This window comes from Rahnella variigena, from assembly GCF_003610915.1.
Taxonomy (GTDB): Bacteria; Pseudomonadota; Gammaproteobacteria; order Enterobacterales; family Enterobacteriaceae; genus Rahnella; species Rahnella variigena.
This window is the reverse complement of sequence record NZ_NSDJ01000001.1, coordinates 3111655-3169325: the sequence shown is the minus strand read 5'-3', so window position 1 is coordinate 3169325 and position 57671 is coordinate 3111655. Positions and strand designations below refer to the sequence as shown.

Sequence of the window (57671 nt, the reverse complement as noted above, 5' to 3'; positions counted from 1 at the left end):
CAGATAGTTAGTGAATGCGCGTTTTTTGGCAATATTGTCGAGATCGCTGCCTTCACTGACGTAAGCCGTCGGGTCAGCAATCGCGATAGTCATTTGCAGGGTGCCGTCGCCGTTGTCTTTCACATACAGCGCGTCATCCATGTCCTGCGTGCTGCCGCTGTCGATGGTGACGAATGGCAGGGCAGTCAGATCTTCGCGGGTCAGGCCTTCATCGCGCAGTTCAGCGATGTCAGATTTTGGCGCTTCACGTTCGAGATTATGACGTGCCAGCGTTACCCACCACGGGGCGAGATCGTCGGTGCCGGTGGTGATCCATTCGGTGATTTCAGCCTGGAAGCTGTGATCGCCTTCTTTCAGCGGATGGCGGCGCATTTCAGCCACACACCAGTCGCCGTCGCTCACTTCATGATTGATATTGCGGGCAACACGACACTGAATGGAATCACGTAATAAAGGATGGTCCGGGATAATGGAAAGACGGTCGTCTTTCTTGGTCACGCGGCCTACAAAGCGGCTGAGGAACGGCTCAACCAGCGTTTCGGGCTGGACGATTTCACGCTCTTTCTCAGTTTGCAGGGAGGCAATGACGCGATCCCCGTGCATGACTTTTTTCATGTACGGAGGCGGAATGAAATAGCTTTTTTGACCGTCTACTTCAAGAAAGCCAAAGCCTTTCTCAGTGCCTTTCACAATGCCTTCGACACGTGGAGTCTGAGAGTGAAGTTGCTGTTTTAGCTGCGCGAGCAGCGGGTTATCTTGAAACATATCGTCCAGAGAATTGGGGGTTAATGTGGCTCGATTAGCGGCAGACAGTTTTACGCGATCTGGCCCCTTCGGGCAAGCGGCATCTACCCCTTTCGCCTCATAACCCTGAAGCGAAAGGGGAGATTTGCGCGATGGTGCGCAAGTCTGACTTAAGCGATACGTTGCAGGTCGACTTTTTGCTCGCAGCGACGGATAGTCACCGGAACAGCTTTGGAGGTCGGGGTGTGGGTCTGGTCGCCAAAACTGGAGATCGGCACCAGCGGATTGGTTTCCGGATAATAAGCCGCCAGATTACCGCGCGGAATGTCGTAACTGACCAGTTTGAAGCCGGTAACTTTACGCTCGATACCGTCGTTCCACAGCGTTTCTATTTCCACCAGTTCGCCGTCTTTCAGGCCTAAATCAGCCAGATCCTGCGGATGGATGAACAGCACTTCGCGCTGGCCGTAAACGCCACGGTAACGGTCATCAAGGCCGTAAATGGTGGTGTTGTACTGGTCGTGCGAACGCAACGTTTGCAGGGTGAACGGCGCATTTTGATCGCCCATCGGGATCAGCACGTCCGGCAACGGGGACGCGCTGAAATTCGCCTTGCCGCTGAGCGTGTTGAAATTCAGTTCCGCTGCCGCATTGCCCAGATAGAAGCCGCCTTTGATATCGCAGCGTGCATTGAAATCTTTAAAGCCCGGAATGGTCGCTTCGATGTGGTCGCGGATCAGGTTGTAATCGTCAGCCAGCGCCATCCAGTCGAGGTATTTATCACCGAGAACGGCATTGGCGATACCGCAGACAATCGCGGTTTCGGAACGTTGTTCTTTCGATAACGGAATGCCGACGCCTTCGGACGCATGCACCATGCTGAAGGAGTCTTCAACGGTGATGAACTGCGAACCGGTGGCTTGCATATCCAGCTCAGTACGCCCCAGTGTTGGCAGGATCAGTGCTTCTTTGCCCGGTGTCAGGTGAGAGCGGTTGAGTTTGGTGCTGATTTGCACTGACAACTCAAGATTACTCAGCGCCCGTTCGGTGCGCGGTGTGTCCGGTGCCGCTGCTGCCAGATTACCGCCGAGGCAGATCAGAACTTTGGCTTCTTTACGCAGCATCGCTTCCAGCGCTTCAACGGTGTTGTGGCCCGGCACGCGTGGTGGCGTGAATTTAAAGTGGCTTTCCATGGCATCGAGCAACGCTTTTGGTGCTTTTTCATCGATGCCCATGGTGCGGTTGCCCTGCACGTTACTGTGGCCGCGAACCGGACACAGACCGGCACCCGGTTTACCGAGCTGACCAAACAGCAGTTGCAGGTTAGTGATTTCACGCACGGTCGGAACGGAGTGTTTATGCTGCGTTATGCCCATCGCCCAGGTACAAATCACGCGTTCGGCGTTCATATAAATAGACGCTGCTTCACGCAGATCCTGTTCGCTCAGACCGGACTGTTCGGTGATTTTTTCCCAGCTGGTGGCATCCACGACGGCCAGATACTCATCCACGCCAACGCTGTTAGCCGCAATAAAATCTTCATCGAAAAGGGAGGGCTGACCGGAAGCGATACGCTCACGGTGAGTCTGCAACAGCGCTTTGACGATACCGCGCACGGCGGCCATATCGCCACCAAGATTGGGCTGATAATACGCCGCACTGATGCGACCGGCTTTAGGTGTGACCACTTCCAGCGGTTTTTGCGGATCGGCAAAACGTTCCAGACCACGCTCACGCAAGGTGTTAAAACTCACCACTTTTGCGCCACGGTCAGAAGCATGACGCAGGCTGTGCAGCATACGCGGATGGTTGGTGCCCGGATTCTGGCCAAAGACGAAAATGGCATCGGCTTTTTCAAAGTCATCCAGACGGATAGTGCCTTTACCGACGCCGATACTTTGTTTCAGGCCGACACCGCTGGCTTCGTGACACATGTTTGAGCAGTCAGGGAAGTTGTTAGTACCGAACATGCGGCCGAAGACCTGATACAGATACGAGGCTTCGTTACTGGCGCGGCCGGAGGTGTAAAAATCTGCCTGATCCGGGTTTTCCAGACCTTTCAGATGACTGGCGATCAGCGCAAATGCGGCGTCCCAGCTGACAGGTTCATAATGATCAGTTTCGCGGTTATAGCGCATCGGGTGAGTCAGGCGCCCCTGGTATTCCAGGAAATAATCGCTTTGTTCGCGCAGCTTGCTCACGCTGTGTTGGGCGAAGAATTCAGGCTCAACGGCTTTACGGGTGGCTTCCCAGCTGACGGCTTTCGCGCCGTTTTCACAGAAGCTGAAGGTGCTGTGGTTATCATCGCCCCAGGCACAGCCCGGACAGTCAAATCCGCGACCTTTGTTAACACGCATCAGGTTACGCAGATTAGACAGAACTTTTTTACTGTCGAAGACGAAACGGGTGGTTGATTCCAGTGCACCCCAGCCGCCGGCCGCGCCGTGGTAGGGTTTGATCTCAGTTTTGAATTTCATAATTATGCTTCGCAGGTGATTTTTGTCTGATTTTAAACAACCGCAACGATGAATTGTTAACCGGATTGTTAATTTTATGTCACAAGTTTAGGAGGGGTATGCGCTGCCGTCTAATCGAATGCCATGATGGTGTGATAGAAGCGCTCTATCGCAGGAAAATATCGGGGAATAACGCAAATAGCGTCTAAAAATCAGGGGCGGGAGCGCACTGCCAATCAGTTTGAAAACAGCGGGTTGTGATAATGAAAACTAATGACCTCGCGCGATGTGGTTTTCGGCTGAAATTAACACAAGTTGTAACAGTATCGTTTCATTATGAAATGCTTAGCAAAAGACTAAGGGTTTTTCTGCGAGTAGTTTTAGTGCAACCTATGCCGCAGATTTTGAATCCATAGGTTTTTTGTATAGAGTGCGGCTCAGTTTATGCCCCGACTCTGTAGCGCGTTTAAGGAAGATTCAGTGAAACGTAGTGTAATTAGTGTCTTATCTTGTGTATTGATGTTCTCCGCAGGCAGTGCGAAAGCAATCGCACCACTGGATTTCCCTGTTGTCCCGCCGAGCATTGATGCAGCTTCTTTTGTGCTGATGGATTATGCCAGTGGTGATGTGCTGGCCGCCGGCAACCCGGACGACCGCCGCAATCCGGCAAGCCTGACCAAACTGATGACAGGTTATGTCATTGACCGCGCACTGGATCATAAAAAAATCGCCATGGACGATGTGGTCACCGTGCCTCAGGAAGCCTGGGTTGCTGGTAACAAGAGCCTGGAAGGTTCTTCGCTGATGTTCCTCAAACCGGGTGACCGTGTGAGCGTGCGTGATCTGATCCGCGGCATCATCATCACTTCCGGCAACGATGCCTGTGTGGCGATGGCCGATTATGTCGCGGGCAGCCAGGACTCATTCGTCGGCATGATGAACCAATACGTCACCAGCCTCGGCCTGACCAATACGCATTTCGAAACCGTCCACGGTCTGGATGCACCGGGTCAGTACACCACGTCTTATGACCTCGCGAAGCTGTCCCGCGCCATTATCGGCGGTGAGCCTGAGGAATATCGTATGTATGCCGAGAAATCGCTGACGTACGACAACATCACCCAGCAAAACCGTAATGGCCTGCTGTGGGATAAAAACCTGCAGGTGGATGGCCTGAAAACCGGTCACACCGAAAGCGCCGGTTTCAACATCATCGCCTCTGCGACGCAGGGTGATCGCCGTCTGATTGCCGTTGTCATGGGCGGTAAAAGCTCAAAAGGGCGCGAAGAACAGGCGCGTAAACTGCTGACCTGGGGTTTCCGCGAATACACCAGCAAACAGATTTTCAAAGCGGGTCAGACCGTTTCGGATGAGCACGTCTGGTTTGGTGCCGCTCCTCAGGTGAAAGTAGGTTCCCTCAGCGATGTGTTTATCAGCGTGCCGCAGGCTGACGCCGATAAACTGAAAGCGCAGTATGTGCTGACCAATCCGCAGATTGACGCGCCACTGAAAAAAGGCCAGGAGCTCGGCAACATTAATATCGTGGATAACGGCAAAGTCATCAAAACCGTGCCGCTGGTGGCACTGGAAGATGTCGCAGAAGGCGGCATCATCAGCCGTGCGATTGATTACGTGAAACTGAAAATCTGATTCGATTTTCTGAACGTAAAAGGCGCCGCAGCGGCGCCTTTTTTGTCCCTGAGATTCACATCAGACTTCCCGGCCTGAAAATCGAGAATTGTCACAAATGATTGTTAACATGGTGTAATTGATTTTGAAGCCACCGGACGAATGGCTCACATCCGGCCGGTGAGTGTGCAAAATTTCAGAAAACTTTGGAGGAGAAATCGGTTTTCACTTCGCTTTCGATGTAGGTATTTAAGCCCCATCCGGCACGGGCCAGTTCCTTCATCTTCTCAAGATGCTCAGGGCCGGGATGGCGGATGTCGTAGAGATAAACGTGGTTATTCTTGAAACGGACTTTGATTGAATTGGCATCAATCTGGAAGCTGACGACCTGTGAATCACCGCTTTTATTGGCGTAATTTTCCATGCTGCATCCTGTTAGCTAAGCCTGATTTCTGGCGACGTCTTCTATTAACCACGTCCGGTTTTCAGTTACAGGGTGATAGTTCACATTATCAGCACGTTAAGTCAGGATGATTGGCGTAATGAATGGCGGGCGGCAGAAATAGCGAGGTGAACCGGCACCTGCTGATTGCCGGTGCCGTCGTTTTGATGCGGCTATTTCAGCAGGAACGAGTGATCAAACGTACCGGTGACATTCAGAGCGACGGGCAACAATCCCTGCTCATGATAGAAATCCGCCGTTTGCTGTTGCTGCGTTTCAGTCGCGGCATCAATCGGTTGCCAGTAGGATTTACGTCGCTCAAACCCGAGTTTCGCCGCATCCAGCGGGAAGCCGATGATTTTCGCCAGCTTCTCGCTATAAGCATCCAGATTCTTATATGCCCAGATTTGCGCATCGCTCAGACGTTGCAGGTAGTCGGCAATCGCCTCACGTTTGGCTTTATCTTTAAGCGCGGTATCTGTTGCCGCCAGGAAACTGTTGCCTGACCACAAACCACGGCCATTCACCAGAACCCGCAGATGATCCTGTGTTTCGGCGAAAGCGGTGTAGGGTTCCCACGTAGCCCAGACATCCACAGAACCCTGGGTCAGCGCCAGTTTGGCATCGCTAGGCGGCAGGAAACGGAAGGTCACGTCTTTGGCCGTCAGTCCGGCAGATGCCAGCGCTTTTAGCGCCACGAAATGCCCGATGGAACCGCGGTTCGTGGCAATACTTTTACCTTTTAAATCTGCCGCACTTTTAATCGGGCTGTCCGGTTTTACCAGCAGCGCGGTGCCATAAGCATCCGATTTATCCACGGCAATGGCTTTCACTTGCGCGCCTGCGGCTTCGGCAAATAACAGGGGGGCATCACCGATAATACCGACGTCCACCGCCTGCGCATTCAGCGCTTCAGCCAGCGGTGCGGCGGCAGGAAATTCTGACCACTCAATTTTGTACGGCAGATTATCCAGTTTATTGGCCGCCTCCAGTTGCGCGCGCATATTGCCTTTCTGGTCGGCCACCCGCAGGGTGATTTGTTCGGCATTGACCGCAAAGGCGCTGCCAATCAGCGAAACCAGCAGCAGAAGATTTTTCACATTCACTCGCATCAGGGTTCCTTATACCAGCGTGGTGGCGGCGGTTTTATTTTGTGCCTGACGTGCAGCGATTTTCTGCTTAGTCAGCGGGATCAGACTTTTACCGTATTCGGTGGCGTCATTGAGCGGATCAAAACCGCGGATCAGGAACGTGGTGATCCCCAGTTCGTAATATTTCAGCAGGGCATCGGAGACTTGTTCCGGCGTGCCGACCAGCGCGGTGGAGTTTGAACCGCCGCCAATCAGTCCGGCAATGCCGGTCCACAGGCAGGAATCCAGACGGTCGCCTTGTGCTACTGCCTTCAGTAAACGCTGTGCGCCGACACTTTGCGGTTTAGCCGCCAGCGCCTGACCTTTTTCAGCCTGTTGTGCGGTGGCTTTCGCGAGGATTTCGTCGGCTTTGGCCCAGGCTTCTTCCTCGGTTTTACCGAGGATCGGGCGGAATGAAATACTAAAATCGATCTCCCGCTGATGTTTTGCCGCAGACGCTTTCACCGCTGCGACCGTTTCCGCAGCACTTTCCAGCGGCTCGCCCCAAAGCGCGAACACATCTGCCTGTTTTCCGGCAACGCGAATGGCGTCATCAGAAGATCCGCCGAAAAATACCGGCAGCTTTTTCTGATATGGCTTAATGGCGGAGAAGGCGTTTTCCGCCTGATAAAACTCACCCTGATGATCAAAGCCCGTTTCCGAATACCAGCTCTGTTTCAGCACATCGATATATTCGTCCGTGCGCTGATAGCGGCCAGATTTCGGTTCGAAATCACCGTCACGACGCTGTTCGGCGTCACTGCCGCCGCTGATGATATGCACGGCGACGCGTCCTTCCAGCAGGTGATCCAGCGTGGCAAGTTTGCGCGCTGCCAGTGTCGGGGCGACAAAGCCCGGACGATGTGCCAGCAGAAAATGGATACGGGAAGTGCTGGCACCGGCGTGCGCCGCGACCAGAAATGCGTCAGGCTGATCGGAGGCGTAAGCCACCAGAATGCGGTCAAAACCGGCATCTTCATGCGCTCTGGCGAAATCGGCGATGTATTTTTTATCGAAAATCGGACCTGTCGGCGGGATGATTTCAGAAGCCAGACGATGGCCGATCATACCAATAAATTGCACGCTCATAAGCTGTCACTCCTCAGATGAGGCCAGCGAATGAAGGTCTGCGCTGGCAGGAGATATCACCTTAAACGGCAACCTACTATGTGAGAAATTCATTATCTTCATAAGCTAATATGAAAAATGTGCATTACAGGATGCGAGAGAAATAAACGGAGTTAACCAGCGGGATCGCACGGGTGAATTATTTTCGGGAGAAGGGTGTAAAAGGGGGGTATCAGAGATTAACCCTCCCTCTGAAAGAGGAAGGGGCGGAGCAAAACGATTCCGTGATTGCTATGTTACTGGGAATCCTGGCTGGTGCCGGTTTTCGGGCTGGCAGCAGAGGTGTCTCCCGCATCCGCAGTTTTGGTGTAAACAATTTTCTGGCTGTCATTACCGCAATGGCCGACGACCTGACCACCGCTCTGGTCAGCCTGATCGTTAGGAACGATGTCCAGTTTGAACCCGGATTCAGGCAAACCGTTTGCCACAATTTTTTGGGTAATGTCTGCTTTGACGCTTTCACAGGATGCCTGTGCCATCAGAGGTGCAAACATCACGACAGCGAGACCAGCTAAGAGTGTCTTTTTCATCATTCATTCCTTTTATGAGAACCGGCGAATTACTTATTATGAGAAGAAAATAATTATCTAAAGAATAAGTTTAGCAGATATGCCGTGGCGGTAAGATTTACCGCCACGGGTGAGAGACAATCTGGAAGGAAATTATTACGGCGCCATCAGCTGACGGCCTGTACGGCGGTCGAGGCAGCGTTCAGTGTTCGGTTCCCAGTACGCATTGATGTTTTGGCTGGCTTCACATTTATCGCGCAGATCTATGGCGTTGTCATATTTGGAGAAATCCTTCTCGTTGCGCTGATTTTTCATCGCACGCAGACGCTGGGTTTCATTCCACTGTTCTTTGCTCTGACGTGCTTCTTCGTTGGTCATGGCATCATTGCCGGTACCGCCAAAGACACAGGTTCCCCCCGCACAGTTGGTGGCAGCTTGCACAGGAACCTGCCAGCCGGCGGTCATGGCCAGCAAAGCAACAGGAAGCATGGCGCGCGTCAGTCGGGTTATAAACGTTGTATTCATTAGCTAATCCTTTTAATTTACACATCGCTCAGGCGAATCATTGAATTATAACACCCACCTGAATGGCGTCACCCTTTGCCTGTAAACTGGTTGATATCTTATTGAAGTCCGCACTGTAAACCTGGCTCAACTATGCTCAAAACATCTTTACTCTTCTTTGCCACGGCGCTGGCGGAAATCATAGGCTGCTTTTTACCTTATCTCTGGCTGCGCAAAGGGGGCAGTATATTGCTGCTGCTTCCGGCGGCTCTCAGTCTGGCGGCGTTTGTCTGGCTGCTGACCCTGCATCCGGCGGCGAGCGGCAGGGTATACGCGGCTTACGGCGGTGTGTATGTCATGACCGCGATGTTGTGGCTGCGGTTTATCGATGGCGTAAAACTCAGCACCACCGACTGGCTGGGCGCGTGCGTCGCGCTGGCGGGGATGCTGATCATCATTTCAGGCTGGAAAGCGTCATAAGCGATTACTGCGACAACCTTTCCATCAGCACAATGACTTTCTGAATCACGATTTGCGCAGCGCGGGACAGCTGACGGCGGGGCGCAACGCACAGAGCCAGCGTCAGCGGTTTGGCTGTCCGTCCCTGCAGCGGCACAAACGTCAGCCGCTTTTCCTGTAAATCAGGCAAAACATCCAGCAGGCTGAGCACGCCAACACCGGCACCTTTACGAATGAGTTCGCGCATCATGCGCACGTCATTACAGACGATCGATGGTGTTTCCAGCAGCTGATAGCGGTTGTACAGCAATCTGGCGCGGGCATTCACCATCAGCGGTTCCGAGGGAATGATCTGCCGGTAGGAGGCGATATCGCTGAAAGACAGCGATTCCTGTTGTGAAAGTTCGTGTCCTACCGGCATGGCAATGCCGATGGGTAATTCTGCGAAAGCCCGCACTTCAAGCCCGGTATGCTCCACCGGATCCAGTAACAATCCGAAATCAACCTCCGCCGAACTTACCTGTTCGCTTATATTCCGGCTGTCTTCTATACGAATATCAAATGTCAGATAAGGATGTTCTGCGCCCACTTCCGCAATCAGCTCCGCCACCATGCCTTCGCTGAGTGCTGCGATCATCGAAATAGTGACGTGTCCGCGCCGCAATCCCTGGATCTCATCGAACCGTTCCTTTGTGCGGGAAAATTCTTTTCGCCAGCGTCGGATGTCATCAAACAAAATTTCGCCCGCAGAGGTCAGTTTCAGGCCGGTGGGCAGGCGTTCGAATAATGGGGTTTCCAGCGTCTGTTCGGCCTGCAATATCTGCCGGTTTATGGCCGAGGCGGAGACATGCAGCACTTCTGCCGCTTTGCGCAAACTTCCTGTTCGGGCGACTTCAGTAAAATATTGCGAAAAACGGGAGAATGGGGACATGGGTGTACTAATTTATGCAGTGAATAAGTGAGATATCTATTATGGACTGCATCACTCAATTTTCCTAGATTGTGCGATGCCCCTTTGTAAAACAATCACCTCAGGTTGTTTTACAGTCAAAATGGGCAAATGACAGGGTTCGTCAAAACACGTTTTAGCTCGTGTGCCGCAATCAGTGATGGAAAGCGGGGCGAACGGTGGCATTTGCACCGCTGGCACATGATCGTGTTTTGAAAAACAACACTAATAACAAGCGTGCATGTTTGAAAACCAGACTCAACGTGATCATGCGACCAAGAGATACCTTCTCATGTTAGAAAAACTATTTAAGTTAAAAGCTCACCGTACCAACGTGCGGACTGAGATTGTGGCAGGACTGACTACATTTTTAGCAATGGCCTATATTCTGTTTGTTAACCCGTCTATTTTGGGCGCGACGGGGATGGATAAAGGCTCTGTATTTGTGGCAACTTGTCTTGCTGCCGCAATCGGTTCCGCACTGATGGGCTTTATCGCCAATTACCCGATCGCACTGGCGCCGGGGATGGGTTTGAACGCCTTCTTTACCTATACCGTCGTGTTGCACATGGGTTACACCTGGCAGATCGCATTGGGTGCAGTTTTCCTCTCGGCTTGTATTTTCTTCGCGTTATCTATTTTTAAAATCCGCGAATGGATTATCCGCAGTATTCCGTTGCCATTGCGTTCGGCGATTGCGGCGGGTATCGGCTTATTCCTGGCGCTGATTGCGCTGGAAAACGCCGGTATCGTCATTGCTAACCCGGCAACGCTGGTCGGTCTGGGCGACCTGACCAAGCCTGGCCCGCTGTTCGCGATGCTCGGCTTCATTCTGATTGTGGTGCTGGAAGCGCGTAAAATCACCGGTGCGGTGCTGATCGGCGTGCTGGCCGTGACTGTGCTGGCGATTGCCCTGGGGTATTCTCCGTTCGGTGGCGTGATGTCTATGCCTCCGTCGATTGCGCCAACCTTCATGCAGCTGGACATCAAGGGCGCATTCAACGTTTCGCTGATAAGCGTGGTGTTCGCGTTCCTGTTCGTGGATGTGTTCGATAACTCCGGAACCCTGATTGGCGTGACCAAACGTGCAGGGCTGGCGGATGAAGACGGCAATATCCCTAAAATGGGCCGTGCGCTGGTGGCTGACAGCGCCGCTGCGTTGTTTGGTTCTCTGCTGGGGACGTCGACAACCACCAGTTATATCGAATCCGCCGCGGGCGTGAGTGCCGGTGGACGTACCGGTCTGACAGCTATAGTGGTCGCAATTCTGTTCCTGCTGAGCCTGTTCTTCGCTCCGCTGGCGGGCAGTGTTCCGGCATTCGCAACCGCACCGGCGCTGCTGTTCATCGCGGTTCTGATGACCTCCGGTCTGGCAGAAATCGACTGGAAAGATATTACCGTTGCTGCACCGGTCACCGTGACTGCGCTGACCATGCCATTTACGTACTCCATTGCTAACGGTATCGCGTTTGGTTTCATCACCTGGACGCTGGCAAAACTGCTGACCGGTCGTGCGCGTGAACTGAATGCAGCGCTGATTGTGCTGTCCATTCTGTTCGTGATTAAACTGGGCTGGCTGAGCGCGTAATACGTATTCAGTTATCAGAAAGGCGCGGGCACGTTTGCCGCGCCTTTTTTGTTGGCCTGAGAAAATGCAGGAAATAAAACAGGTAATAAAAAAGCAGCCGAAGCTGCTTTTGTTTTAAATCAGGAAGCAGTATCACGCTTCGCGATGTACCTGCAAGCCTGCCAGAGACTGGCTGACTGGCATCATTTCAATGCTGTTGATGTTGACGTGCGCAGGCAGGGTTGAAACCCAGAATACCGATTCCGCGATATCTACAGCGGTGAGCGGGTTGGTGTTGTCATAGGTCTTGCTGACTTTCTCATCGTCGCCTTTGAAACGCACGTTAGAGAATTCAGTTCCGCCGCACAGGCCCGGTTCGATGTTGGTGACGCGCACATGGGTGCCATGCAAATCGGAGCGCAGATTCAGGCTGAACTGACGGACAAACGCTTTGGTTGCGCCGTAGACGTTACCGCCAGCATAAGGCCAGTTACCTGCGGTAGAACCGATGTTGATCACATGACCGATATCACGCTCTACCATGCCCGGCAGAACTGCGCGGGTCATGTACACCAGACCTTTGGTATTGGTGTCGATCATCTTGTCCCAGTCTTCCAGCGACGCTTTATCGGCTTTTTCAAGACCCAGCGCCAGACCGGCGTTGTTCACCAGCACGTCGATGTTACGCCAGTCAGCAGGCAGGCTGTCGATAGCGTCCTGAATGGAAGCGCGGTTAGTCACGTCCAGTTCTACTGCGTAAAGTGCGTCTCCCAGCTCGGCTTTCAGATCATCCAGGCGCTCTTTACGGCGACCGGTTGCAATCACTTTGTGGCCTTCTTTAACAAATCGACGTGCGATTTCTGCACCAAATCCGGCGGTAGCGCCGGTAACAAAAATAATCATCCCGGTATTCCTCTGTTTTAAGCAAGGTGCGCTTGAGGCGCACAAAAGAAACTCTGTAAGTATTAACACAAAAATAACGAGACCGGCATCATCAACCGGTCTCAGTGCGTATCATTTTGTTGCGGTTACTTTTTCAGATACGGCGCGATCAGCGATAAGTCCGCCGCAGAAAGGCGGTCGGGTGCGGTTTGCGCCTGATGCCAGTAAGGATACAACAAAGGCAACTGGCTGACTTTATTAAGTCTTTCAATTTCTTCGTTATTGAGGGTTAAGTCAGCGGCGAGCAGGTTGTCCTGCAGCTGTGCGTCAGTACGTGCGCCGACAATGACAGACGTGACTTGCGGACGGGCAATCAGCCACGCCAGCGCAATCTGCGCCGCAGACACACCGCGGGCTTCAGCGATTTCCACCAGCACATCGACCACATCGTACAGTGCGCTTTCATCGCGCACCGGCGGTTCGCCCCAGTCAGCCAGATGGCGCGTGCCTTCAGGTGCCGCCTGATTACGGCGATATTTACCGGAAAGCAGACCGCCCGCCAGCGGACTCCATACCAGTACGCCAAGTCCCTGATCTTGCGCCACCGGCAGCAGTTCATACTCAGCTTCACGCGCCTGCAGGGTGTAATGAATCTGCTGGCTGACGGGGCGGATATAATGATTCGCCTGCGCTACGCCCAGTGTTTTCATAATGTGCCAGGCGGAAAAGTTCGATACGCCGACGTAACGTACTTTGCCGCTGGAAACCAGATCGTCCAGCGCGCGCAGCGTCTCTTCCAGCGGCGTCAGGCCATCCCATTCATGCAACTGATACAAATCCAGATAATCGGTGTTAAGACGCTTCAGGCTGGCTTCACAGGCACGCAGAATATGGTGGCGGGATGAGCCGCGATCGTTCGGGCCTTCGCCCATCGGGAAGCGGGCTTTACTGGCGACCAGCACGTCGTGGCGTTTGCTGCCCAGCGCCTTGCCTAAAATCACCTCTGATTCACCGCCTGAATAGACATCCGCGGTATCGAACAGGTTAACGCCGGCATCGAGGCACAATCCAATCTGGCGCTGGGCGGTACCGACGTCAGTTTGTCCGGTTTTGGCAAATTTGCCCTGACCACCAAACGTCATGGTGCCCAGGCTGAGAACTGAAACTTTCAGACCAGAATGGCCTAACAAACGGTATTCCATGGTATTTCTCCATTTTTCGGAAACGTGATTTCAGTCTGACTGCGCCTTTATTTTTCCGGCACAGCCGGTCGGGTTACAGATTCTTTTTTACGCCTTATTTCATCGCCTGCGGTTTTATCGAGAGTCAGGCTGTCGAGTGTGCCCGCCAGCGAAAACAGACCAATGATGATAAAGGCAATGTGAAACGTGTCGATCTGCAATGTCTCGCTGGCCGGTAAGAAGTGTCCGGCAATACGCAGGGAAAGCGCGCCGATGGCAATTCCGAGGCCGGTGGAAAGCTGCTGAGCCGTATTAAACAACGTATTCGCGCCGCTCATTTGCCCGGCCGGAACCTGCGAAAAAGCCAGTGTATTGAGTGCCGTGAACTGCATGGAGCGGGTCATGCCACTGGCGAACAACAGTAACAGTGTCAGTGCGGTCGGGACCTGAGGCGTGAGCAACGCACAGGCAAAAATAGTCACTGAATTCAGCAGGCCGTTAACCAGCATAATCGACTTAAAGCGGAAACGATGCAAAATCGCCGAGGTAAAAGGCTTCATCGCCAGATTTCCGGCGAAGACCGACAGTACCAGCAAACCCGCATCAAAGGCGCTCATGCCGTAGGCCAGCTGGAACATCAGCGGCAGCAGGAAAGGCAGGGCGCCGATGGCCACGCGAAACAGCGATCCACCATAAATTGTGACGGCGTAACTTTTAATGTTCAGCGCCACCAGCGGTAACAGCGGATACGCGGCACGTTTTGAATGCCATATTGCAAGTGCGCCAGTCATCAGTGCAGCGCCGATCATGGCGAACGGTTTCCAGTCAATATTCCCCTCGTTGAATTTATCCAGCCCGAAGATCAGCCCGAGGCAGACAATGCCGGTCAGTACGAAACCAGTAACATCAAAGGGCACGCCTTTTTCGCCCGGGATCTGCGGGATAAGCCTGCGCGCAAACAGCAATGCGACTACGCCCAGCGGAACATTGAGGATAAAAATCCAGTGCCAGGAAGCGTAAGTGGTAATGAAACCGCCGAGCGGTGGCCCGAGGATTGGCGCCACCAGTCCCGGCCAGGTGATGGTGGCGATAGCGCGGATCAAATCCGATTTTTGCGTATTTTTCAGTACCACTAAACGCCCGACCGGCACCATCAGCGCACCTGCGAATCCCTGCAACATGCGCGCCGCCGTAAACGTGCCGAGACTGACGCTGGCGGAACATAGCACGGAGGCGAGAGTAAACAGAACAAGCGCCATCGAGAACACATTGCGCGTGCCGAAGCGGTTAGCAATCCAGCCACTGGCGGGAATAAAAACGGTCAGCGTCAGAATATAGGCCGAAACGCCGATGTTCATATCCACCGGATGCACGCCGAAATCTTTCGCCATTTGCGGCAGCGCGGTGACAATCACCGTGGCATCGAGGTTTTCCATAAAGAAAGCCCCGGCGACCAGCAGCGGTAACGCAGAACCTGGCGGAAGTGAAAATTTTTTGTTTGAGAAGAAGCTCATAGAAGGTAAGCGCGCTAATGAATCAGGCAAGGTCTGAGCATAGCGCATCGCAGGATAGCGTCAATGATTTAGCGTCTCCCCCGGATGAGGGGGAGAACAAAGGAGTAAGACTCAGACTTCCGCCAGCCTTTCACCCGTCGCCGCATCGAACAGATGGATCGCTTCGCTGTTGGCTTCCAGATACAACGGCTGATCGGCGCTGACGCGGGCGCGTCCGGCAAACTGAACATGCAGCGGGAAACCGCTCCAGTCGATATGCAGCAGACTGCTTTCACCGGTGACTTCAAGCAAGCGCAGCGTGGCTGCCGGTTGTACGCTGTGCTGCACCGGTCTGATATCGTGCGGTCGCAGGCCGAGGGTAACCGGCTGTCCTTCGGAATGCCGTGCCTGCAACGCCCACTTTTCCGGCAGTGCGAACCACAGCTGATTGCAGGTCACGCCCGGCTGCCCGTCGATATTCTGGAATACGCCATCGAGCAGATTCATTGGTGGCGAGCCGATAAAACGTGCCACAAAGGTATTCACCGGTTTGTCGTAAATCGACAGCGGGTCGCCTTGCTGTACGATAAAACCGTCTTTCATCACCACGATATTATCGGCCAGCGTCATCGCCTCTATCTGATCGTGCGTCACGTACACCGTAGTGGTACGGAACTGCTGATGCAGGGATTTGATTTCTGCACGCAATTCCATGCGTAACTGGGCATCGAGGTTGGAAAGAGGCTCATCGAACAAAAACACTTTCGGATTACGCACCAGCGCACGGCCCATCGCCACGCGCTGACGCTGACCGCCGGACAAATCTTTTGGCAGACGTTTCAGCAGATGATCAATCCCCAGCACTTTCGCGGCCTGTTGTACTTTGGCTTGCTGTTCAGCCTTTGGCACTTTTTTCACCTGCATGTGAAACGCCATATTCTCAGCCACTGTCAGATGCGGGTACAGCGCGTAACTCTGGAACACCATCGCAATATCACGATCCGCAGGGTCAAAATTATTGATCTGCTGTTTATCGAGCAGAATGTCGCCGTCAGACAGTGATTCCAGCCCTGCCAGCAGGCGCAGCAACGTGGATTTTCCGCAACCAGACGGGCCGACCAGTACGGTGAAACTGCCGTCAGGAATGGTCAGATCCAGCGGTTTGAGGACCTGCACTTTGCCATAATGTTTGGCGACTTTTACCAGTTCAACCAGAGCCATTTAGATTTTCTCCACAAGGCCAAAAAGCGATTGCCAGTCAGGATAACGGCGCGGGGAACTGCTGATCGCACAACCGGCGACGCGCACCCCCCATTTCAGTGCCGTGGCAGGCGGCAGGCCATAAATCAGCGCGGATAAAAATCCGGCGTTAAAACTGTCTCCGGCACCGATGGTATCGACCACATCGACCGGTTCAGCGTGCTGATGCAACGTCAGGTTTTTCGCCCATAAACGCGCACCCTCCGGCCCGCATTTCGCGACGCAAAAAGCATTCTCAGCCATCTGCGACAGTAACCTCAGCGCCGCAGGATCCAGCGTTTCAGCGTCCGCCAGTCCGAGTGTTTCGACTTCATTGAGCAGCAGCGCATCGCAGAATGGCAGCCAGTTTGCCGCCTGTTCACGTAACGCGTCGCTCCAGTCTTCCGGCGGCCAGCCACTGTCGACAGCCACCTGATAACCACGCTGTTTCAGCGCTGCCAGCAGTTGCGGATAGTCAGCGTAAAGCGCTGTACACAGCCAGGTGCCGCACAGCAATACCCAGTCACCGGACCGGGCGGTTTGCGGGATTTGTGCCAGTACGTCCTGCATGGATAAACGAACAATATGTCCCTGATTGCTGAAAAACGTGCGCTCGTGATCCGGATGCGTCACGCCAAAGGTCAGCGAGGTTTCGCAATCGTAGGTCGGCCAGAGCGGTGCGCTCTCCGGGAACATAGCCGCCAGCCAGTCGCTGAACTGGTCATTGCCCTGATTCGCCACCAGACGAAAGGGCGCTCCCAGCGCCGAGAGCGCCAGTGCGCAGTTTCCCGCAGAACCGCCTGGGCGTAGTGAGCTGCTTTCGAGCATCGCTTCGGTGCCTTTTTTCGGCCATTCATGCAGCGTGCTCATGATCAAATCCACGTTGATATTGCCCGCCACGTACAGCGTGGCGCGGGTGTCCGGTCGGGTAGTCATTGATGAGGTTTCCCTGATGTTCATAATCAGCCCTTGCTGCCGCCGGCGGTTAACCCGCTGACCAGCGTTTTTTGCAGCCAGAGTGCAATAAAGAGCGGCGGAATGGCCGCAAGAATGCCGACGGCGGCAATCAGCCCGTCATCGGTGGCGCGCCCGGCAGTGAAACCAGCGATGGTTACCGGCAGCGTCTGAGCGTTGATATTGTTGGTAAACAGCAATGCGTAGAAAAACTCATCCCACGCCAGCAGCCAGCCGAACATCGCCGAAGCACCCAGCGCCGGTTTTGCCAGCGGTAATGTGATGCGTAACAACACCTGCCAGTAACGAAGCCCGTCGAGGCGTGATGCCTGTTCGATATCCACCGGCAACGCATCAAACTGGTTTTTCAGCATCCAGGTCAGGAACGGTAAAATCATTGAGCAATACACCAGGATCAGCCCGATATGCGTGTTCAGCAGAGTCAGCTTTTCCAGGATAAAGTACAGCGGCAGCACGAAGGCCACCGGCGGCACCATGTAAATTGCCAGACTGCCAAACAGCCAGCCGTCGCGACCGGGATAACGGGAAAAACTGTAGGCGGCAGGAATGGCCAGCAGCAGGGAAATCACCGTTGCGCCACAGGCGACCAGCAAACTGTTACCGAGCGCGTGTAAGAACAATGCACCGGGCTGACCGGCCTGCAAGGTCAGCAGGCTGGCGTAACGACTGAAATCCCAGTGGCGCGGCAGCCATTCAAGCGGAATACGGGTCAGGTCTTCCGCCGAGCTGACGCTCATCAGGAACATCCATAACAGCGGCGCAATAATCGACACCGCCAGCACCAGTGCGGCGAAATAGCGTAAAACGAGCCGGATTTTCTGTTTCATTCGGCGCTCCCTGAACGACGCTGGCGCAATAACATCACCATATAAATCAGAATAAGCAGGGCGCAGATCAGCGTCATGAGAATGGCGTAAGCCGCGCCGCTGCCTGCACGCAGATAGCTGAATGATTCCTGATAGACAAAGAAACTGACGGTTTTTGTGCTGTCGAGCGGGCCGCCTCGTGTCATGACATAAATGATGTCGAAGATTTTAAACGCATCGATGGTGCGCAGGATAAGCGCCACGGCCAGCGGGGCGGCAATCGCCGGTAAGGTGATTTTACGGAAACGACGGAAAGCTGATGCGCCGTCAAGTCGCGCGGCCTCGAACAAATCTTCCGGAATGGTTTGCAGCGCCGCCAGCACCAGCAGGGTGATCAGCGGATAGTTCTTCCAGATATCAGCGAACATCACGGCATTAATGGCGGAAGACGGGTCACCCAGCCAGCTGCGGTAAGTATCAATCAGCCCGAGCTGGGAAAGCAGGGCGTTGATGCTGCCGTAATCCGGATTGAAATTCAGCCGCCACATCGTCGCGTTGACGATAGTTGGCAGAGCCCATGGCAAAATAACCAGCACGCGCAGGGCGCTTCGTCCCCAAAATTGCTGGTTCAGCAACAGCGCCACCAGCACGCCGATAATGCCTTCAATAATCACTGAAACCACGGTGAAATAGAGTGTGCGCCAGAGTGCAGCGCGAAAATCAGGATCCGTCAGGGCATAGATAAAATTATCACTGCCCACCCAGTTGGGCGCAGAACCGTCACCAATCAGGCCGGCATCGGTAAAACTGAGCCACAGCGTGCGGGCCAGCGGCCAGGCAGTCAGCAGAAACATCATCAGCAGCATGGGTGCCAGAAGCAGCCAGGCCTGACGGCGCTCGCGTTGCGGTAAAGTCAACATAATGAATTTCCGTGGTGTTGGTGCGCCCGTCAGGTCTGAACCTTCAGGGCGTTGTGTTGGCTTTTAAAAACTCAACGTAAACGGTCAGCGGCGGTTGTTGCGGCTTCCATACCGTCTTTTGCCGGGGTTTTACCCTGCAATACCGCCTGAATGTTTTGCTGCAAAATGTTCGACAGACGTGAGTAATCCGCCGTCACAGGACGCGATAACATCACGTTCAGCGAGGTTTTCGCCGCGGCGATCAACTGCTCCTGATCTTTCTGTACAGCCGGATCTTCATAAGAAGATTTCCAGATTGGCAGGCTCAGTTTGGCGTATTTATTTTGTACCGGTTGCGAGGTCATATAGCTGATGTATTCCCACGCCTGATCCGGATGCGCGCTGGCTTTGGCGATGCCCAGACCCATCGAACCGTTAACGCCTGAAGCGCCACCTGCGGCTTCACCCGGCGCCGGGATCACGCCGACGTCACCCGCGACTTTGCTCTGTTTCGGGTCGTTGGCCATGTTGTACATGTACGTCCAGTTCAGTGCGAAAGCGGCATCGCCGTTAGAGAATGACTTACGCACATCTTCTTCCAGATACTCGCGGGAGTTCGGGTTGGTCAGCCCTTTATCCAGCGTCTCTTTCATATAATTGATGGCTTTCATCGCGCCGGAATTGGTGAAATTCAGTTTGCCGTCTTTATAGAAATCGCCCTTAAACGCGGAAACCAGCGTGGTGTAGTCGCACAGCAGCGCTTCGGACTGTGACCAGCTCCAGACCAGCGGATATTTCACGATGCCTTTTTCTTTGAGGATCTCAGACTGCTTCTCAACGTCAGCCCAGGTGGCAGGCGGGGTGGTGATCCCGGCTTTAGCCAGCATGGCTTTGTTGTAATACAGATATTTGGTGTCGAGGATCCACGGCATTCCCCAGCGTTTGTCTTTGTAGGTCACGGTAGAAATCGCGCCGTCAAAAATCTTGTTGCTTTCGTCCGCAGGAATACGCGCCGTCACGTCCTGCAACAGGCCGTATTTGTTGAATTCAGCAGGCCAGATGGCATCGAATAACACCACGTCGTAGCCTTTGTCTCCGGCACCGCGTGCGGCAACGATTTTGTCATGCAGCGCTTCGTAAGGCACAAATTCGAGATTCACTTTGATATCCGGATGCTGCTTAGTGAAATCTGCGGTCATGGCACGGATATCCGCTTCGCTGTACGCCGCCTGCGTCATGAACAGGGCACTGAGCGTGGTGTCCGCCAGCGCATTGACGGAATATCCCAGGGTGAGAGCAGAGAGGGCACACAGGGTGGCCGCAGGGGAAAGTCGTAGGCTCATCGTCATTCTCCGAAACAGGGTTAAGTTTATTAAATCAATTTGATTGCTTTAATCGGCTAAAAAAAATGGGAAGGCATATTTCTGCCAGTCCCTGCGTCCCTGCCGGATTGTGCTACTGGATCTGAAGGTGAATCATAAAAACATTGGAAAGCGAATAGTGACTGGCGATTATTATTAACATGGCAATAACATTCAAAGCTGTGATGGCACCGTCATATTCATATTCTGTTATTTATAAAATCAATTTGATTGCTGTAATCAGTGACAGCATACTGCCCGCAGGTCTCCTGTGGGGTACAAGCCGTGATAACAACTTCTGGCACCAATCTTGAGCACGCCCGTGCTCACAATCGTCGGGTGGTGATTGAAGCCATTCGCCTTAACGGTGAACTCACCCGTGCCGAAATTGCCCGGCTGACGTCACTGACTCCGCAAACCGTTTCTAACATCGCTACCGAACTCGAGCAGGCGGGGATTTTGTCATCCCACCTGCCGCGCCGTGCGGGAGGGCGTGGTCAACCAGCAACGCCACTGACACTCAATCCTGACAGCGCCTATTCTATCGGCATCCATCTTGATCATCAGTCGCTGCTGATTGTGCTGGTGGATCTGACGGGAACCGTCCGCTTTCGCAAACTGATCCATGTACAGAAACCTCAGCCAGAGCCCACGCTGGCTCTTATCGATCAGGTTCTGCAAGAAATGCGCCAACAGGTGAAAATTGACTGGCGAAAAATCCTGGGTATGGGTGTGGTGATGCCGGGGCCGTTTGGCGTAGAAGGGATTTCGTCACAGGGGCCGACCACACTGCACGGCTGGGATCACATTGATATTGAAGCCCGTTTAAGCGCCGCGACCGGCTGGCCGGTGACGCTGGAAAACGATGCCACCGTCGCCGCCATTGGTGAGCGTTTTCACGGTGTGGCTAAGCAATTATCGTCGTTTGTGTATCTGTATATCGGCACCGGACTCGGCGCAGGTATCTTCACCGACGGGCGGATTTACACCGGTCATGCACACAATGCGGGCGAGGTCGGCCACATAGTGGTGCAACCGGGCGGTCGGGAATGCTATTGCGGCAACAAAGGTTGTCTGGAACGCTATGTTTCTTTGCAGGCCGCGTACGAAGCCTGCGGTCTGGATCCGATGTCTGCGATGCCGGAAGACCTGCTTAAAGTGGACGAAAAGCTGTTTGATCAATGGCTGGATACCGCTGCCGAACCGGCGTTGCAGGCCATCAATATTATGGAATGCGTGTTCGATGCGCAGAGCGTGGTTATCGGCGGAACGATGCCTAAGCCTCTGGTGGAGAAGCTGATCCGGCGTCTGACACCACTCTACAGTTCGGTCCGCAGCCGCTACGCACAAAGTGCCCGCATCCGTCTCGGCATGTCCGGCAGTGACACGGCAGCATTGGGAGCGGCGGCACTGCCGATCTTCGACGAATTCAATCCGCAATATGAGGTGTTACTGAAGTAGAGTTTCCTCTAACCCTAAAAAACATCCACACGGTCTGACCGATCGGTCAGATTTGGCATACGCTTTGCACATGTTCTGTTATCAATCATGAACGTGAATGTTGCAGAGAAGGTAAATGCCATGAGTCAGATCATCACCCGCGCTGTACGCGGCAATTTCTTCGATATCCGCGAGCCGGTGTTGCGGCCGGAAGATTTTGAAGCGCAGGTGCGCTATATCGAAGACGGCCTGATGTTGCTCAGCGGCGGTCACATCGTCTGGCTGGGCAGCTGGCAGGAGGGTGAAGGCAGGCTGGCGCTGGCACAAAAAACCGCAGGCCTGGAAATCGATGATTATCGCGACAAACTGATCGTGCCAGGTTTTGTCGATACGCATATCCACTATCCGCAAACTGAAATGATCGGCGCTTACGGCGAGCAACTGCTTGAGTGGCTGACCCGATATACCTTCCCGACCGAACAGCAATATCACTGCGCGGATTATTCAAAGCGCATGTCGAAATTCTTCCTCGATCAGCTTTTACTCAACGGCACCACCACGGCGCTGGTGTTTGGCACCGTGCATCCGCAGTCGGTCGACGCACTGTTTAAAGAGGCATCCGACATCAATATGCGCCTGGTGGCAGGCAAAGTGATGATGGACAAAAACGCCCCAGATGCCTTGCTGGAAACCCCTGAAGAAAGCGAGCGTGATACGCGCGAATTGATTGCGCGCTGGCACAACCGTCAGCGCCTGAGCTACGCGCTGACGCCGCGTTTTGCGCCGACTTCTTCGCCGGAGCTGTTGCAAAAAGTTCGACTGCTGAAACAAGAATTCCCCGATGTCTACATGCATACCCATCTGAGCGAAAACGTTGCCGAGCTGTCGTGGGTGAAAGAGATGCACCCGGAACATCAGCATTATCTCGACGTTTATCATCAGTACGGTCTGACCGGCGAACGCTGTGTGTTTGCGCACTGTCTGCATCTGGATGACAGCGAATGGGATTGCCTGCACGACACCGATTCGGCTATTGCTTTTTGTCCAACGTCCAACCTGTTTCTGGGCAGCGGCCTGTTTAATTTGCAGAAATCCTGGCAGAAGCAGGTGCGCGTCGGGATGGGCACGGACGTCGGTGCGGGTACCACATTCAATATGCTGGAAACACTGTCGGAAGCTTATAAAGTCGGACAACTTCAGCGCTATCGTTTATCCGCCTTCGAAGCCTTCTATCACGCCACACTCGGCGGCGCGCGGGCACTGCATCTCGACGACAAGATTGGCAATTTCAACGCCGGTAAAGAGGCCGATTTCGTAGTGCTCGAACCGGGTGTCAGTGCATTACAAAAATTGCGCGCCTCCAACAGCAAAACGCTGGCCGAAAAGCTGTTTGTGCTGATGACGCTGGGTGACGACCGCAATGTTTACTGCACGTATGTCGATGGCGAACAGGTCTATGCGCGGAATGCTTTGCAGGGGGAATGTTGCGCATGATGAACAACGAAACCGGTGGCAAAGTCCGTGTTGCACGCGAGCGCACGCTGGAAAATATCCACGCTGCCGCGATTGCGGAATTCAGTGAAAAGGGCTTTCAGGGCGCGACGACCCAGGCCATTGCCCGGCGTGCGGGGATCAAAAAAGCCCAGCTGCACTATTACATCGCCGGGAAAGAAGAGTTGTACGAAGAACTCTTGCAGAAAGTACTGAAAGTCTGGGGCGACATCATCCAGTTTGACCCGTCGCTCAGCGAGCCGCAAGCGGTGCTGAGTCGCTATATCCGTAACAAACTCAATTTCAGTTTTGACCAGCCGGAACTGTCGCGCATTTTCACCAGCGAAGTGCTTGGAGGCGGTCATTATCTTCACAAATACTGGCCGCAGGCCACGCAGAATATCACCGGCAAAGAGAACCTGATCCATCAGTGGATTGAACAGGGCAAAATCCGCGCGCTGGATGCCCGTCTTTTCATCATGCATATCTGGGCAGTGACGCAGTATTACGCCGATTTTGCGGTTCAGGTGAAGCATATGTACGGCAATTTTGAAGGCGATGAACAGGCGCGTGAACACATTATCGATGAAGTGACGACACTGATTCTGAACGGCTGTAAAGCCTTTGCTCCTCCCCCTGCGAAGGGGGAGGACGGGAGGGGGTATTAAGGGCTGACACCCGGTCAAAGCACACATCAACGCTTTGATTTTGCTTTGAAACCCCACCCCGACCCTCCCCTTCGCAGGGGAGGGAGCAAACCAGTGATTTTGAAGGATATGATCATGATCCAATTTCTGATGAACGGCAGGATCCACACGGAAAATCTGCCCGCTGACACGACGGTATTACAATATCTGCGCCGCGATGCAGGGCGTTGCGGTACCAAAGAAGGGTGTGCTTCCGGTGATTGCGGCGCCTGTACGGTGGTGCTGGCTGAACCGCAAGGTGATGCGTTGTCCTACCGGACCGTCAATGCCTGTCTGACATTTATGCCCGCGGTGCATGGTAAACAACTGATCACCGTGGAAGATCTCAAACACCGTGGCGAACTGCATCACGTGCAGCAGGCGATGGTGGATAACCATGCCTCACAGTGCGGTTTCTGCACGCCGGGGTTTGTGATGTCTCTGTTTGCACTGGAAAAACAGCAGCAAAGTTTCAGCGTCGCACAGACTCAGCACGCGCTTTCCGGCAATCTTTGTCGCTGTACCGGTTACCGGCCGATCATGGATGCGGCGAAAGCCATTTGCGACGCGCCGCAACCGGATCAGTTTGATGCCGATGCCCGGCTAACGCTGGACAAACTCCGTGCGATTTCAGCCACCGGAGAACCGGTCAGTATCGATGAACTGGCCGACCGTTATTTTGCTCAACCTGATGCCCGACTGGTGGCCGGGGGGACGGATCTGGCGCTGGAGGTCACTCAACGCTATCAGCGTCTGCCTGAACTGATTTCGCTGAGCCATATTCCCGAACTCAAAGTTATTACGCTGACCGGTCAGACTATTCACATTGGTGCGGCGGCATCGCTGAGCGACTGTATGCCGGTCTTATACGATGAATTCCCTGAATTCGGCGAGTTGCTGGAACGCTTTGCCTCACAGCAAATCCGTAATCAGGGCACCTTTGGGGGCAATATTGCCAACGGTTCGCCCATTGGTGACGGCGGACCGGTGCTGCTGGCGCTGGGTGCTTCGTTGTTATTGCGGCGGGGCGCGGAACAACGTGAATTGCCGCTCGATAAGTTTTTCCTCGGTTATCGCAAAACGGCGTTACAGCCCGGCGAATTTATCGAACAAATTCGTATCCCGCGCAACTCTGGCGTGGCGCGTCAGTTGCGGATTTATAAAGTGTCGAAACGGCTGGAGGATGATATTTCGGCCGTCTGTGCGGCTTTACACATCGAAGTGCAAAAAGGCGTGGTGATACATGCCCGCGTGGCGTTCGGCGGCATGGCGGAAGTGGCGAAGCGCGCTATTTCCTGCGAGGCACAACTGCTCGGTCAACCCTGGCAGACGGCGACTATCGAGCGTGCCTGTCAGGCGCTGGAGCTGGATTACACGCCTATCAGCGATTTCCGTGCCAGTCGCGAATACCGTATGCAGGTGGCGAAAAACCTGCTGCGCCGCTGTCATATCGAAATGACTTCTCCTGAAACCCTGATGCGGGTAACTCACTATGTCTGAATCTAAACCGGCTCTTTCGCAACAGGAATTGGAGACGCTGTTCCGCTCAGGATTGCAGAGCGGCGTCGGCAAAAGCCAGAAGCATGAAAGCGCGGATAAACACGTCAGCGGCGAAGCAGTGTATGTCGATGACCGGTTGGAATTCCCTCATCAGCTGCATCTGGTGCCGCTGCTCAGCCCGCATGCGCACGCCGACATTTTGCATATCGATACCGAACCTTGTTACGCCGTGCCCGGTGTGGTGCGGGTGATGACCGCCGAAGATGTACCAGGGGATCCGGACATTGCGCCGCTTACTTTTGGTGATCCGCTGATGGCGCAGGGCATCGTGCATTATGTCGGCCAGATTGTGCTGGTGGTGGCAGCAACCTCAATGGAGGCCGCCCGTGCCGCAGTCGCGCGGGCGAAAGTGGAATATCAGCCGCGAGACGCCGTACTGACCGTGAAACAGGCGCTGGCGCTGGAACATTACGTGGAGGAGCCGCATCAGCATAAACGCGGGGACGCTGAAATGGCGCTGGCCTGCGCGCCTCACCGTTTGCAAGGTGAACTGGAAATAGGCGGCCAGGAGCATTTTTATCTCGAAACGCAGATTGCTTCGGTGATGCCTGGTGAAGACGGTGCGATGCTGGTGTACAGCTCGACACAACATCCGACCGAAGTGCAAAAGCTGGTGGCCTCGGTGCTTGATTTGCCGATGCACAAAGTGGTGGTTGATATGCGTCGCATGGGCGGTGGTTTTGGTGGCAAAGAGACGCAGGCGGCGGGGACGGCGTGCCTTGCGGCGCTGGCGGCGCATCTGACCGGACGTCCGGCGAAAATGCGTCTGACGCGTCAGGATGACATGCTGATCACCGGTAAACGTCATCCGTTCCACGTCAGTTATGACGTCGGGTTTACTGATGAGGGCGTCATTCACGGCATTGACATTAAACTGGCGGCTAACTGCGGTTATTCGCTGGATCTCTCCGGTTCTATTGTCGATCGCGCGATGTTTCATTCTGATAACGCCTATTACCTCGGCGATGCGCTGATCACCGGTTATCGCTGCAAAACCAATATGGCGTCGAATACCGCTTATCGCGGATTTGGCGGGCCGCAGGGTATTGTGGCGATTGAGCACATTGTCGATCACATCGCCCGTGAACTGGGGCTGGATCCGCTGTCCGTGCGTAAAAATAATTACTATGGTCAGGAAAGCCGCAACGTTACCCATTATCACCAGCCGGTCGGGCAAAACTTGTTGCATGAGATGACGGCGCAACTGGAAAAGAGTGCAGACTATACGGCAAGACGTGACGCTGTCACAGAATTTAACCGCCACAACCGTTATCTGAAAAAAGGTCTGGCGCTGACGCCGGTAAAATTTGGTATTTCATTTACCGCCAGTTTCCTCAATCAGGCCGGCGCGCTGGTACTGGTGTATACCGACGGCAGTATTCAGCTCAACCACGGCGGCACCGAAATGGGACAGGGGCTGAACACCAAAGTTGCGCAGGTAGTAGCCGAGGTGTTTCAGGTCGATATCAGCCGTATTCAGATCACCGCCACTGATACCGGCAAAGTGCCTAATACGTCGCCAACCGCAGCGTCATCCGGCGCTGACCTGAATGGTAAGGCCGCGCAAAATGCGGCGGAAATTATCAAAGGGCGCATGGTTGAGATGCTGATGCGTGTGCATGATGCGCAGGAAACGGACATCACTTTCAGTAACGGTCAGGTGCGGGTTAACGATCAGTATTTCAGTTTTGAACAGGTTGCCACCCAGTGCTGGCTGAATCAGGTGCCGCTCTCCAGCACCGGCTATTACAAAACGCCGAAGATTTTTTACGACCGCAGCAAAGCCGCCGGACATCCTTTCTATTATTTCTCCTACGGCGCAGCCTGCGCGGAAGTGCTGGTCGATACGCTGACCGGAGAATACAAACTGCTCAGGGCGGATATCCTGCATGACGTTGGCGATTCGCTCAATCCGGCGATTGATATCGGTCAGGTGGAAGGCGGGTTTGTGCAGGGCATGGGCTGGCTGACGACGGAAGAACTGGTGTGGAACGACAAAGGGCGGTTAATGACCAGTGGTCCGGCAGCCTACAAAATTCCGGCTATTGGTGATATCCCGCAAGATCTGCGGGTGAAACTGGTGGAAAACCGCAAGAACCCGGAAGACACGGTTTTCCATTCCAAAGCCGTCGGTGAACCGCCGTTTATGCTCGGGATTTCGGTCTGGTGTGCAATTAAAGACGCCGTTGCCAGTCTTGCTGATTACCGCGTGCATCCGCATATCGATGCGCCCGCCACGCCCGAAAGAGTGCTTAATGGCGTGAATCAGTTACATTTTTCAGGTGACGTTGTCACTTTTGATTCTGCCGAACGCGTCAACGTTACCGGCTAACGGAGGTTTTCATGCGTACTGATGACTGGATAACCCGTCTGCATGATTTGCAACGGCGTGGCGAGCCGTGTGTGGTGGCGACGCTGGTCGAGAATCAGGGCTCCACGCCACGTGATGCTGGCAGTAAAATGTTGATCACCGCTGACCAGATATTTTATACGCTTGGCGGCGGTAATCTGGAATTTCAGGTGACCAGCATTGCCCGTGAAATGCTTGCATCTGGAGCGAAAATCTCCCGTTTCGAACACTTTTCCTTAGGAGCCCGCCTCGGGCAATGTTGCGGCGGCATGGCGTCGGTGTTGCTCGAACCGCTCGGGCAACCGCAGCCGCACGTGGTGGTCTATGGCGCGGGGCATGTCGGACGGGCACTGGTGAATATTCTCAGCACGTTGCCGTGCCGTATTACCTGGGTAGATGCCCGTGCCAGTGAATTTCCCGTGGTAGTGGATCCACAAATTACCTGCATCGTCGATGAAGAACCTGAAGGTACCGTGGCGCAGATGCCCGCTGGCAGTTATTTCATGGTGCTGACGCACGACCATCAGCTGGATTTCGCCCTGAGCGAGCGGATCCTCAAACGTGGAGATTTCCGCTATTTCGGACTGATTGGCTCGGAGACTAAGCGTAAACGCTTTGACTACCGGTTATCGGGGAAAGGGATTTCGGATGAGCAGCTGGCGAGAATGCGCTGCCCGGTCGGGCTGCCTGATGTACGCGGCAAACTCCCCGCAGAAATCGCCATAGCCATTGCCGGAGAGTTTATTGCCGCGTATGGCGCGCACAGTCAGGTGGTCAGCTGAGTTTTTTGAACTCGAAGGTGCCGCCGAGTGCGACGGCGTAACGGCTGATGGTGGTCAGAGTTGGGGACGCGACACCGTTTTCCAGGCGACTAATCTTCGCCACCGGTTCATAAAACAGTCACAAAACCGCAGTAATTTGTTTCCTCATCGAACAGGCCATTGGCGCACTGAGGAAACCTCCGACGCATGTCTGCTATCCAGATCTCCCACCTGAGCAAATCCTTCACCACCCAGCCGGTGTTAAATGATGTTTCGTTGAATATCCGGCACGGCGAGTTCGTGGCCGTGCTCGGGCCTTCCGGCTGCGGAAAAACGACTTTACTGCGCACTATTGCCGGTTTTGAGCCGGTCAGCAGCGGTACGATCACCGTGGGAGATCGTCTGTTTTCATCATCTGACTTTCATGTGGCGCCGGAGAAACGTGACCTGGGCATCGTGTTTCAGAATTACGCGCTGTGGCCGCACATGTCTGTTGAGGAGAACGTGGCGTACAGCCTGAAAGTGGCGGGAATGGATCGTAATGAACGCAGCACCAGAACGCAGGATGCGCTGGCGCTGGTCGGTTTAGGTGATTATGCGACGCGTCGTCCTGCGGATCTGTCCGGTGGTCAGCGGCAGCGTGTGGCACTCGCGCGTTGCCTGGTGACACGCCCCGGTGTGGTGCTGCTGGATGAGCCGCTGGCGAATCTCGATGTGCATTTGCGTGCAGCGATGGAGGAGGAGTTCAGCCGTTTTCATCAGCATACCGGCGCGACGTTGCTGTATATCACGCACGATCAGCAGGAAGCGATGGCGATTGCTGACCGCGTCGTGGTGATGAATGAAGGTAAGGTCATGCAGTTCGCGACACCGCAAACGTTATACCGGGAACCGGCTAACGCCATGGTTGCGTCCTTTATCGACGACGGTCGCGTTATTCCGGCACAGAACATCCTGCCAACAGAAAGTGGCAGTGCTCTGGCTGAGATTCTGGGGAGGCGAGTCCGCTTGCGGGCATCACCTGACCAGACTCCGGTTGTCAGCGCACAAGTTTGTGTTCACGCCGATGATTTACGCTTTGCTCAGGCCGGTGAACAGGGTATCGCTGCCCGTATCACCCGGGTGATTTATCGCGGGGGATATCATCAGTATGACGTTGAACCTTTAAGCGCCCCCGAACTTCGGCTTTCACTGCATTCATCTGCCGGCAGACTTTGGTGTATTGGTGACAATGTCACTTTTGTCATCACTGACGGCTGGATCATTCCTCAGTAATTTTCATTTCTTAAGCACAGGGCTACGAACATGTTTAATAAAATAAAACTTACGTCTTCCGCTTTGACTTTGGCAGTGGTGCTGTCAGCTCCGGCATACGCCGCAGATGCTGCTTCAGGCAAACTGGTGGTTTATACCTCGCAGGCACCTGAAATCGCGCAACAGACCATCGATGCCTTTAAGGCGTCATATCCGAATGTACAGGTGGAATGGACGCGTAATGGCACCACGCAGTTAATGAATGTGTTGCAGACGGAAATGATGGCCGGTGATGTGAAAGCTGATGTGCTGCTGGTCGCGGATTCCATCAATCTGGGTGCGCTGAAAAAAGACGGCAAGCTGATGGCTTATGCCGATGCACCGGTGGGGAATATCAGCCCGAATTTCTATGACAAAGATAAAACATGGTTTGGCACCAAAATCATTGCCACGGTCATTGCCTATAACACTAAAAATGCCAAACCCGCAGACAGCTGGATGGCGCTGACCGATCCACAAAACAAAGGTCAGGTGGCAGTGCCAAGTCCTCTGTATTCCGGGGCGGCGTTATATCATCTGCATACGGCGATTAATACGCCTGATATTGGCTGGGCGTTCTATCAGAAACTGGCGGCAAACGGTATTACACCGGAAGGGGGTAATGGTCCAGCGCTGAAGGCGGTCGCCAGCGGAATGGCGAAATACGGTGTGATCACTGACGCCGATATTATCCGTGCCAAAAAACAGGGCTCACCGATAGATCTGGTTTATCCGAAAGAAGGGGCTTCTTTCGTGACGGAACCGGTCGCGATACTGTCCGGAGCGCATAACGTGCCGGCAGCAAAAGCGTTTGTCGATTTCATGCTGTCGCCACAGGGTCAGCAACTCGTGGCGAAGCAGGGCAACCGTCCGATTGATGCCGGCGTTGCGGCGCCGGAAGGATTTGCTCCGATGGATTCGTTCAAACTGCTGACCCTCGATTCAGATAAAGCAGTCGCAGACGACAAAGAAGTCCGCGCAAAATTCACTGAAATCTTTGGTGGCTGACAGCACAAAGGGCAGATAAATGAGCGTGATGAGTGAAATCCAGCGCCGGGTAACCCCTTCGCGTCGTGGGTGGCCGGGCAGTGAGAAAGTGGTGCTCTGGGGACTGACGCTGTTGATAGGCATATTATCGATAGCGCCTCTCACACGGCTGGTATGGGCGGCAATTGCCCCCGATGGCGTGCCGGACGTCACACGATTTATGCATCTGCTGGGTACCCGCAAAGTGGTGTCCGCCACGGTGAATACGCTGACGATTGCCATTATCTCAACACTTCTGGCGATGTTGCTGGGTACGGTGGCGGCGCTGCTGATTGCGCTGACCAATCTGCGCGGTAAGCAGGCATGGGTATTTACCTTTATTCTGCCACTGATGATCCCGCCGCAGGTTACGGCACTGGCGTGGGTGCAGGCACTTTCACCGTCGAGCCCGGTTTTGCAATTCCTGGGGCTCAGTTTACCCGCCGGTTCACCTTCACCGTTGTATTCGCTGACCGGCATTATCGTTTTGCTGGGGCTGCATAACGCGCCGCTGGTGTTTCTTATGGTGCGTGCAGGATTACGCAGGCTTCCGGCTGAACTGGTGGAAGCGGCACGCAGCGGCGGAGCTAAACCCTGGCGGGTGCTGTTTACAGTGATTTTGCCGCTGGTACGTCCGGCCATTTTTGCGGGTGCGGCACTCTCTTTTGTCACCTCCGCGGGCAATTTTGGTATTCAGGCGATGCTCGGTATTCCGGGGCGGATCCCGACGCTTATCACGCTGGTTTATCAGCAGCTCAACAGCGTGGGCGCATCGGCTCTGGCGGATATGGCCGTGCTTTCATTGCTGATTGCCGCGATTACGCTGGCCGGACTGATGTTCAGCCGCTGGCTGGGCGGCCGACAGGATGTGCGGGTCACCGGTACGCCGCGGGCGTTGCATCAGACACTCGGTCGCTGGCGTTTGCCGGTTGAGGTAGCCGTGTGGGGATGGATGGTGCTGACGCTCATACTGCCAATGTCCGCGTTGCTGACCACCTCGCTGACAACCGGCTTTGGTCAGGCGCTGACGGTACAAAGCCTGACGCTGAGCAATTACGCTAATGCGTTGTTTGGCTATCCGGCTATACGACACGCATTTATCACCAGTCTGGGGCTGACCGTGATGACCGCGCTGATACTGACCCTTGTTTCGCTGTTTCTGGCCTATTTTCTCAGCTGGCAACGTACGCGTCTGGTGCGGATTTTGCAGCTGTCCACCGAACTGGCGTACGCATTGCCGGGGATTGTCACGGGCATTGCGGCGATCCTGTTTTTCCTCAGGCCATTGCCGCTGCTGCACATCAGCCTTTACGGCACCGTCTGGATCATTCTGGCGGCATATCTTTCGAATTTCATGGCGCTGGTGCTGCGCCCGACACTGGCCGGATTCGCCCAGATCGAACGCTCGCTGGATGAAGCCGCGCAAATCTTTGGTGCGGGATTCCTGCGAAGAATGCGCGATATTCTGATGCCGCTGGCCGCGCCTTCGGCGATGGCCGGAACTATTCTGGTCTTCCTGACCGCACTCAATGAAATTCAGGTGTCGATTTTGCTGGTGACGTCCGGCACTCAAACCCTCGGGCCGATGATTGTCTTTCTGGATGAAGGCGGTTCATCAACCCTGGCCGCTGCAGTGGGATGTCTGATGATTGTCGTCGTGCTGGGAATTATGCTGCTCGCCTCGCTGTTCGCGCGTCGTCTTCCTGAAGGCGTCTTGCCTTGGCGGATATGAATGAAAAAGCCTGCTGCATAAACTCGCATCAGGCTTTTTTTTAACAGTTATCGTTTTTAGCAGATAGCGGTTTACAGCGTTTTAAGCGGCTCACTGCGTTTCCAGAAAGCAATGGCAGAACCCAGGCACAACAGGTAACCCATCATTTCGGTGCCTTCTTCGACAATATTTTTCACTTCCCGGACATAGTCGCCCTGCATCACGGCTTTCCAGATAAGGTTCATTCCGAAGACGCGGGAAAAGACCAGGATCAGCACCAGACCGCAAACCATATAATGGCAGGCCGGATGGGCCAGAAAAGCGGACAATCCGCGCAGGCTGGTTTTCGGTGTGATACATGCCCAGACAATACAATAGACCGCGATCAGGCTGGCAAAATAGACCCATGAACCGTAGTGGATCTGATCAAATAAGGCGTCGAGTTCGCGGATAAGCATACAGAAGAAGAACCCGCCAATCAGGATCATGCCGCCGCGCAAGGCCGGATGTTTTTTGGCCTGCAGGAAAAACAGTGCGCTGATGGCCAGCAGTGTCAGTTCCTGCAGGATTTCAGTGGCGGAAATTTCCTGCACACCGTCTTTGAATACAGCCACATCCAGCCAGATGACCAATGCAGTGAAGACGGCTCCCAGTGCTAATACGATAAAATTGAGTAAATGTTTCAAAAGTGTGTGTTTCATTATTGTCCTGTTTTCAATACGTTGGTGCGCTTACTTTACATGTTCTGAACATTTATCTGCATAGCGTGAGGTACAGCAAGGATACGGAAGGTCATCGCGGGGATATTGGGAATGTGTGCTGGAATGATAATTACTATGAATGTTAAGTGCTATTTCCTAGGATTTTTTGCATGATTTGGGACTGCACGTCATTTACTAATGACGAAAGCAAACGGTTGATGTTAGCGTGCAGGGAAACTGCCAGAAAGAGGCCATTTAGCATTCCATGAGTAATCCAACTACAACCGCCAAGCAGCTGGAAGTTCAGCGCATTGTCGACGTTTTATCAAAAGCCATCGCCCAGCAACGCCTGCGTCCCGGCACACGTCTGGTCGAATCTCAACTCGTTGAGGCACTCAGCGCTAACCGCAATCATGTTCAGGTGGCGTTACAACGTCTGGCTTTACAGCGTATTGTCACCATCGAACCTAACCGCGGCGCGATGGTGGCTCAGCCCACGGCGAAAGAGGCGCGCGAAGTCTTTATTGCCCGCCGTGCTATTGAACGCGCCATTGTGGAATGCATCGGACAGGATGTTATTCGTCGTCATCGTCAGCGGATCACTGCCCATTTGCGCGGTGAGCGAGAAGCGGTATCGTCTGAAGACCGCCGTGCCGTCGTGCGGGAATTAAGTGAGTTCCATCTGATACTGGGCGAAATTTCAGGTAACGATGTGCTCAGTGAAATTCTGTCGAATCTGATGGTGCGCAGCTCCCTGATTGTCGCGCTGTATCAGCGTAATGAAGTTCCTTCATGCCAGTGTGATGAGCATCAGGCGATCATTGATGCGCTGGAAGCCGGTGACAACACACTGGCGGCAGAAATCATGCAGGAACATCTCGACGATCTGGAAGGGGTGTTGGATCTTGACGATGAGGCAGCCGGGGAAGTGAATTTGCGTCAGGCGTTATCGGATTTATAACGCCGTAAAGGCAGAGTGCCCGTCAGTGAAATCGCTGACGGGCAAGAAAATATTATGATGATTGCAAATCGCGCAGTTGAGCACGGTCATTGTAGAAACGTTTATAAGACAGATAACCGGCAATAATTGTCGATAAACTGGCGGTCGCCAGCAGCATAAATGTCACCATAATCTGATACTTGATCGCTTTCACCGGATCGATACCCGCAAAAATCAGCCCTGACATCATCCCCGGTAAACTCACAATCCCCACCGTTTTGGCGGCATCGACCGTCGGGATCATCGCAGCACGAATACTGTCACGGATAATCTGCCCTGAAGCCATTTTTACCGGTGCACCCAGACTCAGCATCTCGAGGATTTTTTGCTGATTATCGAGAAAGCGCTGATTCAGATTGCTGTAACACAACCCTACCGCCACCATCGCGTTACCGGCAATCATTCCTGAAATCGGGATAACCTGCATGGGCAGAAACTCAATCGAGCCGCTCAGGATCAGAATGGACAGGGTCAGCGCGGTGCCAGTCGTGATCGCGATAAACGAAATAATAAAACCGTTATCAATGTTGCGGCTGCGTTTTTTGGCGTTCAGTGCGGCATTCACGCAGATGAACAAAACCATCAGTACCGTTAACAGACTGTTATTGATATCGAAAATGTATTTGAGCACATAGCCGACAATCACTAACTGCACGACGGCGCGGGCGACGCTCCAGATAATGTCTTTTTCGAGACCGAGTTTTTCTTTTTTGCTGACCAGCAGGGCGACGACCACAAGGATCAGTGCGAGAGCCAGCGACTGGTTAGTAATATTATGCTGATTCATGAGCCGCGCTTCCTTGTGAATGACGGGTCAAAGTGACGACATGTTTCGCGTGGCGGATTTCATTCTGATCATGGCTTACCCACAATACGGCGATCCGCTCTTTGTCAGCCAGATCCGCGATGATCTCGTTGATGTTTTTCTTATTTTCTTCATCGAGTGCGCTGGTGATCTCATCAAGCAGCAATACGTCCGGCATAAATTGCAGATTACGCAGCAGGGCGACACGCTGCTTTTCTCCGCCGGAAAGCTCCTGTGTTCGCTTGGTCAGCATATCCTCCGATATATTCACCCGTTTCAGCCAGTCGCGAAGTTGCGCGTCATCAGGCTTTTTATTGCGGATCTGATAAGGCAGGGCGAGGTTGTCATACACTGTTTCGCCAAACAGCGATGGTGTCTGGAAGCAATAGGACACCCGCTGGCGGTAGGTTTCGGGCTTAATTTGCGCGATATCTTCACCTTTAAACCAGAGCTTCCCGCCGGTCGGCGTTTGCAACGCAGCAACGATCTTCAGCAACGTACTTTTACCGCTGCCCGAAGGGCCGGTCAGTAAGGTGAATTCACCCGGATTGAGGGTGAGGGAAACAGGTTCAAGAAGCGGAATATTGTTGAGTGTAAAAGAGACGTCTTGCAGACGAAGGAGGTCAGTAGGAGTGGTCACGCCTGAAAATCCTATGGTAAAAAATTGATTGTGTGAATCATATCACTCTTTTACCGGATAAAACGCAGGGGGTTGTAGGCTTATGACGCATAAAAAAAGCCCGTTTTTCAACGGGCTTTGATCAGTTCCAGTAATATGAGCTCTGTCGTTACAGATTACTGAGCCGGAACGGGTGCTACCGGGGTTTCCTGCTCAGGCGTCGGGGCTGGCGCTGCTGGCCCACCCAGAATACCGAACAGCCCGGCGAATTCCTGCAACGTCATTTTCTGGCCATTCAGGTCAACCTGATTGTCAGCGTAATGGAAACTGCTGGTGATAGTGTCGTCTTTCACTGTGGTCAGTTTAAACATCTGACCCATCGCCGCCAGCCCCTGAACCTGCTGCTGAGCCAGTTTAGTGGCGTCGTCAGCATTATAGCCTTCGATCTGCGCAACCTGAGTGGTCACCTGAGTCGCCATTGGCAGAGGGATCGTCAGTTTGGCGTCCACTTTATTCACCAGCTGAGACAGCATCTGATCTTGCGTTTGTGCCGGGGTGGCAGCCGGGTCTTTCAGATCCAGCAGCAGATTGAAGCTGCTTTCGCCTTTGCTGTTTTTCCAGCTCAGCGGAGCAATGCTGATGGTCGGATTACCCTTAAGCAGTAACGGCAGATTTGCCAGCAGTAAATCCGCGGCCTGCTGCTGATAAGCCGCAGGATCCAGTTCACCTTGCTTCATCAGCAACTCACGTGACTGCTGATTGTAGTTGTCGGCAAACTGTTTCAGGGCTGCGCCATCAAGCTTATCCAGCTTCAGGGTCAGTTTTGCAGAACCGAAATCCTGACCCTGAACTTTCAGTGCATCGATGGTGTAATCTTGCTGTCCGCCAATGTTATTGCCGTTTTCTGAGAATTTGCTGACCAGCTTGAAGTTGTCCAGAGAACCGGCGTCTTTGCCATCAACGTTCACCAGGATCTGCTTCACGGTCAGGTTCTGATCGCCCACGCCCACCTGGAATTTACCCTGACGGGTATCACTGTCCATGCTAAAACCTGCCAGAGTTACTTTCTCTAGTTGCCCCCACTGGTTTTTAGACGTCAGCGCGATGCTGTCGGTATTAGCATCGAGCTTCATGGCGGTCAGGTCTTTATCAACATCCACATTGATGGTACCGCCGGAGAAGGCCAGCTGGCTTTCGTCTTTCTGGTACGTCAGAGGAATGATGTCAATCGCCGATGCACTCGCGCCACTATAAGAAACGCGGGTATCGACGGTAACCAGGGATTTCCCTTTGGTCACATCAAACAAGCCTTTAACGGTCGGCGTGTTTTGCAGTTCGGAATGAACAGAGGCCATGCTTGGGATCAGGTTGAATTTTTTCAACTGAGCGGCAGGGAACGGACCGTGGTCGATGGTTTCGATAAAGGCAATTTCGTCACCAGTTTTCAGCACACTGCTGCCTGCGGTGGCAGCGGCAGCATCCGGACGCAGAACGATGCGCATTTTGCTGCTGAACAATCCGCGCTGGTAATCTTCATAGCTGACTTTGAGACCGGCTTTCGGATAAGCGCTTTGCAGCTGGCTGTTGGCATTGGCGACCTGCTCGTCCATATGCTGCTCAATCAGTTTTCCCGTGTACCAGGAGACGCCTGTCCAGGCCGCGCCAAGGACTACAATGACGCTTACAGCGACTAGTGACTTCTTCATATCTCTGTTTATCCTTATGAAATATCCCGAAAATAAAAAACGCCTTACGGCGTTATTAGTCTTCAGAGTGTAGCTGAATCAGCAAAAAAATCATCAAAATGGGGCAGTTAGCCCCATTTTGTTTAGGCTTCAGATCATTTCACCAGCGTATTGAACACCCGTGCAATGCGACCGTTACCGCTGACCGTGACCGGAGACTCACCGGCAGACAAGAAACATGATTCGCCAGGGCTGAGCACCAGCGTTTCATCATTTTTTGCCAGAACGCTCTGGCCTTCAATACAGAAGACAATAGCAGCGCTATCCTGTGCCAGCGTTTGCGGTTCTGCAGCAAGGCTGTGAATTGAAAATGCAAAATCTTCGACAGGGATCGGGAAGTTGAGTTCTGCGCCTTTTACGACCGGCGTAGTGAGTAATTCAGCGGCCGGTTTCGCATTGAATTTCAGGTTGGCCAGTAATTCAGGAATATCGATGTATTTTGGCGTCAGACCGGCGCGCAGCACGTTATCGGAATTCGCCATCACTTCCAGTGAAACGCCTTTCAGGTAAGCGTGCGGGGTTTCAGCATACAGGAACATGCCTTCGCCCGGCTGCAAGGTAATCACGTTCAGCAGCAGCGGAGAGAACAGGCCGCTGTCATCTGGATAAAATTCAGAAATGCTGCGGATGGTGTCCCACGGCTCGCCGTGTTGATCATCGAGCACGGATTTCAGAACGTCCAGCGCACGGGATTTTTCTTCACCTTCGAGGCTCAGCAGACCGGCAAACAGGGTACGCAGATGGTCAACATCCGGGAAGTTCAGGAAGCTGGCGATCAGCTGATGCGCGCCTGCGACAGGTTGCAGTAAAGAAACGATGTCGCGCAACTCACGAAAACCGTTCATTGCCTGGAAAGGCGTCAGGGCATAAACCAGCTCAGGCTTGTGGTTCGGATCTTTATAATTACGCTCGGCGGCGTCCAGAGGGATCCCGGCAGCATTTTCCTTCGCAAAACCAATTTCAGCGGCACCTTTGCTTGGGTGAACCTGAATAGAAAGTGGCTGATCGGCGCAAAGCACTTTGAACAGGAATGGCAACTCGCCAAAACGTTTAGCGACTTTAGTCCCTAACTGACCGTTAAGGTCAGCGCTGATTTGATCACGCAGAGAGACGGTCTGACCGCTGGCATTCTCAACCTGAGAACTGCTTTTAGGATGAGCGCCCATCCATAATTCGGCCATCGGACGGTCTTGCGGGTCGGTAATTCCGTAGAGTTTGGTCAGCGCGTCTTTGCTGCCCCAGGCGTAATTCTGTACACCGTTATGCATCTTTTGCATTGCTTCATCCTGAATAGAAAATATTGCCGCCTAGTAAACAATGCCAAAGCAGGCATTACAACTGCGAAGCCCCAAAAAGTGCCATGAGCGCGTAATTTCAGTATGGAGATCGAATCGAATTATACGCCAGCCTTATAAGTCACTATAATTGAACGGTCGCCAACGGATGCGTGGGAGCGCGAGCGGCATTCAAAAACCTGCAAAAAAACCTGATTTATCATCGTAATAAGCATCTAAGGAGACAGTAATGGCAGCAACACGCATTGAAAAAGACTCAATGGGGCCAATTGATGTTCCGACAGATAAGCTTTGGGGCGCACAGACGCAACGTTCCCTGGAGCATTTTCGTATTTCTTCTGAAAAAATGCCTGAAGCGCTGATCCACGCGCTGGCTCTGACCAAACGTGCGGCCGCCAGTGTGAACATGGATTTGGGGTTGCTGCCGGCAGAGCGCGGAAACGCCATTATTGCCGCCGCTGATGAAGTGCTTGCCGGGCAGCATCCGGCAGAATTCCCGCTGGCTATTTGGCAGACCGGCTCCGGCACCCAGACCAATATGAACATGAATGAAGTGCTGGCAAACCGCGCCAGTGAAATTCTCGGCGGCGAGCGGGGCGAAGCGCGTAAAGTTCACCCGAACGATGACGTCAACAAGAGTCAGAGTTCCAACGATGTGTTTCCGACCGCGATGCACGTCGCCGCGGTGATTGAACTGCGTGAGACGCTGATCCCTGAGCTGAAAGTGCTGCACAAAACGCTGGCAGCAAAAGCGGATGCGTATCGCGATATCGTCAAAATTGGCCGCACGCATTTACAGGACGCCACGCCGCTGACGCTGGGTCAGGAAATTTCCGGTTGGGTGGCGATGCTGGCGCATAATTTAACCCACATTGAAAACAGCATTCCGCACATTGCCGAGCTGGCGCTGGGCGGTACCGCAGTGGGAACCGGCCTGAATACGCACCCGGAATATGCGGTGCGCGTGGCGAAAGCATTGGCGGAACTGACCAATCAACCGTTTGTCACGTCGCCGAATAAATTCGAAGCGCTGGCCACCTGCGATGCGCTGGTTCACGGACACGGGGCGCTGAAAGGTCTGGCCGCCTCGCTGATGAAAATCGCCAACGATGTACGCTGGTTATCTTCCGGCCCGCGTTGTGGTATTGGCGAAATTTCTATCCCCGAAAACGAGCCAGGCAGTTCCATCATGCCAGGTAAAGTGAACCCGACGCAGTGCGAAGCCATGACCATGCTGTGCGCGCAGGTGCTGGGTAACGATGTCGCGGTGAATATTGGCGGGGCTTCCGGTAACTTTGAGCTGAATGTCTTCCGTCCGCTGGTGATCCATAACTTCCTGCAATCGGTGCGTCTGCTGGCCGACGGAATGCGTGGTTTCAATGAGCATTGCGCTGTGGGTATTGAACCGAACCGCGACCGGATCACTCAGTTGCTGAATGAATCGCTGATGCTGGTGACGGCACTGAATACGCATATCGGCTATGACAAAGCCGCTGAAATTGCCAAGAAAGCACATAAAGAAGGGCTGACGCTCAAGGGTTCTGCACTGAAACTCGGTTATCTGACTGAAGAACAGTTTGATGAATGGGTGCGTCCGGAAGCCATGGTTGGCAGTATGAAAGCTTAAGGTTTTTCATCAAAGCATAGTGAATAAGGTCCGGGAAACCGGACCTTTTTTATGGCGGCATTCTGAAGTTTACAGCGGATAGTCGGTGTACAGATGCAGGCGCTTAATCAGCAGACTCAGCGGCTGTGACTGCGGCTTGTATTTATGCTTAATGGTTGTGACATCGTAATCATGCAGTTCACCTAACTTCGGCACCTGCATCATCGGAGAGCGCAGGCATAAAGCAATCAGCGGCAACGGGCAGGGATGTTGAACCTGTTTCTGGCTGTTGCGATACCACACGCGGGCGATAGGTTGCACTTTCACCGGACGTTTAAATTTCAGCGCAGCGTGTTCCGGCAGACGTTTCACATCGCTCATCTCACGATTAATATTTTCCATCCATTGTTCACGCGTATAAGGCGAAACGGCACGTCCTGCATTCAGGCTTTTTTCCAGCTGTGCCAGCACTTCATCACGGGTGACATTCTTAATAATGTGCTTATTTGCCCAGCCAAAACGCACTGAATCCGGGTCAGTCAGATACGTCACCGAGCGGTAGGCGTTGAGCGTAATCAGCCCGCGAAGGTGTGTATGCACAAACTCGAAACGCTGTTCGCGTGCAAGGCCGGACTCCACCGTCACAATATGTTCCAGTTCGGCTTTCAGCTTGTTCACTTCTTCAATCAGGAGCAGGGCAGACTGATGCTCTGCGGGATCAACGGCATAACACAGCACACCGGGCAAACGTACGGCGGATTTACTGCTGACATTCTCATTATTATGATGGATAAACAGGCGCTGAAAATGCTGTAACGCCAGTTGCTGCGCGGCTTCGCCGGTGTGGGGTGTCACGATGATTTTGTCTGCGGGGTTATGTTCTTCACCTTTGACAACTTCAGGAAGCGCAAAGACCCGCGCCTGCAATAATTCCAGCTGACTCAGGAAATGCCCCAGATCCTGCAACGCCAGTTCCAGTTCGTTAAAACAACCGTTCATCCGGGCAATTAAATCATAATCCGCCATAAACCCTCCAGTTAGTTACAACATACAGTGTAGGGTATAATGATAAAACGTGCACACATGAACTTCAGGGAAATCATCAGTTTCGGAGTTTTAGTCGCTTAGCAGGGCGGGAACAAAGTTTATCACGTCCTGATACCTGTCAGGTTAGAATAAAGGATGTATCCGTTGCAGGAGTTCGCTATGACTGACCTTATCCGTTGTCCGTGGGGCACAACTGACCCGATGATGCTTGAGTATCACGACAAAGAATGGGGGAAACCTGTACGTGACAGCCGGGCACTTTGGGAAAAACTGATGCTCGACGGTTTTCAGGCCGGATTATCCTGGCGAATTGTGTTGAAAAAACGCGATGCATTGCGGCTGGCATTTAGCCATTTCGAACCGGAGAAAGTGGCTGAATTCACTGAAGATGACATCGAAAGGCTGGTGAATAACGCCGATATTATCCGCTCGCGCATCAAGATTACGGCGGTCATTAATAACGCCCGCGCGTATCTTGCGATGCAGCAGGCTGGCGTTGATTTCGGTGAGTGGATTTGGGCACAAATCGGCGGAAAGGCCATTCAGCACGTGGGTCCGGTTCCGACGAAAGATGCGCTTTCCGAGCGTATTTCAAAGGATCTCAAAAAGCGTGGCTTTAAGTTTGTGGGACCAACAATTGTGTATGCCTGGCTGGAAGCTACCGGCCTGATCAACACTCACCATCCGGAGTGTTTTCGTCGTACGCAGGTGGCGAAAGAAGCCTGATTTTAATAACTTTTTATGAAAAAAACTTAACGAATAAGTAGAAAAGGGCGCGCGGATTTGATCCATAGCGCGCCTTTTAAGCTGTGTCGAAATGACCTCAGATAAGCCGGAATTCAATCATAAACAGCTCTTTCAGGCCCGGATAAATTTCACTAATGACATCCTTTAACTGTTCCAGTGTCATATTTTCCTGCACGGCATGTTTTTCATTCAGATCATCGAACATCACTGGCGTTACCGAAATTACCTCGATATTGCAGAAAAATACGTCATCCTCATAACGGCTGACTCGCACCTTATCACCGGCAGAAAAATTTGCGTCACTGGCTTCGCGCAGGGTGATTGTTTTACGACCGGCAAGAATATCATCTTCAAATCTGCCATAAAAAGTGATGTCTTTCATAAAGTTTCCAATAAAAGGGGAAAAGGTGTTGTTGATTATATAACGGCTGCTGCGTCCGCCCGCTGCGGTTTTGGTCAGACAGCCCCGGGCGACCAGATCAGCGAGATGACGGGTAGCGGTCGCCTTACTGACTTTCGCCACTTTCTGATACTGTCCCGCGCTGATCCCTTCGGCAAATCCGTTATTGCCTCCGTCCAGCAAACGATTCAGCACCTTAACTTGTTCAGCAGGGAGTGCGTTGTTGTGGTGCACTTGCCAGAAAAGCGTTTTTGCCAAAGTCTGATCGATACGTCTGGTCGCAGTATCTACGCTGGTTTCGAGCATTTTAAGAAACCAGCTGAGCCAGGCCGTTAAATCCATCGTTCCGCGCTGTGTGGCCTCCAGCACGTTATAATAATCTTTCCGGTGATTGAGAATGGCTTCTGAAACAGCGTATAAACGTACGCTTTGATCGTCGGCCTGAAATAACGCCATATCAGTGAGGGCACGAGTAATCCGACCGTTCCCGTCTTCAAAAGGATGAAGTGTGATAAACCAGAAATGTGCCAGCCCCGCACGAAGGAGAGGATCCAGCGCCGCCCGATAGCGTGACTGATTATACCATTGCATAAAAGCGGTGAGCTCAGCACAAAGTTGTTCGCGTGGCGGTGCCTGATAATGCACTTTTTCCTTTCCAGTCCGGCCTGATACGACACGCATTGTTGCATCCCCGCGCCATTCTCCACGTCGTAAAAAAGCCGGCGCTGGATCCGGAAATAACCAGCAATGCCATTGAAAAATAAGGGATTTAGTCAGATCACCCGCCTGAGGATTGAAAACATCCATCATCATTTTGGCTAAGCCTTCCGAGTGTTCTGTGGTGGTTCCAGGAAGATGCCAGGTTAGACCAAGACGTTTGGCCAGCGATGAACGGACAGAATGAGCATCAAGCCGCTCATTCTCGATAGCGAATGATGAAAGAATATTACTTAGCATCGCATCGAGAGAATATTCGGCAGCATCATGGCCGGGCCGTGATTCGGCTTTACCGACCAGTTTACCTATTTTCAGGCGTGTCTGACGCAGTTGGGGCTGAATGATATCGTCATCCCAGTTGAACTGAGGCCACTCGGGTGATTGCCAAATCCATTGCCGGTTATCCATTTAGTGTCCTGTGAGCCGATTAGTGATCTTATTCGGCTCATTATACGAGCCGAATAAAGATTGTAAACGGCTCGTAGTATTCGTTCTTGATTTACGGGGTAGGGAAAGTACGGTATCCGTGCTTTTGTTTTTGCTGATCCCGATGGCAACCGCATAGACGTCGGTCAGATTATCCGTGAGTAGATCCGCAAGCAATTGAGTTGAGCGGTATCCGGGGCAAGAACTTCCGGATACCGTGTGAGTCTGAAAGGTATCGGTAATGCCGTTTAATCAAGGATCGTATAATCCGCGATTTTGTCTATCCCAGTTTGAAATGTCACCCTGATTTCCCATTTTTGAATGTCACTTTTTATCCAAATTCTGAAGAGAAAAGGGCAGTCAGGTCATCTTTTCAGACTAGGTTTGAACAGGGTCGGGTCGGCAAGTACCGGGTTCATTGCCCTCAGTTGTTCCTGAACCTGAGCACGCCTTTTAGGCATATGTTGGCTGCGATTTCTTTTCCCCGCTGTCTCGAGTTCGTCCTGCTTTTCCTGCGCCAATTTCAGAACTGCCCCCAGTCGCTTATTGTCCACAATGCGGCCCTGGTCGATACAGGCCAGCTTGTCGAATACCTGATACTTCAGCGTTCTGTTGCCATAGCGGAACGCCAGCGTGCCGTCCGGATAGTCAAAAGCCAGGATTTTCTCACCCGCAATATGCGCATTTTCCTCCGAGGGTTCAACAAGATAAAGCATCTTATCATATTGAAAGGTCAACGATTTTGAGAGCGTGCGCAGCGTCTGCCAGGCAAAAATATCATCCAGCTCTGAGCGGTTCTCGCTGACGGGTCGATGGAGGTCTTTCGGGTAGGTTGCGGGTCTGGCGAATCGACAATTAAAGTCGCGAATAAAAACGTCCAGCCACGCATTGGCCGCGTCAATGCCACTGATGTTTTCCAGCCGCATCTCCTTAATCAGCCGATCCTGCAGGGTCAGGTTGGCACGCTCGACGCGCCCCTTAGCCTGGCTGCTGTTAGCACATATCAGTTCAATATTGAGATCATGCAACGCACGTCCGAACTGAGTCATGCCGGTCCGACGAGTCTCAGCCTGGCTGACTCTGAACACAGCATGCTTGTCGCTGTAAAAGGCCACCGGCTTGCCGTGTTTATCCATGTACTCGCGCGTTGCCAGCATGTAGTCGAAGGTTGATTCGCTCTGACAAAACCGCAGATGCATCAGGCGACCGGTGGCATCATCGATGTAAACCAACAGGCAGCACTTGGAGGCACGTCCTTCAAACCAGTCGTGGTGTGAACCGTCGATTTGAATGAGTTCACCCAAACAGTCGCGTCGATAACGGGGCTGATAAACTCGCGGTCGCCGATGGGCATGCGGCACCCAGAGACCGTCGGCAGTCATCCAGCAGCGCAACGTCTCGACAGAAACGGAAATCCCATGGCGCTCCTGAAGCTTTTCTGCGGCAAGTGTGGGCCCGAAACCGACGTAATTTTCACGTAGCAGCGTCAGTATCCGATGACGCAGTGCAATATCAATGTGATGAGTTCCGGGCATACCGCGACGAGTGTTCGTCAGCCCGGCAGCACCGGACTCCCGGAAGCGGTTCATCAGACGCTGTACCTGACGTTCAGTGAGATCCAGCTGAGAGGCGGCATCACGGCGACGCAGACGCTTTTCAACAACGGCCTGGATCACCGGCAAGCGGTGAAGTTCTTTATTGGACATGGTTACCAGCATCAGAAGAGATCTCCCAGAAAGGTGGAAAATGCGCCGTATCTGGGTGACATTATAAACTAGCTAAAAAGTGACATTATCAAATGGGACTTACAGATTAGGTGCGCATAATGTATATTATGTTAAATGAGATATCAGCTACGTACCAGCACCTCGATATCCAACGCCGTTCATACCTCACCTGCTTTGTCCTGGGTTTCTTCAGCATAATAAATGGCTAACCAAACCGTTGGCTCTTCAGTACTTGTCCATTCCACACGATGTCTGCACAACGCCGGGATATTTACGAAGTCACCGGCATTCATCACGCGCACTTCCTTCTCGTTTTCAAATTTTAAACCTGCCGAGCCCTGAAGCACTGTAACCCATTCACTTTGCGGCTGGCTGTACCAGAATCCCGGTGGACTCGCCTGACCAGTTGAAATAATTCTCTCGATACGCATATCTGGCTTCATCAATAATGACTCGAACGTTTCTTCATTTCCCTCCTGTGCATTTACAGGAAAATCCTTAAACAGATTCGTCACCATCTCATTTCCACTTTTTGACATCAGAAATCGCACTTTGAACTGATCGCGCTACGTGATTTCTGGAATTAGATCAGTACCCTAATCCTGCAGATTTCACGTAGCGTACCCATTTTCAGCATGTCTAAATGCTATAAACCTGCATAAGCCTTCTCGACTTTGGCCATGTATCTCGGTGCCTGAGGCGCCGGATGATACTGCCGGACATGCCAGTTAAACGCTTCGGGTGTCAGCTGATTGATCATCTGAATCGCGGTCTGGCGATTAGCAGAGAATGTTCGCAATAATGCGCCCGCACCATTTGCATAAGCCACTTCGGTTGCATAACGGCGTGTCAGCGGATCGTTGATCCAGTTTAGTTGCTGACGCTGCAATGCGCTGATGTATGCGGTTCCGAGGTCAATGTTGGTTTCCGGATCCAGCAAATCATCGTCATCAGGGCAGCCGCGTTTGCCTTTATAGCGATAAGCATCACAGCCACTGGTTGATGCTTTAAGTTGCATCAAACCAATGGCATTTGAACGACTTACGGCTTCGGGATTAAAACCTGATTCGACCTGGATGATAGCCTTAACGAGTTTTCTGTCGACCTTATATTGGTCAGCAGCATCTTCAATTTCATCATCATAGGCATGCGTATCGTATTTCTTATATTTCGGCTTACTCGAGCAGCCAGCCAAAATCATCAGCATGATAATCATACTGAGTCTGAAAGGTTTTTTTAGTAGAGAAATCATGAATTTCCACGGTTTAAATAAGTGAGTCTCAACGCTGACAAGATACCGATATCATCCCTCAGGATCATGCATAAATCTGTTTTTTTTTACCCGAAAACCTGTGACAGACATGGAAGAATTGGTATCTGCACCCTGCTTTCGCTTTTAACTGCCGTAAAACGTTGTTATTTGCTAAACTCAAATCTGACTCATTTTGTATGAAAGGTATATTTAACGCCATGACAACCATTCTGGTTATCGTTCCTGACGGTGGCATGTTATTTGAAGCGGCAGGCATCGTCGATATCCTGATGCAGGCCAATCAGCTGCTGCCCGGTAATCCCCAAAGTTCGCCTTATCAGGTCGCCGTGGCTACCACGCAATCGCACCGTGTCGTTCATGGTATTTCAGGTCTGAACCTGCTGGCCGACCACCGGCTGTGTGATCTCGATCCGACAGAACCCCGTGACACGATTATTATCACCGGCAAAGGTCTGACTGAAGAAGAAAGCTCAAGCGTTGTTAACTGGCTGAAAAACGCGGCACCCCACGCGCGGCGTGTGGTGTCAATTTGTGGCGGTGCTATGTTGCTGGCTCATGCTGGCCTGCTCAATGGCCGTCATGCCACCACACACTGGCGGCTGCTTGATACCCTGCAGGCGAAATTTCCGCAGGTAAAAGTCGAACGCGGACCGATGTACGTTCAGGACGGTGAAATCTGGACATCCGGCGGTGTCAGTTCAGGTTTCGATCTCACCCTGGCTCTGGTAGAGGATGATCACGGCTTCAGCGTTGCCATAAACGTCGCACAAAATCTGGTGATGTTTCTCCGCCGGCCTGGTGGACAAGCGCAATATAGCCGCTATCTTTTGAATCAGGCCAGCGATGGCCCTATCCGCGAGCTTCAGGCCTGGTTGCCTGAAAATCTTACCGGCGATTTATCTGTTGAAGGACTGGCCGGGCGCGTGGCAATGAGTCCGCGTAATTTTACGCGGGTATTCACTCGTGAAACCGGTATCACACCGGCGAAGTATGTCGAAGAAGTTCGCCTCAATGCTGCAAGACAGCTTCTTGAACAAACCACACAAGGCGTAGAGCAAATTGCACTCACAACGGGATTTGGTGGCGGCCTTAATCTGCGTCGTGTCTTTGAGAGAAACTTACAACTGACTCCTACAGAATACAGAGAACGTTTTTGCTCACGCGTGTTGGCGTAAATAGATCTATTGTTGTCATTTACGCCATCCCTTCTTCAGATTAGATTAACCCTAAGTCAGATAACTAAGGAGTTCATCATGGTCAAAGTTGGTATTAACGGATTCGGCAGGATTGGACGTAACGTATTGCGTGCTGCGCTCGGTCGCAATGATTTTCAGGTTGTCGCCATAAACGACCTGACTGACAGCAAAACCCTCGCTCACCTTCTCAAATATGATTCTCTCTCCGGTACCTTACAGGCAGACGTAAAAGCTGACGAAGGTCAGTTGCTGGTTGATGGCAAAACTGTCCGCGTATTTTCTGAAAGAGATCCTGCGGCTATTCCATGGAGCAGTGTGGGCGTTGACATCGTCATTGAGGCCACCGGTTTCTTCACTGAAAAAGAAAAAGCGGAAGTTCACATCACCCAAGGTGGTGCTAAACGCGTCATCATTTCCGCACCGGCCAAAAATGATGACATCACGATTGTGATGGGTGTAAACGATGGTCAGTATGACCCGGCCAAACATAAAGTTGTCAGTAACGGTAGCTGTACCACTAATGGCCTGGCTCCTGCGGCGCAAGTTTTGCATCAGACATTCGGCATTGAACATGGCCTGATGAATACCACACATGCCTATACCAACAGTCAGGCATTGCATGACCAGCCGGAAAAAGATTTGCGCGGCGCCCGTGCGGCGGCCGTATCTATTGTTCCTTATTCCAGCGGCGCGGCAAAAGCTATCGGTAAAGTCATTCCTGAACTGGATGGCCGTATGACCGGTTATTCACTGCGTGTGCCGGTCCCTGTAGTTTCCATCGTTGATTTGACGGTCAATCTGAAACGTGAAGCCACTGTTGAGGAAATCAACGCAGCATTCCGTAAGGCGGCTGAATCTGGCCCTCTGAAAGGAATTCTGGGGTACAGCGAAGAACCTTTGGTTTCCAGCGATTATCGCGGCGACCCGCGCTCTTCTATCGTCGACGGGCTTTCTACGCTGGTGATTGGCGGCAAACTGGTGAAGATCCTCGCCTGGTATGATAACGAATGGGGCTTCTCAAACCGTCTGGTCGATTTGGCTCTTTTGATGGAAGAACGGGGTCTATAATTCCCTCTTTTCCTGTAAGAACAATGACAGACACCGCCGTATGGCGGTGTTTTTTTATGGCTAACAGGCGGGCACCGTTATTAAAAGCAATATATTGTATGTTGTAACTAAAATACCTATTCCTGTTAATGTTTCAACAAATCCTCTGTGTTACCACGCCCAGTAACGTCGCCAGTTTTTCAATTGTTTCGCCCTGATGTCCGATCCCTATCGCGCAATGATGTGCTGCTCCTCCGCATGACCAGTCTTTCGTAAATTCCCGCGCTGACAATGGGAAACGGTAACGGCTGTTAGTATTCCCGATATCCAGGATTTCTCCTTCGACCGACTCCCCTTCGGCATATTGTAAAATCACACGGTTATTGATGTCTTCGATGACAGAAAGGAACGTTACCGGGCCTTTACGCACGCTCATCTGAATAGAAATGCCCTTCCCCGGTTTGCCGTGATAGACAGGTAACGGCACCAGACGCACTTCACCTTCTGCCATCAGCGGATGAGCTGGCCCGTCGTGTCCCCAAAGCACAACATCATCATCAAAATCAATGCCATAAGGTTCAGAGAACGATCCCCCCGCTCCGAGCAGCGACATGATTTTCATGGCGATAACATTCTTGATTTCATATTCACCAGCAACGGGAATATTGCGCCCCGTCAGCAGCGTATTGCCGAGGATCACCGACGTCACGATGTTCTCGTAAGCATTGCCCGGCGCCCCTTCATAATAATAGGCCAGTGCATCCAGCCCGTTATTATCAACCAGTTGCTCAAGCGCGACGGCGGTCGTCACTGCCCTTTCGAGCTCGGCTTTATCGCAACTGGTATCTGTGCGGAGACTTCTCCCGACTTCCTTCTGTTTAGCCTCACGTTGCGCATCACTGACCTGCTCACGCAAACTGTTCAGCTCGCACATCTCGAGGGGTTTAAAGCGGACACCTAATTTGGCTGAAAGATTGGTCATGTTGGAATACACATCCACCATGCCGTTGTAATAATGCCCCAGTACTCCCACCGTACTTTTGCCCAGCCGGATTTTTACGCCAATCGCGGTCAGCCATTGCTGTGTTTGCTGCCAGACATACGGGTCATTATTCAGCGCGCCGACAATCATCTCGTATGCAATGCCCGCACGGTTAAACACATTGGCCAGTTCCGGCGCGCTGCATGCCTGGCAATGTGCCAGCCATTCACCGGTCCGTGCCCCGCGATCGGTCATTTCACTGATAACCTGATACGGAAGATGACGTTCAGGCTGAAGAGCCAGGATCAGCACCGGAACCTGAAATTGCTGCACCAGCGGTAACACTGTTGAACTCAGAGCGTAAGTGCTGATGGCGATAATAATGACGTCCGGAGAAACCTGTTTCAGTTCAGCGGCAAGCGTGTCGCTTTTTTCCACACTGTCGACCAGCCCGCCGTTATGAATGAGGATCTCCGGCGAAGTAAGTTGCTGCTCGATTTGCCCGAGATAGCCTGTCAGCCGTGCTTCCAGACCGGTGAATTGTGGCCAGTACGTATTAAGCCCTATCCCGAATAAGGCTGCGTTAAGCGGTCGTGAATTGCGCATAGTTTTTCCTCAGCTGATAACACGTTGAGGAGGAGTCTAAGGAGAGAGATGACCGTGAACCTTTGCGTGAAGGCCATAAACAAAAGAGGAGTGGCAAAAAAAACATTAAATTATAAAGTTGGAAGCAGGATCGCAATCCACTGCAACGCTACCCGGCGCTTGTCAGCGCCGGGAAAACAAGAAATCATTCTTCCTGCGGCCCTATCTGCATAAACGGGTTATAAGCAATTTCCCACAGATGTCCGTCCGGATCGGCGAAATACCCCGAATATCCGCCCCAGAAGACTTTTTGTCCGGGTTTGATCAGTTTGCCGCCCGCTTTCACTGCCTGCGCTAATACCGCGTCCACTTTAGCCTCACTGGCGACAGTTTGTGCCAGTGCCATACCGCGAAAACCCTGTCCTTCAGCGCTGACCTGCGCATCCTTTGCCAGTTCTTCCCAGGGGAATAACGACAACCAGGCACCGGCTAACTCAAAGAAGCTGACACCGTCAGAATCAATGACCACTTTAGGGAAGCCAAGTCCGTGCTGATAAAACTCGGTGGCGATGGCTAAATCTTTAACGCCCAGGGTGATCATATTGATGACTGGTTGCATCGTAATTCTCCGTCATAGGGATGAAAATAATCATGAAAAAAACCTTGCTGACAGAATAAATACTTTTTGAATACTTTGCTTAGATCCTGCTTCCACTTGTCTCAAAATGTTAACAGCGACCTCCCTTTTCTGGTAAATGTTGCCCATCGTGCTACTCTGACGCGACTAAAACCTGCTTACGCTCCGACAGTGAGGAACCTTTGACCACATTACGCCGCCGCCCGGAAGCAACCTCTCCCGCCGTTCGTTTTTTACCGGAGACCATTCATATTGGTCGCCAGTTGCGTACCTATTGTGATGCCCGCTTCAAAACTATTGGCCTGACTCTGGCCCGCGGTCAGGTGTTATTACATCTGGAAGCCGCCAATGGCCGCCTGCCTCAGGGCGAACTCACCTCGCTGCTGGAAGTCGAACACCCCACCGCTATCCGCCTGTTCGACAGTCTGGCTGAGCTTGGCTTGCTGGAACGTTGCCCCGGTGAAACCGACCGTCGTTCCAAAGACATTAAGCTGACAGAAGCCGGCACAGAACTTGCCAATCAGGTTCGCAGCATGACCGATGATATTCTTATCAGCGTGATGGAAGGCATTCCGCCTGAAAACGTAGATATCGCCCGCGGCGTTCTCGCCTGTATCACTGCCAATATCGCCGCATTGTAAGTGGCGTTTTACTCCTTCCCGTTATCTCCCTCCTTTTTAATTAATTACTTTCGTTACTGATTAGTTATTCGCTATTTGAATTTGTAAATATCACCGATATGAATAATTGAACTAGACACGTATGACACGTCTTATTACATTATGTAGCAAGCTACAAACTAGTTAGGTAATGACTTACAAGGCATAACGATGACGACGCGTTCTGATTCAGATGTCCGGCAGGATGCCGGTGAATTATCAACACGGGATGCATCACCACAAACAGTTCCACCAGAAACCGCCTCATCTAAAACGGAGACTGCACCGCCGGTTCCGCCGTCAACACATCACCCTTTTGCGGTTGAGGTCAGCACATGGCTTTTGCAGTATCCGCGTCTGCGTATTGCGGTCTATGCACTGGCATCCCTGGTTATCGGTATGACGCAGGGTCTGGGTATCAACCTGGTCAGTTCAAATCTGCCTGGAATTCAGGGGTCGCTGGGTATTTCCAACGTTGAAAGTTACTGGCTGGTGGCGGCCTACACGGCGACCAGTGTGACCGGCACGATCCTGCTTTATAAAATTCGCACACAGTTTGGTTTTCGCCGCTTCGGGGAATACGGGCTGCTGTTTTTTGCCGTGGCGTCTATGGCGCAAACCTTTACGCATGATTTCCAGACCGCGCTGGCCGTGCGCGCGGTGATGGGTTTCGCGATGGCGTCGCTCGGCCCGCTGGCGTTGTTTTATATGTTTGAAATCTTCCCCCCGGCCAAAAAACTGACCGCCGGATTGTGTTTTGGTCTGGCGGGAAGCCAGATCGCCCTGCCGGTATCCCGCATTATTTCACCGCATCTGCTTGATCTCGGGCACTGGCATCAGCTGACCACGCTGGAATCCGGGCTGTCGCTGATCTGCCTGGCGATCATCTGGATTTTGCCGCTGACTCACCCGCCGCGGGTGAAAGTATTTGAGCGTACTGACTGGATAAGTTATCCGCTGATCGCCACCGCAGTGGCCTGTATGTCAGTGGTTCTGACGATGGGTCGTTATTACTGGTGGCAGGAAAAAGACTGGATTGGTGAAGTGCTGGTGGTCGGTATTATCGCGCTCACACTCTCTTTTATGGTCGAGTTAAAACGTAAGAATCCGATCATTGATTTGCGCTGGCTGATGACGCCGGAGATGTTGCTGTTTACCGGCTCCATGTTGTTCGTGCGAATGCTGCTGTCAGAGCAAACCACCGGTATGGTGGGATTTCTGAATCTGGTTGGACTGCTTAACGATCAGCTGGTGACCTTATTCATGGTGATCCTGGCGGCAACGTTTGCCGGGCTGGTTGTCGTCAGCATCATTCATAAAGCCAACCGGATTGTTTATATCCACCTTTTTTCGATTGCACTGATCGGCATTGCCTCGCTGATGGATGCCAGTTCGACGGTGGACACCCGCCCAGAACAGTTTTATCTGACACAGGGAATGATCGCGTTTGCCGGTGCCATCTTCCTGCCGACCTCATTGTGGCTCGGTTTTATCCGCGCGCTGCAGTTCGGGCAAAGTCAGATCATCAGTTTTGTGCTGGTCTTTCTCTCGACGCAAAACATCGGGGCGCAGGTAGGCAGCGCATTCCTGGGCACCATTCAGATCCTGCGGGAAAAGTTTCACTCAGCCGCACTGGTGGAACATATCAATTTGCAAAATCCGCTGGTTGCCGAACGTATTGCGCAATACAGCCACCTGCTGAAACCGGTCTTAAATGACGGAACCCAGCTCAACGCCGAAGGTCTGGCCCTTCTTAGCCAGAAAGTCACACAACAGGCCGGCCTGCTGGCTTACAACGATGTTTTCATGGTGGTTTCTTATATGTCGCTGGGCTGTTTTGCCGTCCTATGCGCACATATTTGGGTCGGAAGGATCCAGACAAAAAAACGTGCAGCCGCTGAGGCTGTTGCATAAATAACGGGCTTTTGCTGATGAATCAAAAAGAGTGAAACGGAAAAACTGATGAAAAATATATTTCGTTACCCATCCATTATTGTGGTGCTATGCCTCGGGATTATCGGGGTCATGATTGTGTTATACAGCTGGCAGTTATTTCCGTTTAATTCTCAGGTCGAATCGACGGACAACGCCTACATACGCGGCAATGTCACCCTGCTCAGCCCGCAGGTTTCCGGCTATATCACCGATGTGAAAGTACAGGATTTTATGCCGGTGAAAAAAGGTGACCTGCTGTTTGTTATCGACGACAGCACCTATCGCCAGGAATTTCTGCAGGCACAAGCCGCGGCAGCGCAGGCTCAGGTGACGTTGCAGAACTTCGAGCAAAACCGGGCTTCCGGCGCGGCCAGCCTGCAACTGGCTGAGGCGGAACTGCAGAGTGCGCAGGCGACACAAAGCAAAGCGACACTAGATACCGGCCGCAACGGCCCGCTGCTGGAAAAAGGTCTGGTTTCCAAAACCACTGGCGATGAGCTTCATGCTGCATTGCTGACCGCACAGGCAAACGTGGCCAAAGCCCGCGCATCGGTCAATATCGCCCGTCAGAGTCTGGCGCTGGTGGATGCTAATAAAGCGTCGCTGGCCGCCGCATTTAAAGCCGCACAGGCCAGGGTAGAAGTCGCACAAATCAATCTGCAACATACGCAGATTGTGGCCCCTTCTGACGGCCAACTAGGTGAAGTGAGTGCGCGGCTGGGACAATACGTCAGCGCCGGCACGCAGTTAACCTCGATTACACCTAGAACAGTCTGGGTGACCGCCAATTTCAAAGAGCGCCAGCTCGCGGGCATGCAGGTCGGCACACCGGCATCATTCACCGTCGATGCCCTTAACGATCATACTTTTAAGGGACATGTGGTGAGGATTGCTCCCGCAGCGGGTTCTGAGTTCAGCGTGCTGAAAGCCGACAACGCAACGGGAAATTTCACCAAGATTTCTCAACGCATCGCCGTGCGTATCGAACTGGAACCCGGACAGCTGCAAAGTGATCAACTCCGGCCGGGCATGTCGACCGTCGTCAGCGTCGATACTTCACAGGCACCAGAAAGCTGAGCGCATCAGGCTCAGCCTGAAATATCAGCATAATATCGCTGCGCTACGTCGGGATGTGAGCGCAGCCGCCCTTTCAGATAATCGAAGCCGACGTCGCGGAATAACGGATTGAGCGGATCGCTGGCCTCTCCCCGCGCCTCTTTTGCCAGGTCCTCAGGCAACGGAAACAACGGCACCACGGCGTCCAGCTGAGCACCCAGGAAAAAGGCCAGCGACAACCGCTCAGCTCCGGCGGGTGGCGAAACCACGCGATGTACGGTGGCGCGCAGATAGCCGTTAGTCGCCAGTTCAAGCAACTCGCCGATATTCACCACCAGCGTATCTGCCACCGGTAACGCATCTACCCACTGATTTTTTTCGACTTCAACCTGCAAGCCACGTTGTTGATCCTGAAGTAAAAAGCTGAGAAATCCGGAATCCTTATGCGCGCCCACACCCTGATTTCCGCTGCCTTCTGAACGTCCCGGATAACGGATCAGCTTGATATGCTCATTAGGTTTTTCGCCGTAAAGTGCATCAAACGCATCTTCCGGCAGTCTCAGCGCCAGCGCAAAGGCGCGCAGAAGTCGTAATGACATCGCTGTCATTTCCTGCTGCCAGTGCAGCAGCAACGGCCGTAGTTCGGGCAGCGCTGCGGGCCACTGATTTGGCCCCTGCAATCGCGCCCACGCCGGGGTGTTGTCACTGACCGGCAGTTTCTGACGTTCTGCACCGAGATCAAACTGTTCACGCCAGTCGGGCTGACCCCGTGTGATTTCCGAGGCGGCACGGTTATAGCCGCGAAAATGCGAAGAGTGGATCATCGCCACCGACAGTTTTTCTTCTTCCGGCAACGCAAAGAATTCGCGCGAGACCCGTTGCACCTCACGGAGCAACTGCGCATCGACACCGTGATTTTTAAGATAAAAGAAACCGATTTCCCGGGCGGCGTAGCGCAACTGTGAAAGAAACGCGTCGCGCTGGTCAGGTGAACCCGAAAACTGGCTGAAGTCGATCAGGGGAATAGAGGTAACAGTCTGGCTCATTGCGAACTCCGCAGTGACAGGAACAGCATTCAACGCTATCACAACGTCAGAACGGGTGACCAATAGCCAGATGGTCTGGTTTATATTGTGAGGTTATGAAAAAAGATCACGAAAAAATACGGAAATTACCAGCTCTTCCGTGAGCCAGAGTAAGGATTTACGCAGACGATTTGCTGCCAAGGTAGCGATACACCACTGCCAGATCCTGATCGCCATAACCGCCGTCAACAGCGCTTTGCCAGGTCTGACTGATGCGCTTCATCACCGGCAGTTCGAGCTGACTGCCTGCTTCAATCGCCAGATTGATATCTTTCAGCGCCCAGGTCAGCTGCATCTGCGGGGTATAATCGCCGCTTTTGAACATTTCCATTTTGCCTTTGATATACGGCGCCGCCAGAGGTCCGCCTTCCAGCACGTTCCACAGGTCATCGGTAGTGAAACCCAGTTCTTCTGCCAGTTGGGTACTTTCTGCAATCCCTTCCATCATGGCAATCAGCCAGGCATTAACGACCAGCTTCATTTTCGAGGCGCGCCCTGCTTCGCCCAGCCATTTGGTCGCCTTAGAAATAGCGGCAAAGACCGGCTCAACCGCAGCGCCCTTCTCGCGATCGCCGCTGGCCAGTACCACAATCTGCGCCTGCTCAGCCGGGGCTTTGGTACCAGAAACCGGCGCGTCAAAGAAGATGACATCCGGACGCTGCGCCTTAATCAGTGCAATCAGAGATTCGGTACCTTCCACGCCCAGCGTGCCCATCTGGGCAATAATCCCGCCCTGTTTAAGACCGGCAAGCAGACCATTATCGCCCTGATACACGTCCATCGACGTTGCCCCGTCAGACAGCATGGTGATCACCACATCCGCGCCAAGTACCGCTTCACGCGGGGTTTGTCCGCGCACCGCGCCAGCTGATACTAAATCATCACCACGGGAAGAGGTACGGTTCCACACGCGGGTGGTGAATCCTTTTTTAATCAGGTTTGCGGCAAATGCATGCCCCATTGCACCCAGTCCCAGCACGGCGACGACAGGTTGTTGCGAATCGGTTTGCTGACTCATGCCTTACTCCTTGTGATAACAATCAATAATGTAAAAAGGCTAACATCACAGGTCTCGGCTGCGATAGGGGGTTCTGTAAGCGAATGCAACAGAAAGGCTGATATTACTTAACCTATGCTGACTAAGTGGCGTAACATACGCGCTTTCATGCCTGGGCGTGGCCGGGATTTATCCGGGCAGCTTATGATTTGACTGATAATTTTCAGGAGTAACAAGCATTATGAGTAAAGTCGTTTTAATCGGGATCATTTCAGTCATTTTCGTATTGATGGTTTTGATGCTGGGTTCTGTCTATGTGTATCCGTGGTGGATGCAGCGTTCAACTGAAGGCGCCTGTGCTCAGATAACCAAAGATAACGCCATTGATACGGTGACCCGTGACTACATGGAAAACCGCATCCCGAACTGGGGCAATGATAAAGATAATATGGGCACTTCCGTGCCGGTTCTGAACTTTATCAGCGATGACGTGAAAGAAGACAAAGGGACTTACCACATTCCCTTCAGCGCTAAAGGCCCGAATGGCACGCTGGGTTATGTCGCACACTTCAACTGCTCCAACCATTATGTGAAGTATTCCACTGTCGAATAGTCGTTTAGCGGGTTTTGAAAGCAACGTCGTCCGGTAACTTCATGCAAGGGATCGTTTTACGCCGTTGATCAAACTAAAGATCAGCGCCGATCATCGGGAT

The 57671-nt window shown here is 52.8% G+C and carries 52 protein-coding genes and 1 pseudogene (1 of these 53 running past the window's edge); 21 read left to right on the top strand and 32 right to left on the bottom strand.

What is annotated here, in order from left to right:
* A protein-coding gene (locus CKQ54_RS14685; protein WP_120162545.1) for an exoribonuclease II crosses the window boundary here: on the bottom strand, positions 1-765 show its beginning. Its footprint begins 1179 nt before the window's first position; 765 of the gene's 1944 nt are visible here — the first part of the coding sequence; it begins with the start codon at positions 763-765; its stop codon lies off the left edge, out of view.
* A 149-nt stretch (positions 766-914) separates the two neighbouring features.
* Positions 915-3221 (bottom strand): FdhF/YdeP family oxidoreductase, encoded by a 2307-nt coding sequence (locus tag CKQ54_RS14680; protein ID WP_120162546.1) that lies wholly within the window; start codon positions 3219-3221, stop codon positions 915-917.
* A 459-nt stretch (positions 3222-3680) separates the two neighbouring features.
* On the opposite strand from CKQ54_RS14680, the gene CKQ54_RS14675 reads away from it, so the two are divergent.
* Positions 3681-4850, top strand: a complete 1170-nt coding sequence (locus CKQ54_RS14675; RefSeq protein WP_120162547.1) for a serine hydrolase — start codon at positions 3681-3683, stop codon at positions 4848-4850.
* A 175-nt stretch (positions 4851-5025) separates the two neighbouring features.
* Here the strand turns inward: CKQ54_RS14675 and CKQ54_RS14670 are convergent, their stop codons facing one another.
* The 5 genes from CKQ54_RS14670 to CKQ54_RS14650 all read right to left on the bottom strand — a co-directional run bounded on the left by CKQ54_RS14670 (position 5026) and on the right by CKQ54_RS14650 (position 8563).
* The gene (locus CKQ54_RS14670; protein ID WP_015697366.1) at positions 5026-5253 is read right to left on the bottom strand and encodes a hypothetical protein; all 228 of its coding nucleotides are present in this window, start codon (positions 5251-5253) and stop codon (positions 5026-5028) included.
* A 191-nt stretch (positions 5254-5444) separates the two neighbouring features.
* A complete protein-coding gene (locus tag CKQ54_RS14665) occupies positions 5445-6383 on the bottom strand; it encodes an ABC transporter substrate-binding protein (RefSeq protein WP_120162548.1) in 939 nt (312 codons plus the stop codon).
* A 9-nt stretch (positions 6384-6392) separates the two neighbouring features.
* Positions 6393-7490 (bottom strand): LLM class flavin-dependent oxidoreductase, encoded by a 1098-nt coding sequence (locus CKQ54_RS14660; protein ID WP_120162549.1) that lies wholly within the window; start codon positions 7488-7490, stop codon positions 6393-6395.
* 275 nt (positions 7491-7765) lie between these two features.
* Positions 7766-8059: a DUF1161 domain-containing protein gene (locus CKQ54_RS14655; RefSeq protein WP_120162550.1), complete on the bottom strand. Its 294-nt coding sequence runs from the start codon at positions 8057-8059 to the stop codon at positions 7766-7768.
* Between the two features lie 135 nt (positions 8060-8194).
* Positions 8195-8563, bottom strand: a complete 369-nt coding sequence (locus tag CKQ54_RS14650) for a DUF1283 family protein (RefSeq protein ID WP_112288582.1) — start codon at positions 8561-8563, stop codon at positions 8195-8197.
* Positions 8564-8695: 132 nt separating this feature from the next.
* On the opposite strand from CKQ54_RS14650, the gene CKQ54_RS14645 reads away from it, so the two are divergent.
* Positions 8696-9022, top strand: a complete 327-nt coding sequence (locus tag CKQ54_RS14645; protein ID WP_112288581.1) for a YnfA family protein — start codon at positions 8696-8698, stop codon at positions 9020-9022.
* 4 nt (positions 9023-9026) lie between these two features.
* On the opposite strand, the gene CKQ54_RS14640 is transcribed toward CKQ54_RS14645, so the two are convergent.
* Positions 9027-9932, bottom strand: coding sequence for a LysR family transcriptional regulator (locus tag CKQ54_RS14640; protein ID WP_112288580.1), 906 nt, complete (start codon positions 9930-9932; stop codon positions 9027-9029).
* A gap of 310 nt (positions 9933-10242) precedes the next feature.
* On the opposite strand from CKQ54_RS14640, the gene CKQ54_RS14635 reads away from it, so the two are divergent.
* The gene (locus CKQ54_RS14635; RefSeq protein ID WP_112288579.1) at positions 10243-11538 is read left to right on the top strand and encodes an NCS2 family permease; all 1296 of its coding nucleotides are present in this window, start codon (positions 10243-10245) and stop codon (positions 11536-11538) included.
* A gap of 132 nt (positions 11539-11670) precedes the next feature.
* Here CKQ54_RS14635 and ydfG read toward each other — a convergent pair whose 3' ends face one another.
* The 8 genes from ydfG to CKQ54_RS14595 all read right to left on the bottom strand — a co-directional run bounded on the left by ydfG (position 11671) and on the right by CKQ54_RS14595 (position 20335).
* On the bottom strand, positions 11671-12420 hold the full coding sequence (ydfG, locus tag CKQ54_RS14630; RefSeq protein ID WP_112288578.1) for a bifunctional NADP-dependent 3-hydroxy acid dehydrogenase/3-hydroxypropionate dehydrogenase YdfG: 750 nt from the start codon (positions 12418-12420) through the stop codon (positions 11671-11673).
* Between the two features lie 125 nt (positions 12421-12545).
* Entirely contained in the window at positions 12546-13601 is a 1056-nt protein-coding gene (locus tag CKQ54_RS14625) for an aldo/keto reductase (protein WP_120162551.1), read from the bottom strand.
* Between the two features lie 47 nt (positions 13602-13648).
* Positions 13649-15094, bottom strand: coding sequence for an MFS transporter (locus CKQ54_RS14620; RefSeq protein WP_120162578.1), 1446 nt, complete (start codon positions 15092-15094; stop codon positions 13649-13651).
* Between the two features lie 111 nt (positions 15095-15205).
* Entirely contained in the window at positions 15206-16294 is a 1089-nt protein-coding gene (locus CKQ54_RS14615; protein ID WP_120162552.1) for an ABC transporter ATP-binding protein, read from the bottom strand.
* Positions 16295-17248: a carbohydrate kinase family protein gene (locus tag CKQ54_RS14610; protein ID WP_120162553.1), complete on the bottom strand. Its 954-nt coding sequence runs from the start codon at positions 17246-17248 to the stop codon at positions 16295-16297.
* Positions 17249-17274: 26 nt separating this feature from the next.
* The gene (locus tag CKQ54_RS14605) at positions 17275-18114 is read right to left on the bottom strand and encodes a carbohydrate ABC transporter permease (protein ID WP_120162554.1); all 840 of its coding nucleotides are present in this window, start codon (positions 18112-18114) and stop codon (positions 17275-17277) included.
* Positions 18111-19013 (bottom strand): carbohydrate ABC transporter permease, encoded by a 903-nt coding sequence (locus CKQ54_RS14600; protein WP_112288573.1) that lies wholly within the window; start codon positions 19011-19013, stop codon positions 18111-18113. Before CKQ54_RS14600 ends, CKQ54_RS14605 begins: the two co-directional genes overlap by 4 nt.
* Positions 19014-19084: 71 nt before the next feature.
* Positions 19085-20335, bottom strand: a complete 1251-nt coding sequence (locus CKQ54_RS14595; protein WP_112288572.1) for an extracellular solute-binding protein — start codon at positions 20333-20335, stop codon at positions 19085-19087.
* 306 nt (positions 20336-20641) lie between these two features.
* On the opposite strand from CKQ54_RS14595, the gene CKQ54_RS14590 reads away from it, so the two are divergent.
* The 6 genes from CKQ54_RS14590 to xdhC all read left to right on the top strand — a co-directional run bounded on the left by CKQ54_RS14590 (position 20642) and on the right by xdhC (position 28662).
* The gene (locus tag CKQ54_RS14590; protein ID WP_208644628.1) at positions 20642-21814 is read left to right on the top strand and encodes an ROK family transcriptional regulator; all 1173 of its coding nucleotides are present in this window, start codon (positions 20642-20644) and stop codon (positions 21812-21814) included.
* Between the two features lie 120 nt (positions 21815-21934).
* Entirely contained in the window at positions 21935-23287 is a 1353-nt protein-coding gene (guaD, locus tag CKQ54_RS14585; protein ID WP_120162556.1) for a guanine deaminase, read from the top strand.
* Positions 23284-23952, top strand: a complete 669-nt coding sequence (locus CKQ54_RS14580; RefSeq protein ID WP_120162557.1) for a TetR family transcriptional regulator C-terminal domain-containing protein — start codon at positions 23284-23286, stop codon at positions 23950-23952. The genes guaD and CKQ54_RS14580 overlap by 4 nt, the downstream gene beginning before the upstream one ends.
* 114 nt (positions 23953-24066) lie before the next feature.
* Entirely contained in the window at positions 24067-25470 is a 1404-nt protein-coding gene (xdhA, locus tag CKQ54_RS14575) for a xanthine dehydrogenase small subunit (RefSeq protein WP_120162558.1), read from the top strand.
* Complete coding sequence (xdhB, locus tag CKQ54_RS14570) at positions 25463-27862, top strand: xanthine dehydrogenase molybdopterin binding subunit (RefSeq protein ID WP_120162559.1); 2400 nt, start codon at positions 25463-25465, stop codon at positions 27860-27862. Before xdhA ends, xdhB begins: the two co-directional genes overlap by 8 nt.
* A gap of 11 nt (positions 27863-27873) precedes the next feature.
* On the top strand, positions 27874-28662 hold the full coding sequence (gene xdhC / locus CKQ54_RS14565; protein ID WP_120162560.1) for a xanthine dehydrogenase accessory protein XdhC: 789 nt from the start codon (positions 27874-27876) through the stop codon (positions 28660-28662).
* Here the strand turns inward: xdhC and CKQ54_RS14560 are convergent.
* Complete coding sequence (locus tag CKQ54_RS14560) at positions 28655-28765, bottom strand: helix-turn-helix domain-containing protein (RefSeq protein ID WP_425272788.1); 111 nt, start codon at positions 28763-28765, stop codon at positions 28655-28657. The two genes, xdhC and CKQ54_RS14560, sit on opposite strands and share 8 nt — an antisense overlap.
* Before the next feature lie 83 nt (positions 28766-28848).
* Here CKQ54_RS14560 and CKQ54_RS14555 point away from each other — a divergent pair, with 83 nt between their 5' ends.
* From CKQ54_RS14555 to CKQ54_RS14545, 3 genes are read left to right on the top strand one after another with little or no spacing between them, the layout of a single operon-like run.
* Positions 28849-29916, top strand: a complete 1068-nt coding sequence (locus tag CKQ54_RS14555; protein WP_120162562.1) for an ABC transporter ATP-binding protein — start codon at positions 28849-28851, stop codon at positions 29914-29916.
* Positions 29917-29946: 30 nt separating this feature from the next.
* A complete protein-coding gene (locus CKQ54_RS14550) occupies positions 29947-30942 on the top strand; it encodes an ABC transporter substrate-binding protein (protein ID WP_167459638.1) in 996 nt (331 codons plus the stop codon).
* Positions 30943-30961: 19 nt separating this feature from the next.
* The gene (locus CKQ54_RS14545; RefSeq protein WP_120162563.1) at positions 30962-32692 is read left to right on the top strand and encodes an ABC transporter permease; all 1731 of its coding nucleotides are present in this window, start codon (positions 30962-30964) and stop codon (positions 32690-32692) included.
* 71 nt (positions 32693-32763) lie between these two features.
* Here the strand turns inward: CKQ54_RS14545 and CKQ54_RS14540 are convergent, their stop codons facing one another.
* Entirely contained in the window at positions 32764-33372 is a 609-nt protein-coding gene (locus CKQ54_RS14540; RefSeq protein ID WP_120162564.1) for a hypothetical protein, read from the bottom strand.
* A 265-nt stretch (positions 33373-33637) separates the two neighbouring features.
* On the opposite strand from CKQ54_RS14540, the gene CKQ54_RS14535 reads away from it, so the two are divergent.
* On the top strand, positions 33638-34333 hold the full coding sequence (locus tag CKQ54_RS14535) for a GntR family transcriptional regulator (RefSeq protein WP_120162565.1): 696 nt from the start codon (positions 33638-33640) through the stop codon (positions 34331-34333).
* Positions 34334-34385: 52 nt separating this feature from the next.
* On the opposite strand, the gene fetB is transcribed toward CKQ54_RS14535, so the two are convergent.
* The 4 genes from fetB to manA form a co-directional block, all read right to left on the bottom strand.
* Positions 34386-35159 (bottom strand): iron efflux ABC transporter permease subunit FetB, encoded by a 774-nt coding sequence (fetB, locus tag CKQ54_RS14530; protein ID WP_120162566.1) that lies wholly within the window; start codon positions 35157-35159, stop codon positions 34386-34388.
* Positions 35146-35817, bottom strand: a complete 672-nt coding sequence (fetA, locus tag CKQ54_RS14525) for an iron efflux ABC transporter ATP-binding subunit FetA (RefSeq protein WP_120162567.1) — start codon at positions 35815-35817, stop codon at positions 35146-35148. Before fetA ends, fetB begins: the two co-directional genes overlap by 14 nt.
* A 155-nt stretch (positions 35818-35972) precedes the next feature.
* Positions 35973-37502 carry a YdgA family protein gene (locus CKQ54_RS14520; RefSeq protein WP_120162568.1) on the bottom strand — a complete coding sequence of 510 codons (1530 nt, stop codon included), beginning with the start codon at positions 37500-37502 and terminating at the stop codon, positions 35973-35975.
* Positions 37503-37636: 134 nt separating this feature from the next.
* Entirely contained in the window at positions 37637-38818 is a 1182-nt protein-coding gene (gene manA / locus CKQ54_RS14515) for a mannose-6-phosphate isomerase (RefSeq protein ID WP_120162569.1), read from the bottom strand.
* 247 nt (positions 38819-39065) lie between these two features.
* On the opposite strand from manA, the gene fumC reads away from it, so the two are divergent.
* Positions 39066-40463, top strand: coding sequence for a class II fumarate hydratase (gene fumC / locus CKQ54_RS14510; protein WP_120162570.1), 1398 nt, complete (start codon positions 39066-39068; stop codon positions 40461-40463).
* A 69-nt stretch (positions 40464-40532) separates the two neighbouring features.
* On the opposite strand, the gene tus is transcribed toward fumC, so the two are convergent.
* Positions 40533-41468 carry a DNA replication terminus site-binding protein gene (gene tus / locus CKQ54_RS14505; RefSeq protein WP_112287032.1) on the bottom strand — a complete coding sequence of 312 codons (936 nt, stop codon included), beginning with the start codon at positions 41466-41468 and terminating at the stop codon, positions 40533-40535.
* A 180-nt stretch (positions 41469-41648) separates the two neighbouring features.
* Between tus and CKQ54_RS14500 the strand changes: the two genes are divergently transcribed.
* A complete protein-coding gene (locus CKQ54_RS14500) occupies positions 41649-42215 on the top strand; it encodes a DNA-3-methyladenine glycosylase I (RefSeq protein WP_112287031.1) in 567 nt (188 codons plus the stop codon).
* A gap of 97 nt (positions 42216-42312) precedes the next feature.
* On the opposite strand, the gene yqfB is transcribed toward CKQ54_RS14500, so the two are convergent.
* The 5 genes and pseudogenes from yqfB to CKQ54_RS14475 form a co-directional block, all read right to left on the bottom strand.
* On the bottom strand, positions 42313-42618 hold the full coding sequence (gene yqfB, locus CKQ54_RS25530) for a N(4)-acetylcytidine aminohydrolase (protein WP_165929008.1): 306 nt from the start codon (positions 42616-42618) through the stop codon (positions 42313-42315).
* Positions 42619-42657: 39 nt separating this feature from the next.
* Positions 42658-43761 (bottom strand): annotated as a pseudogene (locus CKQ54_RS14495) (Fic family protein); the annotation flags it as partial.
* 383 nt (positions 43762-44144) lie between these two features.
* Positions 44145-45485, bottom strand: coding sequence for an ISNCY family transposase (locus tag CKQ54_RS14485; RefSeq protein WP_120349703.1), 1341 nt, complete (start codon positions 45483-45485; stop codon positions 44145-44147).
* A 179-nt stretch (positions 45486-45664) separates the two neighbouring features.
* Complete coding sequence (locus CKQ54_RS14480) at positions 45665-46024, bottom strand: cupin domain-containing protein (protein WP_120163897.1); 360 nt, start codon at positions 46022-46024, stop codon at positions 45665-45667.
* 128 nt (positions 46025-46152) lie between these two features.
* Positions 46153-46758, bottom strand: a complete 606-nt coding sequence (locus tag CKQ54_RS14475) for a transglycosylase SLT domain-containing protein (protein ID WP_112287029.1) — start codon at positions 46756-46758, stop codon at positions 46153-46155.
* Positions 46759-46976: 218 nt separating this feature from the next.
* Here CKQ54_RS14475 and CKQ54_RS14470 point away from each other — a divergent pair, with 218 nt between their 5' ends.
* Entirely contained in the window at positions 46977-47954 is a 978-nt protein-coding gene (locus tag CKQ54_RS14470) for a GlxA family transcriptional regulator (RefSeq protein WP_120163896.1), read from the top strand.
* 78 nt (positions 47955-48032) lie between these two features.
* Positions 48033-49043, top strand: a complete 1011-nt coding sequence (gene gap, locus CKQ54_RS14465; protein ID WP_120163894.1) for a type I glyceraldehyde-3-phosphate dehydrogenase — start codon at positions 48033-48035, stop codon at positions 49041-49043.
* 133 nt (positions 49044-49176) lie between these two features.
* Here the strand turns inward: gap and CKQ54_RS14460 are convergent, their stop codons facing one another.
* Both CKQ54_RS14460 and CKQ54_RS14455 read right to left on the bottom strand, forming a co-directional pair.
* Positions 49177-50610, bottom strand: coding sequence for an L-fucose/L-arabinose isomerase family protein (locus tag CKQ54_RS14460; RefSeq protein ID WP_120163892.1), 1434 nt, complete (start codon positions 50608-50610; stop codon positions 49177-49179).
* Between the two features lie 184 nt (positions 50611-50794).
* Positions 50795-51208, bottom strand: coding sequence for a VOC family protein (locus CKQ54_RS14455; RefSeq protein ID WP_112287025.1), 414 nt, complete (start codon positions 51206-51208; stop codon positions 50795-50797).
* A 200-nt stretch (positions 51209-51408) separates the two neighbouring features.
* On the opposite strand from CKQ54_RS14455, the gene CKQ54_RS14450 reads away from it, so the two are divergent.
* The 3 genes from CKQ54_RS14450 to CKQ54_RS14440 all read left to right on the top strand — a co-directional run bounded on the left by CKQ54_RS14450 (position 51409) and on the right by CKQ54_RS14440 (position 54897).
* Entirely contained in the window at positions 51409-51867 is a 459-nt protein-coding gene (locus tag CKQ54_RS14450; RefSeq protein ID WP_120163891.1) for a MarR family winged helix-turn-helix transcriptional regulator, read from the top strand.
* 189 nt (positions 51868-52056) lie between these two features.
* Positions 52057-53799: an MFS transporter gene (locus CKQ54_RS14445; RefSeq protein ID WP_120163889.1), complete on the top strand. Its 1743-nt coding sequence runs from the start codon at positions 52057-52059 to the stop codon at positions 53797-53799.
* Between the two features lie 48 nt (positions 53800-53847).
* On the top strand, positions 53848-54897 hold the full coding sequence (locus CKQ54_RS14440) for an HlyD family secretion protein (RefSeq protein ID WP_120163888.1): 1050 nt from the start codon (positions 53848-53850) through the stop codon (positions 54895-54897).
* Between the two features lie 11 nt (positions 54898-54908).
* Here the strand turns inward: CKQ54_RS14440 and CKQ54_RS14435 are convergent, their stop codons facing one another.
* Both CKQ54_RS14435 and CKQ54_RS14430 read right to left on the bottom strand, forming a co-directional pair.
* On the bottom strand, positions 54909-55922 hold the full coding sequence (locus tag CKQ54_RS14435; RefSeq protein WP_120163887.1) for an isopenicillin N synthase family dioxygenase: 1014 nt from the start codon (positions 55920-55922) through the stop codon (positions 54909-54911).
* Positions 55923-56079: 157 nt separating this feature from the next.
* A complete protein-coding gene (locus tag CKQ54_RS14430; protein ID WP_120163886.1) occupies positions 56080-56979 on the bottom strand; it encodes an NAD(P)-dependent oxidoreductase in 900 nt (299 codons plus the stop codon).
* 220 nt (positions 56980-57199) lie between these two features.
* On the opposite strand from CKQ54_RS14430, the gene CKQ54_RS14425 reads away from it, so the two are divergent.
* Positions 57200-57571 (top strand): YebF family protein, encoded by a 372-nt coding sequence (locus CKQ54_RS14425; RefSeq protein ID WP_120163885.1) that lies wholly within the window; start codon positions 57200-57202, stop codon positions 57569-57571.
* Positions 57572-57671: the final 100 nt, after the last annotated feature.

Bases quoted from the DNA above. Each gene is read 5' to 3' on its own strand.
- CKQ54_RS14680 (WP_120162546.1), bottom strand. From the start codon at position 3,221: ATGAAATTCAAAACTGAGATCAAACCCTACCACGGCGCGGCCGGCGGC.
- CKQ54_RS14670 (WP_015697366.1), bottom strand. From the start codon at position 5,253: ATGGAAAATTACGCCAATAAAAGCGGTGATTCACAGGTCGTCAGCTTC.
- CKQ54_RS14665 (WP_120162548.1), bottom strand. From the start codon at position 6,383: ATGCGAGTGAATGTGAAAAATCTTCTGCTGCTGGTTTCGCTGATTGGC.
- CKQ54_RS14660 (WP_120162549.1), bottom strand. From the start codon at position 7,490: ATGAGCGTGCAATTTATTGGTATGATCGGCCATCGTCTGGCTTCTGAA.
- CKQ54_RS14655 (WP_120162550.1), bottom strand. From the start codon at position 8,059: ATGAAAAAGACACTCTTAGCTGGTCTCGCTGTCGTGATGTTTGCACCT.
- CKQ54_RS14650 (WP_112288582.1), bottom strand. From the start codon at position 8,563: ATGAATACAACGTTTATAACCCGACTGACGCGCGCCATGCTTCCTGTT.
- CKQ54_RS14645 (WP_112288581.1), top strand. From the start codon at position 8,696: ATGCTCAAAACATCTTTACTCTTCTTTGCCACGGCGCTGGCGGAAATC.
- CKQ54_RS14640 (WP_112288580.1), bottom strand. From the start codon at position 9,932: ATGTCCCCATTCTCCCGTTTTTCGCAATATTTTACTGAAGTCGCCCGA.
- CKQ54_RS14635 (WP_112288579.1), top strand. From the start codon at position 10,243: ATGTTAGAAAAACTATTTAAGTTAAAAGCTCACCGTACCAACGTGCGG.
- ydfG (WP_112288578.1), bottom strand. From the start codon at position 12,420: ATGATTATTTTTGTTACCGGCGCTACCGCCGGATTTGGTGCAGAAATC.
- CKQ54_RS14625 (WP_120162551.1), bottom strand. From the start codon at position 13,601: ATGGAATACCGTTTGTTAGGCCATTCTGGTCTGAAAGTTTCAGTTCTC.
- CKQ54_RS14620 (WP_120162578.1), bottom strand. From the start codon at position 15,094: ATGAGCTTCTTCTCAAACAAAAAATTTTCACTTCCGCCAGGTTCTGCG.
- CKQ54_RS14615 (WP_120162552.1), bottom strand. From the start codon at position 16,294: ATGGCTCTGGTTGAACTGGTAAAAGTCGCCAAACATTATGGCAAAGTG.
- CKQ54_RS14610 (WP_120162553.1), bottom strand. From the start codon at position 17,248: ATGACTACCCGACCGGACACCCGCGCCACGCTGTACGTGGCGGGCAAT.
- CKQ54_RS14605 (WP_120162554.1), bottom strand. From the start codon at position 18,114: ATGAAACAGAAAATCCGGCTCGTTTTACGCTATTTCGCCGCACTGGTG.
- CKQ54_RS14600 (WP_112288573.1), bottom strand. From the start codon at position 19,013: ATGTTGACTTTACCGCAACGCGAGCGCCGTCAGGCCTGGCTGCTTCTG.
- CKQ54_RS14595 (WP_112288572.1), bottom strand. From the start codon at position 20,335: ATGAGCCTACGACTTTCCCCTGCGGCCACCCTGTGTGCCCTCTCTGCT.
- guaD (WP_120162556.1), top strand. From the start codon at position 21,935: ATGAGTCAGATCATCACCCGCGCTGTACGCGGCAATTTCTTCGATATC.
- CKQ54_RS14580 (WP_120162557.1), top strand. From the start codon at position 23,284: ATGATGAACAACGAAACCGGTGGCAAAGTCCGTGTTGCACGCGAGCGC.
- xdhA (WP_120162558.1), top strand. From the start codon at position 24,067: ATGATCCAATTTCTGATGAACGGCAGGATCCACACGGAAAATCTGCCC.
- xdhB (WP_120162559.1), top strand. From the start codon at position 25,463: ATGTCTGAATCTAAACCGGCTCTTTCGCAACAGGAATTGGAGACGCTG.
- xdhC (WP_120162560.1), top strand. From the start codon at position 27,874: ATGCGTACTGATGACTGGATAACCCGTCTGCATGATTTGCAACGGCGT.
- CKQ54_RS14555 (WP_120162562.1), top strand. From the start codon at position 28,849: ATGTCTGCTATCCAGATCTCCCACCTGAGCAAATCCTTCACCACCCAG.
- CKQ54_RS14550 (WP_167459638.1), top strand. From the start codon at position 29,947: ATGTTTAATAAAATAAAACTTACGTCTTCCGCTTTGACTTTGGCAGTG.
- CKQ54_RS14545 (WP_120162563.1), top strand. From the start codon at position 30,962: ATGAGCGTGATGAGTGAAATCCAGCGCCGGGTAACCCCTTCGCGTCGT.
- CKQ54_RS14540 (WP_120162564.1), bottom strand. From the start codon at position 33,372: ATGAAACACACACTTTTGAAACATTTACTCAATTTTATCGTATTAGCA.
- CKQ54_RS14535 (WP_120162565.1), top strand. From the start codon at position 33,638: ATGAGTAATCCAACTACAACCGCCAAGCAGCTGGAAGTTCAGCGCATT.
- fetB (WP_120162566.1), bottom strand. From the start codon at position 35,159: ATGAATCAGCATAATATTACTAACCAGTCGCTGGCTCTCGCACTGATC.
- CKQ54_RS14520 (WP_120162568.1), bottom strand. From the start codon at position 37,502: ATGAAGAAGTCACTAGTCGCTGTAAGCGTCATTGTAGTCCTTGGCGCG.
- manA (WP_120162569.1), bottom strand. From the start codon at position 38,818: ATGCAAAAGATGCATAACGGTGTACAGAATTACGCCTGGGGCAGCAAA.
- fumC (WP_120162570.1), top strand. From the start codon at position 39,066: ATGGCAGCAACACGCATTGAAAAAGACTCAATGGGGCCAATTGATGTT.
- tus (WP_112287032.1), bottom strand. From the start codon at position 41,468: ATGGCGGATTATGATTTAATTGCCCGGATGAACGGTTGTTTTAACGAA.
- CKQ54_RS14500 (WP_112287031.1), top strand. From the start codon at position 41,649: ATGACTGACCTTATCCGTTGTCCGTGGGGCACAACTGACCCGATGATG.
- yqfB (WP_165929008.1), bottom strand. From the start codon at position 42,618: ATGAAAGACATCACTTTTTATGGCAGATTTGAAGATGATATTCTTGCC.
- CKQ54_RS14485 (WP_120349703.1), bottom strand. From the start codon at position 45,485: ATGTCCAATAAAGAACTTCACCGCTTGCCGGTGATCCAGGCCGTTGTT.
- CKQ54_RS14480 (WP_120163897.1), bottom strand. From the start codon at position 46,024: ATGGTGACGAATCTGTTTAAGGATTTTCCTGTAAATGCACAGGAGGGA.
- CKQ54_RS14475 (WP_112287029.1), bottom strand. From the start codon at position 46,758: ATGATTTCTCTACTAAAAAAACCTTTCAGACTCAGTATGATTATCATG.
- CKQ54_RS14470 (WP_120163896.1), top strand. From the start codon at position 46,977: ATGACAACCATTCTGGTTATCGTTCCTGACGGTGGCATGTTATTTGAA.
- gap (WP_120163894.1), top strand. From the start codon at position 48,033: ATGGTCAAAGTTGGTATTAACGGATTCGGCAGGATTGGACGTAACGTA.
- CKQ54_RS14460 (WP_120163892.1), bottom strand. From the start codon at position 50,610: ATGCGCAATTCACGACCGCTTAACGCAGCCTTATTCGGGATAGGGCTT.
- CKQ54_RS14455 (WP_112287025.1), bottom strand. From the start codon at position 51,208: ATGCAACCAGTCATCAATATGATCACCCTGGGCGTTAAAGATTTAGCC.
- CKQ54_RS14445 (WP_120163889.1), top strand. From the start codon at position 52,057: ATGACGACGCGTTCTGATTCAGATGTCCGGCAGGATGCCGGTGAATTA.
- CKQ54_RS14440 (WP_120163888.1), top strand. From the start codon at position 53,848: ATGAAAAATATATTTCGTTACCCATCCATTATTGTGGTGCTATGCCTC.
- CKQ54_RS14435 (WP_120163887.1), bottom strand. From the start codon at position 55,922: ATGAGCCAGACTGTTACCTCTATTCCCCTGATCGACTTCAGCCAGTTT.
- CKQ54_RS14430 (WP_120163886.1), bottom strand. From the start codon at position 56,979: ATGAGTCAGCAAACCGATTCGCAACAACCTGTCGTCGCCGTGCTGGGA.
- CKQ54_RS14425 (WP_120163885.1), top strand. From the start codon at position 57,200: ATGAGTAAAGTCGTTTTAATCGGGATCATTTCAGTCATTTTCGTATTG.